This is a genomic window from Microbacterium helvum (genome assembly GCF_014779795.1).
Taxonomy (GTDB): domain Bacteria; phylum Actinomycetota; class Actinomycetes; order Actinomycetales; family Microbacteriaceae; genus Microbacterium; species Microbacterium helvum.
Map to the genome: position 1 here is coordinate 453,633 of NZ_JACXZS010000001.1, position 56,032 is coordinate 509,664.

Here is a 56,032-nt window from a genome sequence, read left to right on the forward strand (position 1 = left end):
CGGCGGAGGAACCACACGCACAGCGCGTCCATGGTCCCCAGCGGCATCCAGCGGAACGGCAGCACCCGCTTGACGATCGAGATCAGCGCGACGAGGACGCGTGAGAGCACCCGCGCGATCGGGTACAGCCATCGCCGCGACAGGCGCCGCTGGTCGTCGATGATCTGCCGCACCAGCGCGCGGTCGAGCGGCACCGACGGGTCGGCGTAGATCGCCTCCCACATGCTCGGGTCCGACTTCACGTACTCCGGCATCGACCGCCGCGGCGCCGCCACGTCAGCGGTCCAGCTCTTCGAGCTGCAGGGCGTAGAGGCGCGCCACGACCTGCGCGCAGCGGACGATGTCGTCGGCCGCCGCGTCGTCGATGATGCCCGAGGCGAGGATCGCGTCGAGATCGCCCGTGTGCGCGCTGTCGGCCTGCTCGTGATAGCGCATGAAGTGCACCTGGCTGTCCGCGAGGCCGAGCACCTCCTGGAAGCGCACCGCCCATCCGGCGGCGCGCTGCGCGCCGAGCCCCTCGATGATGAACATCGCGCCCAGCAGCCCGACCGGGTTCGGCCGATCCGCGTAGTGGAACATGTACCCCGACAGCGCCTCGGAGCCGATGTTCTTGCGCCCCGCACGCAGTTCTTCGAGCGACCCGCCGACGGCCACGTAGTCCCGCTCGAGCATCAGGAAGTCACGGTGCTCCTCTTCGGCGTGCTTGATGGCCGCCGCGCGCAGCTCGAAGTGGGCGACGTCGAAGTTCGAGGCCGCCCGCGAGATCCACAGCGACCCGTCGACCACCTGCTGGCGCAGGTTGAACAGCAGGCGCAAATAGTCGTCGAGCGTGACGGTGCCCTCGTCGAGCCGCTGCAGGATCGGCACCCGCGCGAGGTGCAGCTCCAACTCGGCCCACACCTCGGCGAGGCGCTCGGCGAGGGTGTCGGTGGTGGTGGCGGTCACGTGCTCACTCCTTCATGTGGATGCCGCGGGCCGGCCGGGCGGGGCGACCACGGTGAGGTGGGCGAAGGCGAACGAGAAGCGGCCCGACTCGGGCACGGCCAGCAGCACGGTGTCGCCCACTGCGAACCGGCCCGTGCGCCAGGCCTCTTCGAGCGCGATGAAGATGCTCGCCGAGCCCGTGTTGCCGCGCGTCTCGAGGTTCGAGAACCACCGGTCGGTGTCGAGGGTCGGCACTCTGCGCCGCAGGGCGTCGAACGCGACGTCGCGGAACGCGTTGGTGCTGTAATGGCACACGACGTGGTCGAGGTGACCGACGTCGACGAGCCCGATGTCCACGAGCTCCTCGAACTGCGCGATGCCCGCACCGGCGAGGTCATCGAGCATGCTCACGTCCTGCCGCAGCAGGAACATGCCCGCCGCCTCGGCCTCGGCGATGCCGACGTCCTGCCACGTGCGGCCCACCGTCGCCTCGTGGCCGCTCATGCCGGCACGCATGCACACCTCGTGCTCGTGTGCGAGCGACACCTGGCGCACCCAGTCCACGCGCAGCGACGGACGGTCGGGGTGGGGCTGGAACTCCACGACGACGGCGCCGGCGCCGTCCGACAGCATCCATCTCAAGAAATGGGCGTCCATCCCGGATCGGATGCCGTCATACCGGCGCTGTCGCAGGCTGCGGCTGGCGAGCTCCGAAGCGACGACCGCGGCACGGGGGTGGTCGCCGAGCCGCACCTTGCTCACGACGGCGTCGAGCGCCGAGAGACTGGATGCGCACACGCCAGCGACCGACAGCAGCTGCTGGGGTCCGCCACCCAGGCGCCCGTGCACCATCGACGCGAAGCCCGGCACGAGCACGTCGCCCATCGTGGTCGCGCACGCCAGCATGCGGATGTCGGCCGCCCCGATGCCCCGGTCCGCGAACGCCGCCTGCAGCGCCTTCACCGCAAGCTGCTCGTTCAGCTCGGTCGGCTCGCCGTGCTCGTCGAGCGCGTAATGGCGCTGCCGGATGCCGTTGGCGTCGAGCACGCGCCGGCGGATCCGCTCGGTCACCGCGTCGTCGCCGCCCAGGCGCGCGGCGATGCCGTCGTTGTCGACCGGGTCGCCCGGAAGGTAGCTGCCGAACCCGGTCAGATAGGCGTTCGCCGTCACGGTGCACCGAGTTCGCCGGGGTGCGTGAGCCGCCACCACTCGGTGGGCTGCTCGATCGAGCCCTGCAGCACGACGTCGCTCGACACCGTGTTCGGGCCCGCGGTCCACGTGATGCTGCCGACGACCTCGCCGTCGGCATAGGTCTTCGGCGTCGTCGTCTTCATGTCGACGGTGATCGGGGTGTCGGACCACGTGAGGATCGACGTGTTGTCGGCGATCGCCAGCTTCGCGGTCGCGCCCCACGGGGTCGCGAGCGAGCCGACCTGCTGGTCGCGCTCGGCCACCGGGACGTCGCGGAACCCCTCGCCGATGCCCGTGAGCAGCGCGCGCACGTCGTTGTCGACGGCGGCGCGGGTCGTCTCGCCGAGCACGACGCCCACGATGCCGAGCGGCTGCCCGATCCCGACGTCCATGGTCGCCGTGTACAGCAGGTTGTAGGTGCCCTCGCCGAGGTTGCCCGTCTTCAGTCCGGTGATGCCGTTCACCCCGAGCAGGTCGTTCGTGTTGGCCATCGAGCCGGGGCCGGGCAGCGACAGCGAGCGGGTCGCCGCGATCGACGCGATCACGGGGTTCGCCGCTGCCAGCCGCCCCAGAGCGACGAGGTCGGTCGGCGTGCTCGTGTTGCGCGCGCTCATGCCGGTCGGCTCGACGAGGGTCGTCGACGTCAGCCCGTTGGCTGCGAGCCAGCGTCGGGCCGCCGAGACGAACGCTCCCTGCGACCCGTAGGCCCATGTCGACACCGCTTCGGCGTAGTTGCTCGCGGACGGGATGAGCATCGTCGCCAGCGCGTCGCGCTCCGACATCGAGCTGCCGATCGGCATCGCGGCGATCGTCGCACCCATGACGTAGTACTTGTCGTAGAGGTCGTGGTCGGCCTTGCTGAACGTGATCGTCGGACCGGGGTCGTTCGCATCGGCGAGCGGCTTCGCGTCGAGGATCACGAGGGCGGTGATCAGCTTGCTGAGGCTCGCCATGGGCCGCGGGTCGTTCGTCCCCGTCGTCGCCCACATGGTGCTCGCCGTCGGACCGAGGTAGGCGTCGGCGCCCGAGATCGCGATCGCGGAGGCCGCGCCTGCGGGGAGGACGACCGGCGCGGGAGAGGATGCCGGAGCCGCCGGTGCCTGCGACGTCATCGCCGGAGCACTCAGCGGTGCGGTGAGCGCCCAGCCGACATAGCCGCCGACGCTGCCGAGGATGACGACCAGCACGATCGCGGTGATGAGCAGGCCGCGTCGACCGCGTCTGCGTCGGGCCTCCGGATCCCTCTCGGTGAGTCCCTCGGTCAGCTCCTGCTCTTCGCGCATGAGCTCCGCGAGATCCGCGAACTCATCGGTCACCTCGTCGTGCGTCGCGATCGCTGGCCTCCGTCCGAAATTCTGCTCTAATCATGCATTATCGCCAGGCCCGCCGTTGCTCGGAATCCGCCGCGAGCCCGGTGGCGCACGATCAGGCCAACCCGAGCGCGCGCAGCTCGCGGATCCCCTCCTCGACGAGCTCCGGCAGTTCACGGGTCTCGGCCTCGTCGAGCCAGGCCGCGAAGGCCGCGCCGAGCACGGCGATGCCCGCCCAGGCGGCGATGGTGGCCGCCGGTTCGGTCACGCCGCGTGCGCGCAGTGCCGCCGCCATGGCGTCGGAGACCCCCGCCATCTTGAGCAGCTCCCGCTCCTGCAGGCCGGGGTTCGCCGTGATGACGGAGGCACGCACACGCGCACCCTGCCGGTTCTCGGGTGCGAAGAATCCGATGCCCTTCCGCAGGCCGTCCGCGACGGCATCCAGCGGCGACGCCCCGGCGGGAGCAGTCTCGACACCGATCACGAACCCCGAGGCGAACTGGCCCTGGTCGCTGAACAGCACCTCGCGCTTGTCGGTGAAGTAGCGGAAGAAGGTGCGCTCGGTCACGCCCGCCCGCTCGGCGATCGCCGCTACGGTCGTCGACTCGACACCGCGTTCCGCGAACAGCTCGACGGCGGCCCTGCGCAATCGCCCGGCCGCATCGGGCTCCCATCTCGCCATGCTCCGATCGTAGTCGATGACAGTCACTGACATCAGTGCTATTGTCGACGATGTCAGTTCCTGACATCACTCATCTAGGAGGACAACATGCGGTACTTCGTCACGGGCGCATCGGGCTGGATCGGCTCGGCGGTCACGCGGGAGCTCCTCTCGACCGGACACAGCGTCTCGGGCCTGGCCCGGTCCGATGCCTCGGCGGCCGCGATCGCGGCGCTGGGCGCCGACGTCGTGCGCGGCTCGCTCACGGACCTGGACGTGCTGAGGGATGCCGCGGCCGCGACCGATGCCGTCGTGCATCTCGCCTTCATCCACGACTTCAGCGACTTCCTCACCTCGGTGCGCGTGGATCGCGAAGCCATCGAGACCTTCGCGTCGGCCCTGGAGGGCAGCGGCAAGAGCCTCGCCATCGCCTCGGGAGTCGCCGGGCTCACCGAAGGACGACCTGCGACCGAGGACGACCGGGTCGTGGGTCCGAACCCGCGTGGAGACAACGCGACATACGTGCTGACGCTCGCCGAGCGCGGCATCAAGCCATTGATCCTGCGTTTCGCCCCGAGCGTGCACGGCACCGCGGGTGACCACGGATTCGTGCGCACCATTGCCGAGATCGCCCGCGCGCGTGGCGTCTCGGGCTACGTCGGCGACGGCACGACGCGGTGGGCGGCCGTGCATCGTGACGACGCTGCGCCCATCGTCCGTCTGGCGCTGGAGTCACCGGACCGCGGCAGTGTGGTGCACGCCGTCGCCCAGGAAGGGGTGCGCGCGCGAGACATCGCGGAAGCCCTCGGCGCACGACTCGGCCTGCCGACGGTCTCGATCGCCCCGGAAGACGCGGTCGACCACTTCGGCTGGGTGGGTCCGTTCTTCGGCGCGGACCTCACCGCCACCAGCACGATCACGCGCGAGCGGTGGGGATGGCAGCCGACGCACCCGACGCTCCTCGCCGACATCGCCGAGGGCGGCTACGACGTGCCGGAGCGGCTGAGCGCGTGAACCCGACGGCCCGGTCCGGGATTCCGGGCCGGGCCGGCCCCGCGTGCGCCCGCGCCGGCTCCGGCTGACACACTGGGCGGATGAGCACTCTTCGCGAACGACTGCGGGTCGAGGCATCCATCGTCGGAGAGGCTCCCCCGTTCGACCCGTCGGCCGCGCCCGACGACCCGCAGACGCTGTTCCGCGACTGGCTCGACGCGGCGCTCGCAGCGGGCATCCCGGAGCCTCACGCGGTCACGCTGTCGACGGTCGACGCGGACGGCCGCCCCGACGCCCGCGTGCTTGTGCTGAAGGACGTGACCGACGAGGGCGCCTTCGAGATCGCCACGGGAAGCGAGTCGGCCAAGGGCGCGCAGCTGCACGCGAATCCGAACGTGGCGCTGACGTTCTACTGGTCGCCGCTCGCGCGCTCCGTGCGCATCCGCGGAGTCGCCGCCGCCGCGAGCGCCGAGGAGTCGGCCGCCGACTTCCGCGCCCGCAATCCCGCCGCGAAGGCGATCGCCCTCGCCGGCAGGCAGAGTGCTCCGCTCACCGATCTGGTCGAGCGCGACCGCCTCATCGCCGAGAACCTCGCGACCCTCGAGGCTGATCCGGGACGCGTGTCACCGGGGTGGGCGCTGTGGCGCATCCGTCCGATCAGCGTCGAATTCTGGCAGGGCGAATCCACCCGCAACCACGTGCGACTGCAGTACATCCGCACCGACGACGGGTGGCGGCACGGGAAACTCTGGGCCTAGACACGCTCCGCGACGATGGTCGCCTGCAGCCGCACGCCGGGGTCCGCGCGAACTCCAGCGCAGGCGATGAGCACCCGGTCGGCGGCGTGTGCGGCATCCACCGTTCCCAATCGGAGCGATGGGCGAGATGCAGGATCTCCACCGCTTCAACCTCGTGCGGCTAGCATTCGAGGATGACCGACCCGGCTGCGATCGACGACGTCTCCATCGGCGGCGAGGGCATCCGGCTCGGACAGTTCCTCAAGTTCGCCGGGCTCCTCGACTCGGGCGGCGACGTGAAAGAGGCCATCATCGACGGTTACGTCACGGTGAACGGCGACGTGGACCGCCGACGAGGCCGCCAGCTGCAACTCGGCGACATCGTCGCCTACGAGGGGCGCATCGTCCGCGTCTGCGCCTGAGCACCCGACATCGCCGCGACGGTAACGAGTACCTGTGCACCGTCGATAGGATGACGCACATCGCGGGCGTGCTCGTGATGTGACCCGGTGCGGGGCGGGGTCGTGACGACGTGTGAGGCGGGGGGCGGATGACGCTCGCGGGTGAGGATCTGGGGGCTCTGCTCCTGGAGAGCAAGACGACTGCGCCGATCTTCAACCCCGCGTACGTCCGTCGCACCGGTCTCATCGACACCCTGCGCACAGGCGACTCCCGTCTCGTCACGGTGACGGCGCCGGCCGGCTACGGCAAGTCGTCGTTGCTGACCGAGTGGTGGCAGACCGAGGATCGTGCCACCGGCTGGCTCACGCTCCGCGTGGAGGACGATGATCCTGCCTCCCTCATCCGCCTCCTCGCACACGTATGCGAGCGACTCGCGTCGACGGCGGACTCCGTCTTCAGCCGGATGGCGACCACCAACGACAGCGTGCTGAGCCGCATGGCTCCCGCGCTTGCGCTCGCCCTCTCCCGGTGCGAGCAGTCGTTCGTGCTGTTCATCGATGACGTGCACGTCCTGGAGCACCCGGAGTGCATGGACGTGCTGGAAGTCGTCCTCACCGGCGTGCCCGACGGATCGCAGGTCGTGCTGGCAAGCCGCCGCCACCCGACGAGGCTCGCGCGCGGCAGGGTGGCGACCTCGGCAGCCGAGATCGGCGCCGCCGACCTGCGGATCGATGTCGACGGGGCCGTCAGGATCGCCGAGCAGGCCGGGGCCCACGTCGAGCCCGAGACGCTCCGGGAGTGGGTGGAGCGCTGCGACGGCTGGGCCGCCGGGCTCCACATGTGCGCGCTCCTGTCCCAGCGCGGACCGTTCGCCCCGTTCGGCGATGACCTGCTTTCGGACTACCTGTATCAGGAGTGCGTGCGCGACCTTCCCGAGGACACACGGCTGTTCCTTCTCCAGACCTCGATCCTGGCCACGCACATTCCGGATCTGTGCGACGCGGTGCTCGAGCGCACCGACTCCTCGCGCGTGCTCCGCGATCTCGAAGCCCGCCAGCTCTTCGTCACGGCTGACCGCGAACACCGCACGTACCGGCTGCATCCGCTGTTCCGCGAGTACCTGCAGGGCGCGCTGCAGGACGAGCGTGCTGCGTCGATGCGCGAGCTGCACGGCCGTGCATCGGGGTGGTTCGCACAGCATGGCCAGCTGCCGGCCGCGATCGACCACGCGATCGCCGCCGAGGACTTCCCCACGGCGACGGCACTCGTCACCGCCGCCGCGCTGCCGGCGTACGAAGCGGGCCAGAGCGCGACGCTCGGCCGATGGATCAGCGAGATCGGCGACGCCAACCTTCTCCGCAATCCTTCGGCGGTCGTCGTCATCACGTGGTTCGCCGTGCTCGCCGGCACCGACGACGACGCCCGCAAGTGGAGCACGCTGCTCGGCCGGGTGGACGACGACGCCGAGGCGGTCGGTGTCACGGTCTCGTCGGCGAAGGCGATGATCCGCGCCATCATGATGGAGGACGGCATCGAATCGGCACTCGGGGATGCCGCGTTCGCCGTCGAGGTCGAGCCGCTCGACAGCCCGTGGCGCGACCCCGCCGTCCAGATCCTCGGCAGCACCCTGTTGCATGCCGGCAACGAGGAACGCGCGGTCACGGTGCTCACCGAAGCCATCCACATGGCCGACGCGCACGGCAACCCGGCCACGGTCGTGATCTGCGAATCCGAGCTCGCGCTCCTCGCCATCGAACGCGGCGCGTGGGAGTCCGCGGAAGAGCATGTCGAGCGTGCCCTGCAGACGATCCGCACCGGCGACATCGACGGCTACGTCATGACCGCGTACGCGCACGCCGCCGCCGCGTGCGTCGAACTGGCCGCGGGACGACGCACGACAGGACTTCGCCATCTCGCGACGGCGATGTCTGGGCGCCATCGCGCCGGAAGGTCCGTGCCCCTCCTCGGCGTTCCCACACGCCTGCTGCTCGTGCGCGCACAGCTCCGCATCGGCGACGGCGACGCCGCCGCGCTGCTGCTCAGCGAGATCGAAGAGATGCTCCCGCCGGGCCGGCACCGCATGGCCTTGGACGACCGCGTCGACGACGCGCGCAGGCTGATCCGGACCCACGTCAGAACCGTCGACCTGAGATCCCACTCAATCGCACTGACCGGCGCCGAGCAGCGGGTGCTGCCCTTCCTTCAGACGCACCTGACCCGTGTGGAGATCGCACAGCGCCTGTACGTCTCGCCGAACACCATCAGCACGCAGATGGCCTCGATCTTCCGCAAGCTCGGCGCCTCCACGCGCTCGGAGGTCGTCGAGCGCGCCTACGAGCTCGAGCTTCTGGGCGCGCCTTCCGGCATCGCCGCCGCGCGTTGATCGCGACCGGCGTTCTCGGGTTGCGGGCGGACACCCTGGGTGCGCTCTGCCGTGATCACAGCCTGCAGCCGCACGCCCGGGTCGGCGCGCGAGCTCGTGGCGAGCACTCGGAAGTCCGCCTCGACCAGAAGGCGACTGAGCTCTTCGACCGGCCAGTAGTACGCGGTGACCACGGCATGGGGGAACGCCTCGAGCCGCTCCCCGGTGAAGAACCCGACCAGTAGCCCGCCGCCAGGCCGGATCACCCGGGCAAGCTCGGCGAGGGCGGTCGGCATCTCGTCGGGGGTGAGATGGATGAGCGAGAACCACGACAGGATGCCGGCGGCCGAGGCGTCGGGAATGTCGAGGTCGGGCAGGCGCCCGGCCCGGAACGACACGTCGGGAAAACGCGTGCGGGCATGGTCGAGGAACTCCGGCACCATCTCGATGCCCTCCGCAGCGACGCCGTTGCGCATGAGGAAGTCCGTCCAGTGACCCGGGCCGCTTCCGATGTCGAGCACCGGGCCGCCCACACCCCGAGCCCAGTCGAGGATCAGCCGACGGTCGGCGGCGGTTGCGGCATCCACTGTTCCGAAGAGCTCGATGTACTCAGCGGAACGCGCACCATAGGCGGCGCGCACCTCGGCGCTCCTGACTCCGACGTGCTCGCTCTCCACCGTGTCAACGTAGCGCTACGGTGGCTGAATGCGATGCCGCTCAGCTCTGGTCGTAGGTTCGCTGCTGCTCTCCGTCACGCTGAGCGGGTGTGCCACTGCCACAGCCGCAGGGAGCGCAGCAGACGGGAGCGCCACCTCGCCGGCCGTACTCAGCGAGCCGACCCCGACCGAGGCCTCCCCCACGCCGGTGGACCCGGAAGCCGCGGCGGCGCACGCGAAGGCGCAGGCCTGGCTGGATGCCGCCGCTCTGCCGCCCGGTGCCGTCCGCTCCGAGAAGCCCGTCGGCAGCTACCTGTCGTACACCGGATGGCCCTGCGGTCCGATCGAAGAGATCGAGGCGTACTGGACGGTCCCCGACATCACCGTCGCGGACACCGCCATCTGGCTGCGCGACCACCCGACCGCCGATCTCATCACCTCCACGCCGTGGAGCTTCGACGATCCGACGATCGACTCGGCCATAGTGGGCTACATCCCCGCCCCGAACGCTCAGGAGGGCGTCGTGTACACCCTCGCGACGTACCGCGACGGTGTCGCCGTGCGGGCCGAGATCGCGGCCCTCACGGCTTCGGGCAGTTGTCCGCCGCTCCCCGACGGGGCGCAGTACGGAGCACCGGGGCAGGGATAGCCTGCCCACCTTGTCGCGCGGGCCGGGTGTGCGGTAATACTTGCCCATGACGGCGACTGCAGGTGGTCACCGGCCGAGCCGGATCCCGATCATCGGCCAGCTCCGGTCCTACCGGCGCGGGTGGCTGCGGGGCGACCTGATCGCCGGGGTCACCGTCGCCGCCCTCATCGTGCCGAAGAACCTGGGGTACGCGGGGATCGCCGGTGTACCCCTGCAGAACGGCCTGTACGCCGCCGCCGCCGGCGCGATCCTCTACGCGATCTTCGGCACGAGCCGGCAGATCTCGATGGGTCCGAGCTCGGGGCTCGCGGCCGTCGCCGCAAGCGCCGTGCTCGCCGCGGCCATCATCGGCGAGCAGGACGTCGCCTCGTTCGTCGCCGGGATCACCCTGGCCTCCGGCATCCTGTTCCTCCTGCTCGCCGTCTTCCGGATGGGCTGGATCGCACAGTTCCTCTCGCGCGCGGTCGTAACGGGATTTCTCTTCGGCGCGGCGATCGATGTCGTGATCGGCGAGCTGCCCAAGCTCACGGGGACCGAGACCGAAGGCGCGAACCCGCTCCAGGAGCTGTGGTCGTGGTTCGGGACGCTGGGAGCGACGCACCAGGCGACGGTGCTGGTCGGGGCCGTCTCGCTGGTGGTGGTCTTCGGCCTTCGGGTGGTCGCGCCGCGGGTCCCCGGCGCTCTGGTGCTCGTGGTGGGCGGATTGCTGGCGTCGGCGCTCCTCGATCTCAGCGCCAAGGGCGTGGCGGTGGTCGGCGATGTGCCCCGCGGCCTTCCCGCGCTGCAGGTGCCCGACATGGAGCTGATGTGGGAACATGCGGGCACCGTCGCTCTGGCTGCGGTCGCGCTGGTCATGATCGGCTTCTCGCAGACCGCGGGCGACGCGCGCACGTTCGCCGCCAAGCACCGCTATCAGATCGACATCAACCAGGAGTCCGTCGCCCAGTCGATGGCCAACATCGGCTCGGGGCTGTTCCAGGGGATGCCGGTGTCGACCAGCCTGTCGGCGAGCTCACTCAACGACCGGTCGGGCGCCAAGACCGGGGTCGCGTCGCTGACCTCCGGCGTCACGGTCCTGCTCACGCTGCTCGTCCTGGCACCGCTGTTCTCGGATCTGCCCAAGGCGGTCCTCGGCGCACTCATCATCGAGGCGGTCGTGAGCGGCATGATGGATCTTCCGGAGATGAGGCGACTGTTCCGGGTCAAGAAGGTCGACTTCTGGATCGCGATCATCGCGCTGCTGGGCACTCTGGTGTTCGGCGTGCTCGCGGGCGTGATCATCGGGATCGGTCTCTCGCTGGTGTGGCTGGTCGCGGTCGCCACGCATCCCGAGATGCCGGCCCTCGGGCGCGAGCGGGGCACGCAGGTCTTCCGCGAGGTCGCAGACCATCCGGACGACGAGATCGTGGCGGATGTCGCGGTGGTGCGGTTCGACGGCGGGCTGTTCTTCGCGACCGCGGACGCACTCGAGGATCGACTTCGCGAGGTGATCCAGGCGAACCCGGGTCTCACCGGGATCGTCCTGGACTGCGGCGGCATCAACTTCATCGACTCTCAGGGCGCGGCGTCGATGGCCGACGTCGTGGCCCTCGCCCGCGACGCGGGCGTGCAGCTGCGCCTGACCCGGCTGAAGCCCGGCCCCCGCACCGTCCTCGACCGCGAGGGCGTCATCGACATCCTCGGCAAGGACCATATTCACGGCAACATCCACCGCGCCGTCGAGGCGGGGCAGAGGGATGCCGCGAGCCGGCGCGATGACACCGACCCGGCGGGTTAGGGCGTCGCGGCCGACTCCCCTTCGCTCCCGCTCGTCATCGGCTCGTGACGATCGCGTTCACGAGGGCCTCGATGGGCGCGCGGGCCGCGCGCGGGTTGTCGAGCAGCACGAAGTCGACTTCGCTGAGCTGCGGCAGCCCCCACGCCGCAGGGGCGAGATCGAGCGTCTCGGGCACCATCGTCCGCGGGAAGACCGCGACGCCGAGCCCTGCCCGCGCGGCGGCGGTCGCCCCGTTCACCTCGCGCACGTTGCAGGTGATCCGCCAGCTGCGCCCGGCGCTCTCGAGCGCGTCGATGGCCGCTGCGCGAGAGATGCTGGGCGGCTGATAGACGATCAGCGGGACGGGTCCGTCCGGGTCCATGGTGAACGAGCGGTGTGCCACCCAGAGGTGCCGCTCTCGGCGGACCAGGCGCCCCTCGGGCGCGCCGGATTCCTGCTTGACGTAGACGAGGTCGAGCTGCCCCGCGCGCAGGCGCCGTGCCAATGAGCCGCTCTGCGCGACCGTGAGCTCGAGGTTGATCTGGGGGTAGAGCTGACGGAAGTTGCGCAGGATCTTCGGCAGCTGGGTGAGCGCGAGATCGTCGGCCGACCCGAAGCGGATCCGTCCGCGCATGGCCGAGCCGGTGAAGTACGAGGCGGCCTCGTCGTGGGCGGAGAGGATGCTGCGCGCGAAGCCGAGCATCGCCTGCCCGTTGTCGGTCAGCGCGACCCTTCGGGTGTCGCGCACCAGCAGCTGCCTGCCGGCCGCCGTCTCGAGCTTGCGCACCTGCTGGCTCACTGTCGGCTGGCTGAGGCGAAGGATCTCGGCGGCTCGCGTGAAGCTCAGTGTGTCGGCGACGGCGACGAAGCTGCGCAGCAGCTGCGGATCGAACACATGACCTCCTTGACTCGGACCAGCCTATTGAAGAATGCAATGACATTGATAGGTGAGATTCCTCTTCGCAATCTGTCGCCCCTGGCTACCGTCGAAGAGGTGAGCACCACGCGCGTCCCCGTCCCACCCTCGTCCATCGATCTGATGACGCAGACGGCGACGGCGCCGATCCCGGTCCTGCATGGCCGGCGCGGGTGGCGCGAGACGTTCAGCGCGCTGAGCGCGCACAACTACCGGCTGTACGTCTCGTCGATGCTGCTCGCCAACGTCGGCGGCTGGATGGCGAGGATCGCGATCGACTGGCTCGTGTTCGAGCTGACGGGCGACGTCGCGATGGTCGGCCTGGTGGTCGCGCTCCAGTTCGCCCCGACGCTCCTTCTCGGGCCGTGGGCGGGCGTCATCGCCGACCGCTTCTCCCGGCGCAGGACGCTGATGATCACGCAATCGATCGGAACGATCGCGAATGCCGTGCTCGCCGTGCTCGTGCTCACCGGGCAGTGCCGGCTCTGGCAGGTGCTGGCGGTCGCCCTCATCACCGGCACCTCCATGGCGGTCGACGGCCCGAGCCGCTCCGCGTTCGTCTCCGAGATGGTGGGCACGCATCGCCTGCGCAACGCGATCAGCCTCAACGCGGCGGTGTTCCACTTCTCCGGGCTGGTCGGGCCGGCTCTGAGCGGCATGCTGATCGTCGTCGTCGGCTCGGGCTGGTCGATCGCGGTCAACGCGACGGCATCCTTCATCGCGGTCCTCGCGCTCGCCTTCATGCGCCCGGGCGAACTCGTCCGCGCCCCGGGTGCACCCCGCGGCAGAGGCCAGATCCGTGAGGCGCTGCGCTACGCGATCGGCAAGCCGACGATCCTCTGGCCGCTTCTCATGCTGGCCGTCGTCGCCGTGTTCGGGATGAATCTGCCGGTGCTCTTCACAGCCTCTGCCGACGAGACCTACGACACGGGCGCGACGGGCTACGGCCTGTACAGCTCGCTCGCCGCCCTGGGCGCGCTCATCGGCGCGGTGCTGTCGACGCGTCGACGGGTGCTGCGGCTTCGCACGATCGTGCTGGCGACGATGCTGTACGGCGCGGTCACCGCCTTCGCCGGGCTCGCTCCGAGCTACGGGCTGTTCCTCGGCGCGGTCGTGGGCATCGGCATCACACGCCTCACCTTCGCCACCGCGGCGGAGTCGCTGACCCAGCTCTCGACGAATCTGGCGATCCGCGGTCGCGTGATGTCGTTCTACCTGATGACGGTGACGGGCGGTCAGGCGCTCGGCGGCATCATCATCGGCTCGATCGCCGAATCGGCGGGAGTGACGACGGCGTTCGTGGTGGCGGGCGGCGCCCCTCTGATCGCCGGAGCCGTCGCCTGCGTCGTGCTCGCGCGATCGAGGCGGCTCCGGCTCGTCGTGCGTTCGAGACGCGTGCGGATCGTCCAGCTCGCCTAGCCGGTCGCGACCGTCCCGGTCGCGATCGGCCCGATCGCGCTCGGCGGTCGACGCCGCCCCGGCGTGACGGCATCCATCCGGTTCACACCCGGGCGCGGTCGGGGTCGTCCACCGTCTCGGGGTCGACGGGGATCTCGCCCGGGCGATAGCGCGGCAGACGCGAGGCCGGGATGGCGGCGATCAGGCTGATGCCGGCGAGGATGAGGAACCCGAGCTTGAGCGTGCGCAGGCGCTCCTCTTCGTTGAGCGCCACGGCGGCGTCGATCTGCGCCTGGTCGGCGTCGGTGCGCTCCAGCACGGCACGCAGGTCGTCGTTGCTCACGAAGTTGACCTGGTCGAGGTCGACCTGCGCGACCAGCTCGGGAGGAAGCTCGGGGTGATCGGCGACGGCGTTGCCGATCCCGATGCTCAGCGTCGTGACCAGCACGGCGCCCATCACAGCGGTGCCCACGGCCGAGGCGAGGTTCTGCGTCGTGCCGCGGATCGACCCGACGTCGCCCGCCAGCGTCTTGGGCGCCGAGGTCACCAGCACGTTGAACACCAGCGTCACCAGCGCACCCTGGCCGATGCCGAACACGATGAGCCCGAGGATGGTCGGCAGCGTCTCCCAGTTGTTGGTCACCACGACCGACAGCCACACCAGCGCCAGCGTCGTCAGCCCGAACGAGAACAGGCCGATCGTGCGCGGCGAGTAGCGACGGTAGAACCGCACGATGAGCGTCGCGGTGACGAACACCGTGAGGTTGAACGGCATCATCGCCAAGGACGTGTCGAACGGTGTGCGGCCCTGCACCACCTGGATGTAGGTCGGCACGGTGAAGTTCACCGCCGCCTCCATCGCCACGATGATGAACATGGCGTACACCGCCGCGCGCTCACGGCCATGACCCAGCACCGACAGATCGACCAGCGGCTGCAGTCCGCGCCGCATTCGGCGCCGCGTCCACACGAAGAACAGCTGCCCGAACACGATGCCGAACACCACCAGGATCGGCGCGGGCGACATGCCCACCACCGAGAACGGGGCGCCCTCGCGCGCCTCGAGGATGCCCCACGCGTTCAGGTTGTTGAAGCCGACGGTGAGCAGCACGATCGCCACGCCGATCAGCACCGACGCGACGAGATCGATCTTGACCGCCGGGTTGCCGCGATCCGAGCGCAGCCGGAAGCTCAGGATGAGGACGACCACCGCCAGCCCCAGCGTGATGCCGAACACCGGCCGCCAGCCGACGAGCGTGCCCAGCGTTCCGCCGATGAGGAACGCGCTCACGCCCGAGAAGGCGCGCGCCGACCCCAGCGAGCCGACGGCGGTCGCCTGCTGCGCGCCCCGGTAGTTCTCGGCGATGAGCGCGACCAGCGAGGGCACGATGATCGCCGCCGCCGCGCCCGCGAGCACCTGCCCGGCGATCGCCCACGCCATCGACTGCGCGAGGATCATCATGAGCGACGACGCGCCGAACACCACGATCACGACCCGGAAGATGCGCACCCAGCCGACCCGCTGACCGAGCTTCGCGCCCGTCATCACCAGCGCCGCCACCGCGAGACCGTAGACCACGATCGTCGTGCTCGCCACCGTCGGCGGCACCCCGAAGTCCTCGACGAAGCCGCCCAGCGAGATCGGCAGCGCAGCCACGTTGAACGACATCAGCACCTGGGCCAGGAACAGCCCGACCATCGGGACCCAGGACCGCCGCTCGGCATCGGCCTGCGGCATCCGCTCGTCCATCGTCATGACGCGACTCCATCCAGATCGGACGCCCACCGTGCGGAGGCGAAGAGATTGAGGCCGAGCGCGCGCGACAGGTAGGCGCATGCGCGCTGGCCGCGGACGCTGTTGCCCGCCGCATCGAGGCGGGGCGAGAAGGCGCCCACGGCGCCCTTGCCGGGAGCGACCGCGACGATGCCGCCCGAGACGCCCGACTTCGCCGGCAGCCCGATCTCGAACAGCCACTCCCCCGAACGCTCGTAGAGACCGCACGAGGCGAGCACCGACAGCGTGTCGCGACAGACCTCGGCCGAGACGACCTGCTCCCCGGTGACCGGGTTCACGCCGCCGTCGGCGAGTGTCGCCCCCATGACGGCGAGGTCGTGGGCGTCGACGGCGAGGGAGCACTGCCGCGTGTACACGTCGACGGCCTCGTCGGCGTCGGCGGCGAGACGGCCGTAGCTGTGCAGCAGCTGCGCGATCGCGCGGTTGCGGTGGTTCGTCTCGGTCTCGGAGCGATACACCTCTTCGTCGAGATCGAGCGGACGCCCGGCGAAGCGCGACAAGCCGTCGCGCACGACGGCCCACCGCTCCTCGGCGTCCGATGTGGGCAGCAGCGCCGTCGTCGCGATCGCGCCGGCGTTGACCATCGGGTTCATGGGGCTGCCGGCGTTGAGCTCGACCGCGATCACCGAGTTGAACGCGAGGCCCGTGTTGTTGACGCCGACGCGCTCGTGCACGCGCTCGTGGCCGATCGCCTCGCACGCGAGCGCGAACACGAACGCCTTCGAGATGGACTGGATGGTGAATCGGATGCCGGCGTCCCCGGCCTCATGGACGCCGCCGTCGACCCCCACGAGGCTGAGCCCGAACCAGTCGGGGTCGGCCTGCGCCAGCGCCGGGATGTAGTCCGCGACCGTGCCGTCGTCGGCCGCCGCGTAGCGCACGTGGGCGGCGTGCACCAGCTCGTCCACTCGCATACCCGGGGGCAGCGCCCCGTTCGACGATTGCTGTGCGACGTCGAGCACATCTGCTTCGAACACGGAGCCCCCTCGGATTTCGGCGCGCTCTCGCACCCTATCGGCACCGGCAGCGGCGGGGCGTCTGCCTCAGCGTGCGTCTGCCAGAGGACCGTCGGGCGAGGAGTCGACGTCCCGACGCGGGCGTCTCCGCGGCGAGATCCGCTCGCTCAAGCTCGACGGTAGCGACTGACCCAGAGGCCGGGAACCGGCTCGAAGTCGGATTGGTGCAGGAATCCCAGCGACTCGTACAGCGCGCGAGCGGGAGCGTTGTCGCGTCCGGTGGCCACCTCCGTCACGGGTGCGAGCTCCATGACCTCGGTCACGAGGGCGGTGCCAAGACCTTGTCGGTGGTGGCTGGGACTGATCATGAGGCGGTCGAGGTCGACGACATCGTGCTCGATCGCATATCCGGCCGCCCCCGCGATCTGCTGGTCGTCGTCGAAAGAGGCGATCCATTCCAGGCCAGCCGAGAGCAGGTCCGACTCCGTCTCATGGAGCGGCGGAATACGGTCGTCACCGATCAGCTCCGCCTCGACGGCGTAGGCCTTGTGCTGGAGGTCGAGCAGATGCGGGGCGTGAACCCCGACTTCTTCCGCGGTAAGTCTGCGCATCCGCACGGTCCGGCTCTCCTTCGTACGCGGACGAGAAAACCCTCGGATGACCGGGGGTTTCTTGGCGGAGACGGAGGGATTAGAACCCGGTCTGGGCCTGCACGATCGACATCACATCGACATCACATCGACAGCGTCTGAGGCTGTTTGCCTTGGTTTGTGGAGGTTCGGGACTAAGTCGGGGAGCGTTTGGTGGAGTTCGCGGGGATTCGGATTCGGTTGTTCGCAGATTCTTCGCACCCTTCGTTCGATCTCAATACCCGCGTTCCCGGGCAATCACGCGAGAGCCGAGGGGTCAGGACCCGCAATCATGTGCAAGAGATCTCTTCCGTTGTTGACACGTCTGTTCACGGCTGGGTGGGGCGAGCGTGGCGCCATGCGCCCGGTCGAGCATCGCCGCGGAGCCGGCTCCGGCCAGCCATCCAGCTATCACGCTGCAGGCGACGGCGGGAGCACGATCGGGTCGCGCAGGCTCTGTCCGATCGCAAGGTTCGCGACCAACGGGATTCCCATGAGGCCGATCACGACGTCACGCAGCAGCACCTGGGCTCGGTTTCGCGGGGCGAACGCAGACTTCATGCGGATTGCGGCCTCCTGTTTCGCACGCACGATTCCGTGCAGCTCACGGCGATAGGCGGCGAATGCGGAGCGGTGGTCGCCGGCGGCTTCGTGCAGCGCGCAGGCGAGGACGTACGCCTCAACCATCGCAAGCGCGGAGCCCTGCCCGGCCAGCAGTGACGGGGCCGCACCGGCGTCGCCGATCAGCGCGACGCGGCCACGCGACCATGACGGCAGGAGGATCTGGCTCGCACGGTCCATATAGAACGTGCGCGCGTGCGGCATCTGATCAAGGATCGCCGGCACCTCCCAGCCGACGTCCCGCAGCCGTTCGCGGAGCAACTGTTGCTGCGCGGCTGTGTCGCCTTGCGGCGGCGTGTCGCCGTCGTGGCGGAACATGAAGCAGATCATCGTCGAGTCGTCGCGCAGCCCGATCCGGAGAGTCAGGGCGCCCACGACGGTATGGGTGACCGCGATGAGCTCGTCGCGCGGACGGTATCCCTCCAGGTCGAACGCGGCGACGGTGATGCCGAGGTCGCGTTCGAACTCCGGCTCCGGCCCGAACACCAGCGTCCGCACCCGGGAATGCAGGCCATCCGCCCCGACCACGAGATCGAACTCGCGCCGCGCACCACCGCGGAACTCGACCTGCACCCGGTCGCCGTCATCGTGGAGCGATTGCACCGTGTCATCGAAGATCGTCTCCACGTCACCGTCGAGAGCGTCCCAGATTGCAGCAGCCAGATCAGATCGCAGGATCGTGACGTACCCGCCGCCGTAGCCGTCGATGACGCGGAGAGGATCGAAGTGAGCGATACGTCGGCCGCTGTCGGATACCTCACGCGCCTCTCGGAAGCGATAGCCCTCCTGACGGAGCCGCGGCGCAAGCCCCATACGATCCGCGACTTGGAACCCGGAGCCCCAGAAGTCGACCGCGTACCCCCCTCGCCGCAGCCCTGGAGCGTGTTCGACGATTGTGGGCTCGTGCCCCGTCCGTCGCAGCCAATAGGCGAGCGTGGGTCCAGCGATCCCCGCGCCGACGATGAGCACCTTCATGTCGACCTTCCTTCAGATCAGTGGTCGAACTGTTGGTCTCATTACTATGTCGCCCCGCTGCCTTGGCGGCGAGAGTATAGGCGTGATCCCGGATCACGCCTATATCGTGAACCCCGCGCCCGCGCCGAGCCGGCACGATCCGGCAGAAGTGCCGGATCTGGGAGGTCCCGGTGGCACGATGGGGCAATGACGATCACAGCGATGACTGACCTGCCTTCCGGCACGCTGGGTTTCCACGCGTCCGGCGTCGTGTCGGCCGAGGACTACCGGACAGCGCTCGATCCCGCCTTAAGGGCGGCGCTCGCCCAGCACCGGAAGGTCAACCTGGTCTACGTGCTCGGTGACGACTTCGACCGGTACACCGTCGGTGCCATGTGGCAGGATGTGATCCTCGAGCAGATGCCGCACGACATGTGGGGTCGCGTCGCCTTGGTGACCGACCATTCCGGGCTCGCCGAGACGATCCATCTGCTGGCGTTCCTGTTCCCCGGGGAACTCAGGATCTTCCCCCTGGCCAAGCAGTCGGACGCCGTGGACTGGGCGGCGGGCATCGCGACCGGACAGGGATCTGCGTCGTCCGACTGAACGAGCGGTGGCACCCAGTGGGCGGACCGTCGTCGCTCGGTGCTGAGATGACGATGGCGATATTGCGCCGTGCAGGCAGTCATAGGCCGAGGACGAGCAGGTCGGCCGGACTCGGTTCCCCGGCGGCGGACGCGAACACCTCCATGGCCTTCTGGACTTGGAGTCGCTCTTCGGAGGTCAGGTTCTGGAGGATCCGTGAGATCTCCGCGGCGCGACGTGCAGTGACGCCGTCCACCAACGCGCGGGCAGATGGCGTCAAGCGGAGCAGAGTCTCGCGACGACTGTCTTGGTTGATCTCTCGTTCCACCCATCCGGCGGCGACGAGTCGATCCACGGTTCGGCTGAAGGTCGAGGGGTGAGCCCCCATTCGGGCGGCAACGGAACCCATCCGCATCGGTCCCGACGCTGAGAGAAGTATCAAGACACGGAATTGGGGAAGAGTCACGTCGTGCAATGTGTCGGCCAGGCTCTTCGCGATGACTCCGAGGAGAGCGCGTGACGCGAGGATCAGAGCTTCGGCGCCGTCGCCCGACTGCGCCGAAGCGCGTGATGAGTCATTCATCGATCGGCCATTCGCACGTCAGGCACGATACATCCACAGCCTTGCCATCCGCTGGCCCTCGGGCATGAGTTCGGGTGCCTCAGTCCTCGCTCAGTCCGAACGTTCGTCCTGCTGGTGAAGATGGTCGCGGTGTTTTGCGGCTTGATGCTGCCGCGTGGGCAGGTCGAGTGGGCCTGTGACCGAGAGTTCGTCCTCCCAGCATTCGATGCCGGTGACGCCGGCGAGCCGGTCGCGAGTGAAGACCGGGTCTCGGCCTTGCCGGCGCTGGTGGGTGTAGTCGCTGAGGAGTTTGAAAGCGATGCCCGAGAGGAGCCCGATTGCGATGAGGTTCGTCAGGGCCATCAGGCCCATCACTCCGTCTGCGAAGTTCCACACCAGGTCGGCGCCCACGACCGAACCGGCGAGCACGGCGACGACGACGAGGATCCGGTAGGCATTGAGCACCCAGGGACGGGTCGTGATGAACTCGATGTTCGACTCGCCGTAGTAGTAGTTGCCGAGGATGGACGAGAAGGCGAGTAGGAAGACGATCACGCTCAGCGCGATGCTCGACCAGTCGCCGAGGGTGCTCACCAGCGCGCCCTGGGTGAGGCCGATGCCACGTGTCGCGCTGCCGAGGTCCGGCACTGACACCAGGATGATGAACGCTGTGATGGAGCACACCAGGAAGGTGTCGAAGTAGACCCCGAGCGTCTGCACGAGCCCCTGCTTCACCGGGTGGGTCACGGCGGCACTGGCCCCGGCGTTGGGGGCGGAGCCGAGCCCGGCCTCGTTGGAGAACATGCCGCGTTTGACGCCGGTGAGCACGATGTAGCCGAATGCCGCTCCGACGACCTCGTTGAAACCCCACGCCTGCGTGAAGATCTCAACGAAGACGGGACCGATGCGGTCGACATGCAGCGCCACCACCACGATGCCCAGCAGCAGGTAGGCCAGCGCCATGATCGGAACGAGGAACTGCGTGACCGACGCGATGCGGCGCACGCCGCCGAACACGACCAGCCCGGTGAGGACTGCGATGCCGAGCCCGACACCCCAGGGCAGCCACGCGGAATCGGCGCCGACGGTCGCGGTGACTGTCGCGGAGATGGTGTTGGCCTGCAGCGAGCTGAACGCGAACGGGAAGCAGACGATGAGGATGATCGCGAACCACACTCCGAGCCACCGCGCTTTCAGCCCCCGTTCCATGTAGTACGCCGGTCCCCCGCGGAAACTGTCCTTGTCACGGACTTTGAACAGCTGCGCGAGGGAGGATTCGATGAAGCTCGAAGCTCCGCCGATGAACGCCATCAGCCACATCCAGAACACTGCGCCCGGCCCGCCCACCGCGATCGCGGTCCCGACTCCGGCGATGTTCCCGACGCCGACCCGGGACGCGGCGGACATCGTGAACGCCTGGAATGCCGACACGGATTGCGGTTCGCCGGATTCGTTGCGGGGGGTCTTGTCGGTGAGGGTGCGGAACATCTCTGGGACCAGCCGGAACTGAACCACACCCGACCGCACCGTGAAGTAGATGCCCAGCAGCACCACCACCGGCAGCACGATCCATGTCCAGAGATTGTCACCCCAGGTCAGCAGCCATTCGTTCACGGCATCCATGCGCGCCAGTATGGCGGAGCCACACCAGAGAAGGTGGCATTTCCCGCACGCGGATCGTGTGCCGCGCCGACTCCGAGCCAGGCTGCCCGAGGCCGGTTACAGCTGATCGCTTGTGCGTTGTGCAACAGTTGCTGTTCTGCAAGTATGTTGGCGTTCGTCCCACCCGAAGAACGGAGGACGATGCTCACGCTCACCGACAACGCCGCCACCTTGATCTCAGGCTTCGTCCGCAGTCAGGGCCGAAACACCCGTTCCGGGATCCGCATCAGGATGGCCGGCGGCGACCACGCTCACGGCCTGAATGTCGAGTACGCGGCGGCGCCCTCACCCGCAGACGAGATCGTGGAACGAAACGGTGCGCGGGTGTTCCTCGATAGCAGCGCGGCGCTGTATCTGGCGTCCAAAGAACTCGATGCGACCTTCCGGAATGGAATGGTCGATCTGACGGTGCACGATCGCGGCTGACTCCTCCGGCGGTTCGCCGTCGGCCCCTCAGCTCGCGAAGATCATCCGCGGGAGGATGACGTCGAACTGGCAGCCGCCAGGGACGTTGCGAGCCGAGATGTCGCCCTCGTGCGCTTTGACGATGCCGTGGGCGATGGCCAGCCCCAGTCCTGCGCCGCCGGCGTGGGAGACGGGATCGGGTGTCCGCGACGAATCCGCTCGCCAGCCCGCGAGGAAGATCTTCGGCATGTCTGCCTCGGCGATTCCTCCCCCCGCGTCCACGACAGACAGCATGGCCGTTCCGTCTCCGACGTCGCGCGTGGCGACGGAGATCTCGCTACCCGGTGGCGAATGCTGGATCGCGTTCATCAGCAGGTTGCCGACGACTCTCGCGAGCTCCCGCGCATCGCCCACGACGGTCAGGTCGGGGCTCGGGGACTCCCGGATCGTGATCCGCCGCGTCTGAGCCAGCGTGCGCAGCTCGGCGACGGCGTCGCTGACCAGGTCATAGAGCGACACCGGCTCTCTCGACAGCGAGAGGCGTCCAGACTGGATCTTCGACAGCTCGAACAGCTCGTCCACCAGCGCGGACAGATGTCCTACCTGCGTCCGCATCTGCCGGTGGAATCGCTGCGGATCATCCGTCATGCCGTCTTCGAGCGCCTCTGCCATCGCTCGCAGTCCGGCGAGCGGGGTGCGCAGGTCGTGTGAGATCCAGGCCACGAGTTCACGCCGTGAGCTGTCCAGCGCTTCAACCTCAGCTCGTGCCTCCTCGAGTCGACGGCCGGTGCGCGCGAGCTCGGCCTGCAGGTTCGCGAGTTCGGAACGATCAAAGGATGCCGGCGGCTCGACGTGCTCGCCGTCGCCGAGGTCGCGCGCGTATCGGCGTAGTTGGGCGGCTTGCCGCGTGAAGGTGCGTCCGAGCACGACGGCCGCGGCCAGTGACACCATGGTCGCACTCCCGGCCACCCAGATGCCCACAAGCAGGTCGTGCGGTGACAGATACATCGCCTGGGCGACCGCGATCATCCCGATCGTGACCGACAGCATCGCCGTCAGCACCACGATGAGCAGTTGCACCATCAGCGGAGAGCGCCGCGCGAAGCGCAGACACAGCAGACCGATCGCGCCGACGACGACAGCGCACAGCAGCGCGATGCCGACGATGTCGAGCAGGTCGGGCAGTGGGATCATGTCCCCTCCCCGGGCTCGAACCGATACCCCACGCCCCAGACGGTGCACAGTCGCTGGGGTCGGGCAGGATCGTCCTCGGCCTTCTCGCGCAGGCGTCGCATCGTGACGGTGACGGTGGAGAGGTCTCCGAAGTCCCATCCCCAGACCGCGCGCAGCAGCTCCTCGCGGGTGAACGCACGCCGCGGGTGCTTGAGCAGGAACGCCAAGAGGTCGAACTCACGCGTCGACAGCGACAGCGCGACGCCGTCTCGCATGACGATACGCGCTGAGGGGTCGAGGTGGAACGGCCCGATGTCGAAGGGCGCTTCGGGCGCGAACTCGGTGAGGCTGCGGCGCATCACCGCCTGCACGCGCAGTACGAGCTCGCGTGGGGAGAACGGCTTGGTGACGTAGTCGTCGGCGCCCGCCTCGAGCCCGTCCACCCGGTCCTCCGGCGCCCCGAGCGCGGTGAGGAGGATGACGGGGATGTCTTCGGTGCGCCGGATCCGCCGGCACACCTCGGCGCCGTCGATGCCCGGGAGCATACGGTCGAGGACGACGAGGTCGGGGGTGCGCTGGGCGATCGCGTCGAGTGCCGCGAAGCCGTCGGTCGCGGTGTCGACCATGAAGCCGGCAGCGCCGAGGTACGACTCGACGACCTCGCGAACGGTGGCGTCGTCTTCCACGACGAGGACCCGGCGATCGGTCAGATCGGGGGTGGGCTGCGCCGTCCTCGCGGTGGACATGGGGACAGGATAGGACGACCGCCTCGGCCTATGCTCCGAATACCGGCACGACGGCGCCGTTGTCTGCGCTTCGTAATCCTTTCGGCAACCGGCGCAGATCGCCCCACGCCTACCGTCGGGAGCATGACCGCTGCCGTGGATGTCGTGTTCCCGTGTCTCGACGAGGCTCTCGCCCTCCCCACCGTGCTCGCAGACCTCCCCGAAGGCATGCGCGCCATCGTCGTCGACAACGGGTCGACAGACGGATCAGCCGAGGTCGCCGCAGCACACGGTGCGGTGGTCGTCAGCGAAGCTCGACGCGGATTCGGGTCGGCCGCCCACGCCGGCCTGCTCGCGGCGCAGGCGCCGATCGTCGCGTTCTGCGATGGCGACGGATCGTTCGTCTCGGCAGACCTCGCGATCGTCGTCGCTCCCGTCCAGGCAGGAACCGCGGACCTCGTCCTGGGACGCCGACGCGCAACCCCTGGCTCGTGGCCGCTGCATGCCCGCGTCGCCAACGCGTATCTCGCGTCCCGCCTGCGATCGCTGACCGGGGCTACCCTCCACGACCTGGGGCCGATGCGCGCAGCGAGACGCGAGATGCTGCTCGGCCTGGCGTTGACCGACCGACGCAGCGGGTATCCGCTGGAGATGGTGCTGCGCGCTGCCCGCGCGGGCTGGCGGATCTCCGAGACCGACGTCACGTATCGACCCCGGGTCGGCAGGTCTAAGGTCACCGGCACGGTACGCGGCACGGCGACCGCGATCGCCGACATGACGAAGGTGCTTCGCGAGGACGCCCGATGACCACGATCGTGGTGATGGCCAAAGAATGCCGACCGGGCCGCGTCAAGACACGTCTGCATCCGCCGTTCACCCTCCAGCAGGCGGCTCGCATCGCCGAGGCAAGCCTGCTCGACACGATCACGACCGTGTCCGAGCTGCCCGCACAGCGACGCGTGCTGTGCTTCGACGGCGACACGGCGCCTCCCCTCCCAATGGGCTGGGAGGTCGTCGCCCAGACCGACGGCACCCTCGACGAGCGGATCGCGTACGCCCTCAGCGGATGCGACGGACCGACCGTGCTGGTCGGGATGGACACGCCGCAGTTCTCGATCGGCGATGTCGCGGCAGCGCTGACGTGGCCGGCGGACATCGATGCGTGGCTCGGTCCGGCGACGGACGGCGGATTCTGGGCGCTCGCGCTGCGCCGGCCCGACAGCGGCCTGGTCCGGGGTGTCGCGATGTCGCGCGCCGACACCGGCGCGCGACAGAGACAACGCCTCGAAGAGGCGGGATTGCGTGTCGCCGAACTACCGACCCTCACCGACATCGACGACGCGGCCGCTCTCGACGAGGTCGCCGCGCAGCTGACCGACGGACACCTCGCACGGTTGCTGCAGGAGACGCGATGACCGATCTCGTCGCCGACGTCTTCAGCGCACACTACGAGCGCGCGCTGCACGCCGACACCGCGCCGGTCATGCTGCAGGACATGACCACGACCGAGGGCACCCGCCACGACCTCGTCCGCTACCTGGGAGAAGCGGATGCCGTCGAGCTGCGGATCGTGCGCGACCTGACCGGTCCTGTGCTCGACATCGGGTGCGGCCCGGGACGCATGGTGCGCGCCGCGCGCGCGGCGGGTCTCGCCGCTCTCGGCGTGGACGTCTCGGCCTCAGCCGCCCGGATCGCCCGACGTCGGGGCATCCCGGTATGGCACGGTTCGGTGTTCGATTCCCTCCCCGACGAGGGCACGTGGGGAGCGGCCCTGCTACTAGACGGCAATATCGGGATCGGCGGTGATCCCGCGGCGCTGCTGCGGCGCTGCCGTCAGCTGCTGCGGCCCGGGGGACGCCTGGTCGTCGAGACGCATCGCGACGGCCGCCGCGACGGCCGCTTCCGCGCGGTCCTGACGGACGCGACGGGCAGGGTGGGCGACGCGTTCCCGTGGGCCGAAGTGGGCAACCGGCCCCTGCGCGGCTACGCCCGGCGAACAGGGCTCCGACGCGTCCGTGAGTGGCGACGCGGTGACCGCGGCTTCGCCGAGTACGAGAAGCCGGCGCTCAACGGCGAGTCCGACGACGCGTGAGCCGCCACGTGACCAGCACGATCGCTGCAATCGTCGTCCACACCACCACCAGCCGCAGCGCGTAGTCACCGACGAGGATCGTGGGATTCGCCGACCCGCGGCCCTGCGCCCAGATCTCAGGAAGCACGAACAGCGACAGCGTCGCACCGACGACGAACCCGACCTGCGCGATGGCGGTCGCCGCGATCGGGCGGCCGCCGGCATCCCGCCACCACCGGGCGCGCAGCGCCGACGTCAACGGCGCGATGACGCCGTCGTGCACCGCCACCACCGCGACCAGCCACACCAGGAGGGCGAACAGCTGCGCGGGCGTGAGCGTCGTCACCAGCAGCACCGCCCCATAGGCCAACAATCCGGCCGCAGCGACGAGGAGGAGTGCCCGTGCGACGATCATCCGTCGACCTCCTCGAGGGATGCCAGCCATTTCGTCTGGAGCACACCCGGCCGGCCGGGTGCGATGATGCGGGCCGGGTAGCCGTGATCCAGACCCAGCGTCGCGCCGTTGAGCTCGAGCGCGATCAGCGTGAGCGGATCCCAGGCGTACTGGGCAGGCATCGTCGTGGTGCGGTAGGCGCCGCGTTGCTGCAAGCTGACCAGCCGGATCGTGCTCCGCCGATCACAGCCCGCCTCACCGAGCAGATCGCCGAGCCGCACGCCGCGCCAATGCGCCGAGGCGCTCCAGCCTTCGACGCACGCGATCGGCAGGACTGCCTCGTGCTGCACCATCGCGAGGAGCTCGTCACGGGTGTACGCGCGGTCGTCGCCACGCCGTGTACGCACCGTGAGCGTCCAGCCCGGCTCGCGCGCCGATGTCGTCACCCCGGCCTGCTTCGCGGTGCGGTTCACCGGCAGCGTCTGCGGGCCCTGCCCCTTCACGCGCGGCGCGAAGAGGTTCAACGGCGACAGCGCGTCGAAGGATTGCCCGGCCGTGAGCGCGACGAGCGCCGCAGCCGACGCGGCGACACCGGCGAGGAAGACCCGACGCCCTGTCTCGTCGGTCACGACTCCCCCTCGGCGTCGCCGGCCACGTCGGACGCGGCGTCGGGGGATGCCGCCTCCCGATGCCAATGGCGCACGATGATCGGCAGCTTCACCGCGAGGTGGACGACGATCGCACCGCTCACGACCCACGAGAGGGCCCAGTGGGTGCGGACGAATGAGAATGGCCACGGATACCACTGGAAGGTGTTGAGCGTTCCCATCACGAGCTGCAGCAACGCGGTCGACACGAGCAGTGCCACCGAGCCGCGCTCCAGCAGGTCCGCCACGGAGCGCACCGGCGGCCAGGCGAACAGCCGCGGGTAGACGACCCACAGCTTGGCGAGCACCAGCGGCAGCAGCGCAGTGCCGACGGCGACGTGCAGGCCCTGCGACCACGCGTAGAGCTCGATGGGCCGTGTCGGCAGTGGCAGCCAGGCGATCGGGTGCTGCTGCAGATGGCTGTAGATGCCCGTGAGAAAGCAGACAGCGAAGCCGACGCCGACGATCCGCCCCAGCACCACTGCCGTGCGCGGTGTGCGCTCCGGGGCATCCAGTGCACCGCGGATACGCGTCGCGGCACGCTCGAGCGACGACTCGAGACGTTGGGTGATTCCGCTCATGCCGCTCAGTGTCGCCTCGGCCCGGCACCCGCGTCCGCGGCATCCGGTTACGAAGCGCGGACAACCGCGGAAGACCGCCGGGCCGTCACCGAACCGTAAGGGTTCAGCGCGGTACGGCCAGGGCCGGTTTGCCAGGCTGGACGCGTGGTAAACACGAACGCATCTGAGACGCCGCGGGTCGGCGTGATCGGCGGATCGGGCCTGTACCGTCTGCTGGACCAGCCCCGGCTGGTCGAGGTCGCGACGCCGTACGGCCCACCGTCGTCTCACGTGGCGGTGGGCACGTTCGCAGACCGCACAGTCGCGTTCCTGGCGCGGCACGGCACCGGCCACACCGTCCCGCCGCAACGCATCAATTACCGCGCGAACCTGTGGGCGCTGGCATCCCTCGGTGTGCGGTCGGTGATCGGCTCGTCGGCGGTCGGCAGCATCACACCTGAGATGCCCGCCGACACCTTCGTCGTGCCGGACCAGCTCATCGATCGCACACGTGATCGGGCCGACACCTACTTCGACGGTGCCGACGTGCAGCACCTCGGATTCGCCGACCCTTTCGACCCCGTCGTGCGATCAGCATTGTGCGACGCGCTCCGTCGTCGCGGCGAGAGCTTCGTCCCGGTGGGGACGACCCTCGTGATCCCCGGACCGCGGTTCTCGACCCGGGCGGAGTCACGGGCCTGGCGGCTGCTGGGGGCCGACATCCTCAACATGACGCAGTACCCCGAATCGGCGCTGGCCGCCGAGCTCGGCATGGGGTACGCGAGTCTGTCGTTCGTGACGGACGCCGACGTGGGACGCGCACCGGACGACGAGGCGGTCTCGGCCGAGGTCGTGTTTCAGCGGCTGAGCGCCGCACAGGACCGCATCATCGGGACGATCGCCGATGCGATCCGGTTGCTGCCGGCCGAACCGGAACCCCGCGCGCTCGTCGACCCCGCCGCGACGGCGCGGGTGCTCACGCTCACGGTTGCGCCGTGACCGCTGCCGGCGGCCCCGCACCCGGAACCCTGTTGGTCACCGGCGGTGCCGGTTTCATCGGCACCCACGTCGTGGCGCAGGCCGCAGCGGCAGGGTGGGACGTGCGCGTGCTCGACAGCTTCCGCACCGATGTGCATGCGAGCGATGCCGCGACCCCCGCCGGTGTGCGCACCGTGCGCGCCGACATCACCGACAGGGCCGCGCTGCGGGAGTCACTGTCGGGTGTCGACGTCGTCTGCCACCAGGCGGCGAAGGTCGGGCTCGGCGTCGACCTCGGCGATGCCCCCGACTATGTGCGCTCGAACGACCTGGGAACGGCGGTCCTCCTGGCCGAGGTGGCCAGCGCAGGCGTCGACCGCCTCGTGCTGGCGTCGTCGATGGTCGTCTACGGCGAAGGCCGCTACCGCGACGCGCGCGGCGTGATCGCCGCGCCGCCCCGACTGAGGCGCGACTTGGAGGCGGGACGGTTCGAGCCGGTGTCGCCCCGCACGCGCGAGCCGCTCGTGCCCGAGCTCATCGACGAGACCGCACCGCTGGACCCGCGCAACGTCTACGCCGCGACGAAGGTCTCCCAGGAGCACCTCGTGTCGGCGTGGGCGCGCGAGACCGGCGGACGGGCGGCGCTGCTGCGATACCACAACGTGTACGGGCCGGGTATGCCCCAGGCGACGCCCTACGCCGGGGTGGCCTCGCTGTTCCGTTCGGCCCTGGAGGTCGGACGGGCCCCCACCGTGCTGGAGGACGGTGCTCAGCGACGGGACTTCGTGCACGTGAGCGACGTCGCTGCGGCCAATGTCGCCGCGATCGAGGGAACGACGGCGATGTCACCGGGAACGGCGCGCGCCTACAACGTCGCCAGCGGCGAGGTGCACACCGTCGGCGAGATGGCCGCCGTGCTGTCGGACGCCTTCGGCGGCCCGGCCCCGGTCGTCGTGGGCGGGTACCGGCTGGGCGACGTCCGGCACATCACCGCATCAGCGCAACGGCTGCGCGAAGAACTCGGCTGGCGGCCCACGATCGGCTTCATGCAGGGGATGCGGGAGTTCGCGCACGCCCCGCTGCGACGACCCGCGGGCACATGACCGGGCAGGACCGATGAGCGCAAAGGACACGGCCGCCGGCATCCATCGTGAACTTCGCGTCCGCGCGGCGTCGATCGGGCTCGTCGCCACTGTCCTCCTGGTGGTGGCGGCGATAGCGATCCCGCTGCTGACGGGGTGGGACGTGCGAGCCGGATCCTTCGCCCCGCTGCACTCGATCCTCGTCCTGCGGGTAGGGCCGGGCACCCCCGCCGCCATCCTGCTCGCCGTGGCCGCCGTCGCGTTCGCCCCCCGGGTGGTGCGATGGCCGTGGCGGCGACTGCTGGTCGCCGTGTACGGCTACGGCGTCGCCTGGATGCTGGCACTGGCCACGGTGTACGGCCTGGACGGAGTGGGGGCGATCCTCGACCACCGCACCGAGTATCTCGAGACCGCGCGCACGGTGACCGACATCGGCGCGACCCTGCGCGACTACATCGCGCACATCCCGCTCGACAGCGAGGCGAACTGGCCGGTGCACCTGGCCGGCCATCCGCCCGGCGCGCTGCTGTTCTTCGTGGTGCTCGTCCGAATCGGGCTGGGCAGCGCGCTGGCAGCCGGGGTCGTGATCACCCTCATCGCGGGCTCTACCGCGCTTGCGGTCATGGCCACGGCCCTACGGCTGGGCGGCGAGACGTTCGCGCGACGGGCCGCGCCGTTCCTCGCCGTCGGGCCGGCGGCCATCTGGATGTGCGTCTCGGCGGACGCCATGTTCGCCGCTGTCGCCGCCTGGGCGACGTTGCTGCTGACCGTCGCCGCCACCTCACGCCGGACGACGGTCGTCGTGCTCGCCGGGGTGGGCTCGGGCATCCTCTACGGGTACTGCGTCATGCTCTCGTACGGCCTTCCGCTGCTCGGCATCCTCGCGATCACCGTGCTGGTGCTCACCCGCTCCTGGCGACCGCTGCCGTTCGCGGTGGTCGGCGCGATGACCGTCGTCGGCGTGTTCGCGTGGGCCGGATTCGCATGGTGGGAAGCGCTGCCCGTGCTGCGCGACCGCTACTGGGCGGGCATCGCGAGCGACCGACCCGGCGCGTACTGGACGTGGGCGAACCTCGCCGCCGTCGCGGTCTGCGCAGGGCCGTGGGTGGGCGCAGGGCTGGGAGTGGCCGTCGTCGACGCGCGGGCGCGGGGCGACGATCCACGCTCGCGCGCGCGTCGTCGCATCGCCTTCCTCGCGCTTGCGGGATTGGCGATGTGCGTGGCCGCCACGCTCTCGCAGATGAGCCGCGCGGAGGTGGAACGGATCTGGCTGCCGTTCGTGCCCTGGATGCTCTTGGCAACCGGGCTGCTGCCTGAACGCTGGCGACGGTCCGGTCTGATCGTGCAGGTCGCGTTCGCCATCGTGGTGCAGACGCTGCTGTACACGCGCTGGTGAGCCAGCCCGTCCCCGCGTCTGCGGTGCGCTACCTGTCCAACTGGAGGCGGTGCCAGGCGAGGAGCGTCAGCCCGCCGAAAACAACCGGGATGCTGGGGACAAGGGCGAGCTGAGCTGCGGTGACGCTGCCCGGGTCGATCGCCCACAGGGCGGGTGCGATGAGCGGGAACCAGGCGCCGCTGCCGGTGAAGGCCATCACCTGGGCGATCACCAGCAGGCCGATCGCGGTGGCGATCCCCGGCAGCAGACCGCGTCCGAGCGTCGCCGCCCAGGCCACCGGTGTCGCGACCAGTCCGACGAGGATCGTCAGGGGGATCTGCCGGGCCAGCGGGCCCCACGCGGCGGGGTCCGGCATCCCGAATCCGATCAGCATTCCGAGCAGCAGCATGGCCGCACAGAGTGCGGCCCCCACCAGCACCGTCCACACCAGATAGACCACCAGCTTGGCGAGCACGATGGTCCACCGCGGGACCGGCAGCGCGAACAGGCCCGTGATGGTGCCTTCGGCGAACTCGCGGCCAACGAGCCAGCTGAGCCCGATCCCCAGCGCGGGCATGACACCGGCGGCGGTGATCTGTGCGGCGACGGCCAGCAGCGCCGGCCACCCTTCGAGGTCGGCGACGGGGCCCAGCTTGGCGGTCAGCTGCGGGTCACCGAGATTCATCGCGGCGAGGATGCCGGCGACCAGCGCCGTGACGCTGACCACGAGAAGGCCGGTGGTCCAACGCAGCACGCGGGCGGAGATCGCCTTGCGTCCTTCGGTGGCCAGCGCGGCCCGCAACGCGCTCATGCCTGCCCCCGCCGCTCGTCATCGGCAAGAACCAGCGCGAAGAACGCCTGCTCGAGGTATGAACCGGCAGGATCGAGAGCGCCCACCACCCGACCCGCGTTGACGACGGTAATCCCGTCCGCCACGCGTGCGACCTCGTCCAGATGATGACTGGACACCAGCACGGCGCTGCCGACATCGCGCAGACGGCGCAACGCATCACGCAGGATCAGCACGCCTGCAGGATCGAGCGTGCTCGTCGGCTCGTCGAGCACGAGCACGCGGGGCTGATGCTGCATCGCGGCGGCGAGGCCGACACGCTGCCGATTTCCGGCTGAGAGACGACGAACCCGCACCGTCGCGTAGCGCTCAAGAGCGAACGCGTTGATGGCGGCATCGACGATGTCGGCGGCGACGGATGCCGGGACTCCGTGCAGCCGCGCGGCGAGCAGCAGATTCTCTCGTGCGGTGAGGTCGCCGTACGCCAGCGGCTGCTCGATGACGTGCCCGACGCGTGACCACGCTGATGCCGGCATCCTGTCCAGCAGGGTGCCGTCCATCCGGACCTCGCCGGAGGAAGGGCGCAGCATTCCCAGAAGAAGCTTCATCAGGGTCGTCTTGCCGGCGCCGTTCAACCCGGCCAAGGCCCGTATCTCGCCCGCGTGCACCCGCAGATCGATACCGTGCACCCCAGCGCCCCCGCGGAATGCACGGCTGACATCCGTCGCCGCGAGTGCGGCACTCATCGTGACTCCGCCCCGTCGAGCACGTCGAGGGCGAGCCGGATCACGTCGTCAAGAGGCGTCTCACCCGGACCGATGGCCCAGGCGGTCAGGGCCTCCATCAGCGCGGCCAGCGTCGCGGCAGCCGCGATCCGCGCGGTCAGCGGGTCAACTCCCGTACCGGCGAGCGCGGCGGCGATCGCCTCTTCGGTCACCCGAGTGTTTCCGCGAATCGCGGCCGCAAGGCCTGGGGACTGGGCGGCGATCCGCATGCGGCGACGCACCTCCTGCTCCGCCGGCTCCGGCACAGAACGCCATGCCGCCCGCACGCCGGCGATCACACGGTCCAGCGCAGGCCGGTCGGCCGGTTGATCGGCCACGGCGGCAGCGATCACCGGGTCGTAGGGGTCGTCCAGCAGCAGACGATCCTTCGAGGCGAAGTGCCGGAACAGGGTCATCTCGCTCACGCCCGCAGCGGAAGCGATCTGAGCTGTCGTCGTCCGGTCATAGCCGTGACGGTCGAACAGCTCCAACGCGGCCGCAAGGATCCTCTGCCGCGTCCGCTCGCGTTTCGTCAGTTGAGTGTCGCCCACACGTTTATGTTAGTAACTAACATTTCATGGCGATACGGCAACCGACATCTCGGCCGGATACCTGGCCTCCGCGACGGCCGCCTCAGCAGTATGGTCGGTGGTGGAGAGCCGGGAAGTCTGGTCGGCGCAGTGCTGCGTTGCAACGAAAGGCCCTCCCATGCACGCGTCGGATATCCAGGTGGAACTTCCCCTCGTCGACCGCAGCACGAACGCTGTCGAGGCCGCGCGTCTCATCGCCGAGAATCGCTTCGCCGCTCTCGTGGTCGCCGACCCCACTGGCCGCCCGGTCGCGGTGGTCTCGTCCGCGGACGTCCTCGGGCTGTTGATACCCAACTACGTACTCGATGACATGGCTCTCGCCGGGGTGATCGACGAGGCCGGCGCGGAGGAGATGTGGGCCCATGCCGCCGGCCGTACGATCGGCGAACTGCTGGATGACGACGAAGTCTCGGTACGGGAGCTGCTGCGGGTCGACTCCGACAGCACATTGTTGGAGATCGCCACGCTGATGGTGGATGCGCACGCACAGATAGCTGCGGTAAAGGGCACCCCTGGCGGATTCGTGACGCTGCCCGCGGTGATGGACGGCATCCTCTCCGCGTTCGATGCGCCCGGTGCGCCCGGTGCGGCAGCGTGACGATCCAGATCTGGCTCGCCCTCGCCATCTTCGTCGGCGCCTATCTCCTGATCGCCACCGAGAAGGTGCCGCGCGTCACCGTCGCACTCGTCGGCGCGGCACTGATGGTGATCATCGGCGCCACCGATGATCACGGCATCTTCTTCTCCGAAGACAGCGGCATCGACTGGAACGTCATCTTTCTGCTCCTCGGAATGATGATCATCGTCGGCATACTGCAGCACAGCGGTGTCTTCGAGTACCTCGCGATCTGGGCGGCGAAGCGGGCACACGGCCGGCCGTTCCTGATCCTGGTGATGCTGGTGCTGATCACCGCGGTGCTGTCCGCGTTCCTCGACAACGTCACGACGGTGCTGCTGGTCGCTCCCGTCACATTGCTCATCTGCGAACGGCTGGGCACCTCGCCGATCCCGTTCCTGATCGCCGAGGTGATGGCAAGCAGCATCGGCGGCACCGCGACTCTGATCGGCGATCCACCGAACATCATCATCGCCAGCCGCGGCGATCTCACCTTCAACGACTTCCTCGCCAACCTGACACCGATCATCGCGATCCTGCTGGCCGTGTTCATCGGGCTGTGCTGGCTGCTGTTCCGACGGCAGCTCCACCACGACGCCACCCGGGTGGCGCGGATCATGGCACTCGACGAGCGCGAGGCGATCCGCGACATTCCTCTTCTGATCAAGTCGCTGACCGTCCTCGGCCTCGTGCTCGCCGGGTTCGTGCTGCGCCCCGTCATCGGCCTGGAGCCCGCGGTCGTCGCCCTCCTCGGCGCCGGGCTGCTCGCCCTGATCGCACGATTGGAACCCCGCAAGATCTTCGCCGATGTCGAATGGCAGACGCTGCTCTTCTTCGCCGGACTGTTCATCATGGTCGGCTCGCTCGTGAATCTCGGCATCATCGACACCATCGGCGAAACTGCTGTGGCGATCGTGGGCGACAACTACTTCGGCGCCTCCGTCGGGCTGCTCGCAGGATCTGCCCTGCTGTCGGGGATCGTCGACAACATCCCCTACGTCGCGACACTCGCCCCGCTGACCGCAGACCTCGTAAACGCCGGCGGGGCGAGCGCGGAACCCCTGTGGTGGGCACTCGCGCTCGGCGCCGACCTGGGCGGCAACGCCACCGCGATCGGAGCCAGCGCGAACATCGTCGTGCTCGGCATCGCACTGCGCAACGGCCACCCCATATCGTTCTGGACCTTCACGAAGTACGGACTCATCGTCACCGCCGTCACCGTCGCGCTCTGCATCCCTTACCTGTGGCTGCGCTACTTCGCCTGACACGCCACTTCGGAGAAAGGATCGATCATGAGGATGCTGCTGGTCACCGCAGGATCACGCGGAGACGTCGAACCATTCGTCGCGCTCGCACGCCGAGCCACCGGATCCGGTCATATCGTGCGGCTTGCCGCACCCGACCGATCGGGTGTTGCAGCAGCAGGGGTGGACCTCACCAGTCTTGGCGTCGACTACTCCGCGATGATCCAGGCGCACGGCGTCTCGCTCGGTGCCGCGATGCGCAACTATCGCAACGTGGCCAGACCGGCGATGCGCGCCGTGATCGTCAACGCCGCGCGAGCGGCGCTCGACTTCCGGCCCGACGTCATCGTGTGGCATCCGAAAGTGCTCTCTGCCCCGCTGATCGCCGAATCACTGGGGATCCCGCATGTGCTCGTCGAACTGGTCCCGGCGATGACACCGACCCGTGCATTCCCGGCGGCCGGAACCGTCACGCGAAGCCTCGGCTTACTCAATCGCCTCACCTACAGCGCCGCTCCGGCCGCGCGCGCGATGTTCCGACGGGACCTCGACGAGGCTGCCGTATTGCTCGGCCCCACCGTTGCCCGGCCAGCTCCACCCGCGGCGACGTTGCTGCCGATCAGCCCCGCGATCCTGCCGCGCCCCGACGACTGGGCCGAGTCCGTTGTGCTCACCGGCCCGTGGCGCGACACGAGGCGCACCGTTGCGCCGGACATCGCCGGCGATGCTGCTCCGACCGAGCGCGAGGTCGACGAGTTCACGAGCGGAGGCCCGTTCATCTACGCGGGCTTCGGCTCGATGGTCGCGGGCGACCCCACCGAACGGGGCCGAGCACTCCTCAGTGCCGCGCGCGCACGAGGCCTGCGACTGCTGGTGGCTACGGGGCTCGGCGGCATCACCGTCCCGGAGGACGCTCGAGGAGACGACGTGCTCGCTGTCCCGACTGTCGATCATGAAACGGTGCTGCCCCATGCTGTCGCCGCGATCCATCACGGTGGCATCGGGACAGTCCATGCCGCCACCGCGGCCGGCACGGTATCCATCATCGTCCCCTTCATCGCCGACCAGCCGTTCTGGGGCAGCCTCCTGCACCGTCGCGGGCTCGCGCCCGCCCCGATCCCTCGGCGGCGCCTCGTGCCCGAACGAGTGGTTGCCGCCCTCGAACAGGCGCCCGGATTCGAGCCGGCTGTGGCATCCGTCGCCGCGCAGATGGCGCACGAGGACGGCACCGCCACGGCTGTGAAAGTGATCGAACAGCTCCGCTGAGGGTCAGCCACCGCAGCATCCGCACGGCGACGCCGTGAGCCGCCGGGCAGCAACCTGTTGATCTCCAACGTCGGAGACGACTAACCGCGATCCCTCCGTCTTTCTTCGCAGATCCTTCGCAGACCCGAGATCGGAGGCGTTCGAGACAGCGAACTGATTACCGAGGCACACCGCCGTCAGGCAATGTGCTCACTGTGGGGGCCGGGGCAAGAAACAGCAGGTCCGCGTGGGAAAGAATTGCGAACACCTGAACAGGACTGAATGTGGTTGAACGTCATCCTGAACGTCCGCGAGCACTGCTGAATGACCTTCAACGTTGCGGAGCATGTCTCAAACAACTGCGGAGACGGAGGGATTTGAACCCTCGGTCCCCTTGCGAGGACTCCACCTTAGCAGGGTGGTGCACTAGGCCTGACTATGCGACGTCTCCAGGCATCCTGAGCCCGAAAGCCAACCGGATGCGCCCAGCAATCATAACCGGTCCGCGACGCTCCGCCGAATCACCGTCATTTCCCCTCGCGCACGGTGCACGTGGTCTGATCGGCGGTCTGGCCGGCGATGTCGGACGGGAGCTCGACACGCTGCTGGGGATCGGTCGTCGCGTCGGTGCCGGGCGAAGCCCCCGGCGTCGGAGTCGCTTCCGTCGTCGGCTCCGGCTGCACGACTTCGCCGGTGACCTCGACGCCGCCGCCCTGGCTCGGATCGCCGGTGAGCGTGAGCGGCTCGTTGGCCTCGAGCGCGGCGAAGAGCTGATCCGCGGCCTCCGTCACCGGGTAGACCCGCAGCGCGTCATCCGAGTACCGCGTGGGGTACTGCACGAACACGATGTCCTCGAAGGGGACGTTCTTGACCGCCATCGCGATCTGCACCATCAGGGTGGGGTTGGCGAGACCCGAGCTGAGCTTCAGCTCGCCCTTCTGCATCTGGCCGATCGCCGTGGTCGCGAGGGTCAGCAGACGGGCCGGGTCCGCGAGCACGGCATCGGACTGCAGCTTGCGCACCATGGACGACATGAACTGCTGCTGGTTCGAGATGCGGCCGAGGTCGGACCCGTTGCCGATGCCGTGACGGATCCGCAGGAACTGCAGCGCCTCCCATCCCTGCAGCGTGTGCTCGCCCTCGCTGAGCGTGAGGCCGGTGTGCTCGGGGTCGCTGATGCCGCCCTCGCCGATGCAGACGTCGACGCCGCCGATGGCATCCGACATGGCGATGACGCCCGACCAGCGGATCGCGGCGGCGAAATCGATCTCCTGCTTCGTGATCGCTTCGATGGTCATCACCGTGCACGTCAGTCCGCCATAGGAGTACGACACATTGAGCTTCTGTGACGCCATCGCGGAATAGTTGCCGCTGCCGTCCTCTTTCGGGCACGACGGGATCGGCTCCAGCATGTCGCGCGGGAACGAGACGACCGTCACGCGTCGCGGCTCGTCCGAGATGTGCACCAGCATCGTGACGTCGTTGCGCTCGCCGTCGGTGTCGCCCGCCATGCAGGCGGTCGACAGCTTCGCGTTCTCGCCCTCGCACGAGTCGGTGCCGACCATGAGCAGGTTCACGCCGCCTTCGATCGCGTCGAGCGACGGCGGGAGCGGCTTGTCGGCGTCCAGTACGACGGCGTTGTCGACGACAGTCTGCGCCGCCGCCCACACGTTGTACGCCGTGATCCCGGTGGCGCTCACGGCCACAACACCGAGCACGACACCGAGCATCGCGAGGATGGAGACGAGCGGATGCCGCGTCTGCAGCACTCCGTGACGGGCAAGCGTGACCCGACCCCGACCCGGGGTCCGCCGCGCCGACGGCATCAGCCGTTGGCCCTGACGTTGCCGGCCGAGCACGTCTGCTGCGCGGCGTTCTGACCGGTGATGTTGTCGGGAAGGACGGCGGTGCCGTCGGTGGGCGTCGCGTTCGGGTCGACCGTCGCGTTCGGGTCGACCGTCGCGTTCGGGTCGACCGTCGCGTTCGGGTCGACGGTCGCGTTCGGGTCGACGATGACGCCCTGGGACTGCTGGGTCACGTCGAGCTGCTCGTTCGCGGCGAGCGCGGCCCAGAGCTGGGCCGCCGAGTCGTAGTCGGGCACGACCCGGTTGGCGTCGGCCGGGTCTTCGAGCACGGGGTACTGCACGAACACGATGTCTTCGAACGGCACGTTCTTCACGGCGAGCGCGATCTGCACGAGAGTCATCGGGTTCGCGAGGGACTTGCTCGGAGTGATGTTCTCGGATGCCGTCGTCGCGAGCTTGTAGAGCGTCGCGGGATTCGACAGCACCTCATCGCTCACGAGCTTGCGAGCGAGGCTCGACATGTACTGCTGCTGGTTCGAGATGCGCGAGAGGTCGCTGCCGCCGGTGAGCCCGTGGCGCGTGCGCAGGAACTGCAGCGCCTCGAGGCCCTCGATCGTGCGCGGCCCGGCCGGCCAGTCGATCCCGGTGTAGACGTCTTTGATGCCGCCGTTGCCGATGCAGACGTCGACGCCGCCGATCGCCCCGGTGATGTTGATGACGTTGCCGAAGCTGACCTTCGCCGCGAACGGGATGTTCTCGCCGCTGAGCTCCTTGACGGTCTTGGCGACGCACGACAGTCCGCCCATGCCCCACGCCTCGTTGAGCTGCGTCTTGCGGGTGGCCTCCGACACCGAGCCGTCCTCGCGCGTGCACGACGGGATGGGCACCATCAGGTCGCGCGGGAAAGAGACGACCGTGACCCGGCGCGGGTTGTCCGAGATGTGCACCAGCATGTTCACGTCGTTGAGCTGGCCCTCGGCGTCCGGCCCCGTGCAGCGGTCGCCGAAGATGTAGGCGTACTCGGGTTCGCATTCGTCGGTGCCGACGAGCAGCAGATCCACACCGCCCTCGATCGCGCCGATGTCGGGCGGGATCGTCCCCTGCCCCTCGAGATCGACGGCCTGCGACTGGAAGCTCCCCACGACGTCGGTCGCGGCGTACGCGGCGACGCCGGCGCCCGAGACGAGCACCACGGCGGCGACGATCCCGATGATCTTCATCAGGAACCCGACCGGGCTCGGAGAGCGCAGCTCACCGTGGCGCGCCACCGTACGGCGGCCGCGACGAGCGTGCTTAGTCGCCTGTGTCACTCGGTTCCTCTCGGGAATGCTTGCCTCACGGTTCGCCCCCCGGCACCCAATTCTGCGGAGGGTGTGGGATTCGAACCCACGGGACATTGCTGCCCACTGGTTTTCAAGACCAGGTCCATCGGCCGCTCGGACAACCCTCCCGACGGATCCCGCCGTCGGGCGGTATCTGTCGAACAGGCGTCGAGTCTAGCCGACTGCTCTGCCGACCTATTCTTCCAACGCCGGCTGGCAATCCTCTGAAGAGGCCGCGTCCCCGGCCGACCGTGCGGCAGACGCGTTTCGTCTCGCTCGTTCCTCGCTCGCTCAACGACCAGGCTGCGGGCTCACAGCAGTCGGAGCACGGCCGCGACCCCGCCGGCCTCGACCGACGTCGTGGTCTCGCCGGCGGCATCCCGAACCTCCTGAGGACCCTGCGCCATCGCGACGGCACGTCCGCCGTGATCGAGCGCCCAGCGGAACATGCCGACGTCGTTACGTCCGTCGCCCATGACCAGCACGTGCTCGGGGTCTATGCCGAGAGCGGTACGCACGCGCTCCAGACCGGTGCTCTTGTCGACGCCGAGCGGCGCGATGTCGAGCCACGCCGTCCAGCCCACCGCGTACGAGACGTGGTTGAGTCCGATGTGCGACACGAGGTCGACGAAGTCCTGCTCGCCCTTGTCGGGCGACACGACGACGACACGGCAGACCGGCCGCGCGCCGAGCTCCGCGAACGGCACGCGCCTCGCGTTGATGAGGTTCCAGTCCGCGAGCGGCTCGGTGTACAGGCGCTGCCCGTCGGCGAGCTCGACCATGTAGCGCGCGTCGGGCAGGTGGTCGCGCAGCTGCTGAAGCACCTCTCGCGGGTCGAACGTCTCGACGTGCCACCGCTCGTAGAGCAGCTCGTCGCCTTCGACGCGCTTGAGCACGACGGCGCCGTTCGAGCACACCGCGAACTCCGGGGCGATGCCGAGGACGCGGAGGATGCCGCGGGTGCCCTCCCAGCTGCGCCCGGTGGCGACCATCACCTCGTGGCCCGCGCGATGCGCGTGCTCGACGGCATCCACGACGCCGGGGCTCAGCGATTCGTCCTCGAGGATGACGGTGCCGTCGATGTCGAGGGCGATGAGCAGCCGCTCGGTGGCGACGCGCGGGTCTTCGGTGTCGCGTGCGACCTGCTCGACGAGCTTCGCGGCCTTCTTGGGCCCCACGACCTTGATGGACCCCGTCGCGGGCAGGTGCGCTTCCGTCACGCGATCGGCTCCAGGACCTCGAGTCCTCCGAGGAAGGGCCGCAGCACCTCGGGCACGGTGACGGAGCCGTCTTCGCGCTGGTGGGTCTCCAGCAGCGCGACGATCCAGCGGGTCGTCGCGAGGGTGCCGTTGAGGGTCGCGACCGGCTGCGTCTTGCCAGCGTCCTCAGGGCGGTAGCGGATGTCGAGACGGCGGGCCTGGTACGTGGTGCAGTTCGACGTCGACGTCAGTTCGCGGTAGGCGCCCTGCGTCGGCACCCACGCCTCGACGTCGTACTTGCGGGCGGCCGACGAGCCGAGGTCGCCGGCGGCGACGTCGATCACCCGGTACGACAGACCCAGATCCTGCAGCATGCCCTCCTGCAGCTCGACGAGGCGCAGGTGCTCGGCCTCGGCGTCCTCAGGCGTCGTGTAGACGAACATCTCGAGCTTGTTGAACTGGTGCACCCGGATGATGCCGCGGGTGTCCTTGCCGTACGAACCCGCCTCGCTGCGGTAACAGGTCGACCAGCCGGCGTAGCGCTTGGCGCCGCGCGACAGGTCGAGGATCTCGCCCATGTGGTAGCCGGCGAGCGGCACCTCGCTGGTGCCGACGAGATAGAGGTCCTGCTCTTCGAGGTGGTAGACCTCGGCCGAGTGCTTGCCGAGGAAGCCTGTGCCCTGCATGACCTCCGGCCGCACCAGCGTCGGCGGGATCATCGGGGTGAAGCCCGCCTGCAGCGCGCGGTCGAGGGCGAGGTTCATGAGCGCGATCTCGAGGCGCGCACCGACGCCGGTGAGGAAGTAGAAGCGGCTGCCCGACACCTTGGTGCCGCGCTCCATGTCGATGGCGCCGAGCTTCTCGCCGAGCTCCAGGTGGTCGCGCGGCTCGAACCCGAACGCGGGGATGTCGCCGTGCGTGCGCAGCGTGACGAAGTCGTCCTCGCCGCCGGCCGGCACGCCGTCGATCACGATGTTCTCGATGAGGGCGAATGCCTCGGTGGATGCCTCTTCCGCAGCGCTCACGGCGTGCTGGGCCTGCTTCACCCGCTCGCTGAGCTCCTTGGCCTCTGCGACCAGCGCCGCCTTCTCGTCCTTGGGAGCCTGCGCGACGCGCTTGCCGTGAGCGTTCTGCGCCGCACGGAGCTCTTCGAACGCCGTGATGGCCGCCCGGCGCTCACGGTCGGCGGCGATGGCCGCATCGACCGTGTCGGACGACTCGCCGCGCGCCAGCTGTGAGCGCTTGACCAGCTCAGGATTGTCGCGAAGCAGCACGGGATCGATCACCCTGCAAGCTTAGTCGGCGCCCGCGGAACAGCGTCCGGGGGGCCGCTGCTCCGTGGCTCGCGCGCGACGCCGGGTCTGGGTCCTAGGGTGGACGACATGGCGGCGGCATCCGGAGCGGGCGAGACGCGACCGCTGTCGGACGACGGACGCCCGTCGCCGAAGGCCGCGCTCGTCTACAACCCCATCAAGGCCGACGGCCCGGCCCTGCGCGACACCGTGAGCCGGCTGTCGGCTGAGGCCGGCTGGTCCGAGCCGCTGTTCTACGAGACGACGGTGGACGACCTCGGCGACGACGTCACCCGGCAGGCTCTCGCAGAGGACGTCGACGCCGTGCTGGTCGCCGGCGGCGACGGCACGGTGCGCGCGGTGTCCGAGGCGATGAGCGACAGCGGCGTTCCCCTGGCGATCGTGCCGAGCGGCACCGGCAACCTGCTCGCCCGCAACCTCAAGCTGCCGCTCACCGACCCGGCCGCCATGGTGCGGGCCGTGTTCGAGGGCACCACCCTCGCGATGGACGTCGGGTGGTTCCACCTCACCCGCCCGGGCGGCGAGAAGGCCGAGCACGCGTTCGTGGTGATGGCGGGGATGGGCCTCGACGCCGCGATGATCGCGAACACCCGGCCACAGCTGAAGAAGAAGTTCGGCTGGGTCGCCTACGTCGACGGCGCCGCACGGTCGCTGCCTGGCGCCAGGCCCTTCCGCGTGATGTACCAGCTCACCGGCCGCCGCATGCACTCCACGAGGGTGCAGAGTGTGCTGGTCGCCAACTGCGGGTCGCTGCCGGCGGGGCTGGAGCTCATCCCCGAGGCCTCCATCGCCGACGGCGATCTGGACGTCGTGGTGTTCCAGCCGAAGGGCCTGTTCGGCTGGCTGTTCGTATGGCGCCGCGTCGCGTGGGACAACAGCGTGCTGCGCCGGTTCCGCGCCGGCCGGCAGGTGCTGTCGCTGCGCACCAAAGACAACTCCGTGCTGTATGCCCGCGGCCCCGGCATCGATATCGCCGCGCAGGAGGCGCGACCGGTGCAGCTCGACGGCGACGAGTTCGGCGAGGCCGTCTCGGTGCGGGCCCGCGTCGCACCCGGCGCACTGCTCGTCGTGATCCCCGACGGCCACGTCACCGACGGCCTGTGACGAGTGGGTGCCGGGCGCCCGGCATCCACTCCTTCCGAGGTTCGTCAGCCCTTGACCGCGCCGCCGAGTCCGGCCGAGCGCAGGAACACGGACTGGAACAGCAGGAACATCGCAATGGGGATGAGGGTCGCGATCGCGAGCGCCGCGAGGAACACGTCGAGCTCGGTCTGGCTCGCCACGGCGGGAAGCCGCACCGACAGCGGCTGCACGCGCGGATCGGGCAGCACCAGCATCGGCCAGAGGTAGTCCTTCCACGCGGCGATGATCGCGAACACCGACACCACGCCGAGGATCGGCTTCGACATCGGCAGCACGATCGACCAGAACAGGCGGAACGGTCCGGCGCCGTCGGTCTTCGCGGCTTCGAAGACCTCGCGCGGCAGATTGTCGAAGAACCGCTTGACGAGCAGGATGTTGAACGCGTTCGCCGCCATCGGCAGCCACACCGCGAGGTAGCTGTTGAGCATGCTCGCATCGCGACCGAGGAACGGCGGCGACACGATCGTCAGGTACAGCGGCACCAGCAGCACGATGCCCGGGATGAACAGCGTCGCCAGCACCAGCGCGTTGAGCACGGGCGCGTACCTGGGGCGCAGCACCGACAGCGCGTAGCCGCCGGTCGTCGCGATGAACAGCTGCGCGAACCAGGCGCCGGCCGCGATCACGATGGTGTTCCAGAAGTACTGGTCGATGTGGATGTCGTTCCACGCCGTCGACAGGTTCGCCCAGTCGATGCCGTTGGGCCAGAGCGCGAAGGGCTGCTGGATGGTGTCCTGCGAGGGCGTCACCGCCGACTTCGCGAGCCACAGGATCGGGCCGAGGCCGGCGATCGCGAGCGTGACGAACAGGAAGACGTGCGTCACCGACATGCCGAACCGGGTGCCGGGGCGGCGGCGCTCGGACGCCGAGACGATGGTGCGCTCGGCCAGATCGTCGAGGGAGTCGCGCTTGCGGCCCCCGCCGGACCCCCGGCGCGACAACAGGCCCCTCATGCCTTCGCGGCGCTCGGCGTTGGTGATCGTCGTGGTCATGAGGTGCTCCAGCGGTTCGTGAGCTTGAAGTACAGCCAGGACAGGATGGCGAGCACGATCGCGAGCAGCACCGACACCGCGGTGGCCTCGCCGTAGTCGCCGCCCAGACTGTTGCGGAACGCCTTGTCGTAGATGTACAGCAGGATCGTCTTCGTCGCCCCCGCCGGCCCGCCGCCGGTGAACAGGAACGGCTCGAGGAACACCTGCGCGGTCGCGATGACCTGCAGGATCAGCATGATGAAGAGGATGCCGCGCAGCTGCGGCAGCGTGACGTGCCACACCTTGCGCCAGATGCCGGCACCGTCGACCTCGGCGGCGTCGTCCAGCTCCGGCGGCACCGACAGCAGGGCCGCCAGGTAGATGATGATGGACCCGCCCGCGGCAGCCCACGTCGCCTCGAGCACGAGCGAGGGCATGGCCTGCGCGGCCGACGACAGCCAGGGCTGCGGCGGGATCCCGAACCACCCCAGCGCCGTGTTGAAGACGCCGTTCGGCGACGAGTCGTAGAAGAACTTCCACAGCAGCACCGCCACGACCGGCGGGATCACGACGGGCAGGTAGGCGAGGGCCGAGTACAGCCCCTTGCCGCGGCGCACCTCGCTCATCAGCACCGCCATGAACAGCGGCAGCGGAAAGCCGAACAGCAGCGCCAGCACCGCGAAGTAGATCGTGTTGACGACCGCGCGCCCGAGCTGCGGGTCGCTCAGCACCGCGATGTAGTTGTCGAAGCCGACCCACTCAGAGACGAGCAGGTTGGTCTTCTGCAGGCTCATGATCACCGACTGGACGATCGGCGACCACGAGAAGAAGAAGAACACGAACACCATCGGCAGCACGAACAGCAGGTTCGCGAGGCCCCCGCCGCGGTACCAGGTGAGCGGGGTGCGACGGGTCTTGCGCTTCGCCGGCGGGGCGGGCGGCGGAGTGGCCGCGGCGGCCGCCGGGCGCTCCTGTGTCATGGTCATCATCGGCCTTTGCGGTGAAGGGTGTTCGTCGTGCGGGGCGTTTCGTCTCGCGGAGACCTGCATTGAGCGAGCGCCAGCGAGTCGAAGTGTCGCTCAACGAGCGGGGGTCGGGAGACGGAACGCGTCGGGATGCCGCACCCCGGGGCTTCGAGAAGCGCCGAGGTGCGGCATCCTCCACTCGCTGTTACTCGTCGAGCAGAGCCTGGGCGTCGGTCTGGGCCTGGGCGAGCAGCGCGTCGATGTCGGCGTTCTGATCGGTCAGCACCGTCTGGACGACGGTGTCGAGCAGAGCGTAGACCTCCTGCGTCGACTTCTTGGCCTCGCCGACGGGCGTCTGGTCCCAGATGTTGTCGGTGAACGGCTTCATCTGGTCGCGCGGCACGTTGATGTACGGCTCGATCCAGGTGAGGGACTCCTCGTACAGCTCACGGCTGAGCACGGGCAGCACCGGGGTGCCGACGGCCTGGTCGGAGTCCGCGAGCGCCTTGGCGTCCTGCACGGCGGCGTCCTCGTCCATCAGCTTCTGCATGTAGTACCAGTCGATCCACTCGACGGCGGCCTCCTTGGTGGGGTCGTCGACGGTGGGGCTGATGACGGCGATGTCGCCGCCGCCGAGCGTGCCCGGGTCGTCGCCCTCGATCGGCACGACACCGAGGCCGTAGACGTCGGGGTCGAGGCCGAAGTCACGCACCAGCGCGGTGTACACGTCGGACCCCGAGGTGTACATGCCGATGTTGCCGGCCGCGAACTCCTGGTTGATCGTGCCCCAGTCGAGGTCGACCTTCGAGCCGAACGAGTCGTCCTCCCACTTCAGGTCGTGCAGGAACTGCAGCGTCGCCTTGGTGGCGTCATTGTCGATCGTCGAGGTGGCGGTGCCGTCCTGGTTGTCGGTCTGGGTGCGACCGCCTCGCGCGACGGTCTGCGCGGTCAGCTGCCAGCCACCGGTGTTGTTGATCGCCATCTGCGCGTAGCCGGCCTTGCCGGTCGCGTCATGGATCTTCTTCGCGTACTCGCGGACCTCGTCCCACGTCGTCGGCGGCTGGTCGGGGTCCAGGCCCGCCTGCTCGAACAGGTCGCGGTTGTAGTGCAGGCCCATCGCGTAGGCCTGGCGCGGGAAGCCGTAGATCTTGCCGTCGTCGCCGGTCACGCCGTCGAGGATGATCGGGTTGAAGCTGTCCTGGTAGCCCAGGTCCTTCATCTCGGCCGTGACATCCATGAGCTGACCGTTCTCGAGCAGCGTCTTGGAGTCGGTGAACGGCACCGTGAACACGTCGGGAAGGCTGCCGCCGGCGAGCTGCACGGCGAACGTCGGCCCCTCCCACTCGTACTCGACACCGATGATGTCGATGTTCGGGTGCTCCTTCTCGAACTGCTTCTCCTGGGTGGCGAAGGCCTCATACGCCGCCGCATCCGCTCCCGGAGGGAACGTCGCGACGCGCAGCTCGACCTTGCCGTCGCTGCTGTCGCCGCCGTCGGCGGCCGCCGAGCAGCCGACGAGCGCGCCGACGGTCGCCACGGTGGCGACACCGGCGAGCAGGACCCTTGCTGGTGACTTCATCGTCTTTCCTTTCGTGTGGGGCGTTCCGCGTCAGCCTCTCGGCGCGGGCGTCCCGGGGGTGGTGTTGGTGGTGTGGGACTCGGGTCGCAGGCGCAGCCAGACGGCGGCGTCGCCCGGCAGGGCGCCGTCCTCGAGCGGCGAGCTCGACAGGAGCACGCTCGCGCCTGCGGGCAGGGCGACCGGGTCCTCGCCGGTGTTGACGAGGCATGCGAAGCGGTCGCCGCGACGGAAGGCGAGGACGTCGGCGCCGTGGCCGGTGCGTCCCGCGAGACCGGGCACGTCGTCCCACCACTCGAGCGGGCCGTCGCCGAGCTCGGGCAGCTGACGGCGCAGCCGCAGCGCGTCGCGGTACAGATTGAGCGTCGACGCCGGATCCGCCTGCTGCGCGGCGACGGTCAGCGCCGCCCAGGCCTCCGGCTGCGGCAGCCAGGTCTCTGCACCGTCGGGGCTGAACCCGAACGGAGCCCGGTCGCCGGCCCACGGCAGCGGCACCCGGCATCCATCCCTCCCCGGGTCCGTTCCGCCGGAGCGGAAGTGCATCGGGTCCTCGATGAGGTGCAGCGGCAGGTCCTCGACCTCGGGCAGGCCGAGCTCGTCGCCCTGGTAGATGTATAGGCTGCCGGGCAGCGCTGCGACCAGCAGGGCCGCCGCGCGGGCGCGGTGCAGACCGAGCTCGGGGTCGGTCGGCACGCCGAAGCGCTTCTTGAGGAACGCGAACGCCGTGTCTTCCCGCCCGTACCGCGTGACCGGGCGGGTGACGTCGTGGTTGCTCAGCACCCAGGTGCTGGGGGCGCCCACCGGGGCGTGCGCCTCGAGCGTCGACGAGATCGATTCGCGGAAGGATGCCGCCCCCCACGGCCGCGCCAGGAAGTCGAAGTTGAAGGCGGTGTGCATCTCATCGGGGCGCAGGTAGTTGGTGAACCGCACGATGTCGGGCACCCAGATCTCGCCGACCAGCACGCGGGTGCCGGGGTACGAGTCGGCGATCGCGCGCCACGAGCGGTAGACGTCGTGCAGCTCGTCGCGGTCCTCGGTGGGGTGCTGGCCGGCGCCCTGCTTCTCGCCGACCTCGGGCAGCTCGGGGTCCTTGACGAGCAGGGCCGCCGAGTCGATGCGCACGCCTGCGACACCGCGGTCGAACCAGAAGCGCAGGATGTCCTCGTGCTCGCGGCGCACGTCGGGGTGGTTCCAGTTGAGGTCGGGCTGCTCGGGGGTGAACATGTGCAGGTACCACTCCCCCGGCGTGCCGTCGGGGTTCGTCGTGCGCGTCCACGTCTCGCCCTGGAAGCTCGAAACCCAATGCGTCGGGATCTCGTCGCCGTTCGGGCCCTTGCCGGGGTGGAACCAGAACCGCTCGCGCTCGGGGCTGCCGGGGCCGGCGGCCAGCGCCGCCTGGAACCACGGGTGCTGGTCCGAGATGTGGTTGGGGACGACGTCGATGATGGTGCGGATGCCGAGGGCCAGCGCCTCCTGGATCAGCAGCTCGGCCTCTTCGAGGGTGCCGAAGCGGGGGTCGATGTCGCGGTAGTCCCGCACGTCGTAGCCGCCATCGGCCAGCGGGCTCGGGTACCAGGGGTTGAACCAGATCGCATCGACGCCGAGGTCCTTCAGGTAGCCGAGGTGGGCGCGCACGCCGGCGAGATCGCCCGTGCCGTCGCCGTTGCCGTCCGCGAAGCTGCGCACGTAGACCTGGTAGATGACGGCCGACCGCCACCACAGCGGATCGTCGCCGGCGGGCACGACACGTGCGCCGTGCGTCAGGACCTCGGTGTCCACAGAACTCCTCGTTCGTCGTTGAAAGTCTCGTTGGAGAGAATGTACGACGCCGGATCGGTTAACGCAACTCTTTGACAGATCCACGCAAGATCACGATGTGCAACTCCGCCGGGGCGTCGCCCCGTGTCCACCCCTTCGGCTCCGCAGTCAGGTTCTGTTGCGGCGGGCACAGCGGGCGCGCAGAAGGTGACTGCGGAGCAGCTCCTCCCCCTTGCTCCGCAGTCAGCTTCTGCTGCTGCGGACGGGACGGGCGCGCAGAAGGTGACTGCGGAGCATGGAAGCGTCGGGAGGCTCGGCGCGGGTGCGGCGCGGGCGAGGACGCGACGGGACGAAGCCGCGGATGAGATCGGGCACGGCGACGGCGCGGGCGGCGGGGTCAGCGGGCGGCGGGGTCAGCGGGCGGCGGGGTCAGCGGGCGGCGGGGTCAGCGGGCGGCGGGGCCCGTCGAGGCGCGCAGGACGAGCTCGGGCTCGAACAGCAGCTCGTCACCCGCCTCCGTGGTGCCGGCGATCTGCGACAGCAGCAGGTCGATCACGGTGCGACCCATCGATTCGATCGGCTGGCGCACCGTCGTCAGCGGCGGCTCGGTGCAGCTCATCAGGAACGAGTCGTCGTACCCGACCACGCTGACGTCGTCGGGCACGCTCAGGCCCGCCCGGCGGGCGGCGCGCACGGCGCCGAGGGCGAGCGGGTCGCTCGCGCACACGACGGCTGTCGCGCCGGCGGCGAAGAGACGGGATGCCCCGGCCTGGCCCGATTCCAGCGAGTACAGGCCGCGCACCACGAGTCCTTCGTCCAGCGGCGAGCCCAGTCGCTCCAGCAGGCGGCGGGCCGCCGCGAGCTTGCGCTGCGAGGGGATGTGGTCCAGCGGCCCCAGCAGCATGCCGATGCGGCGGTGGCCCAGCTGGTGCAGGTGCTGGATGGCCTGCTCGGCAGCCGCGGCGTCGTCGGTCGACACCGTCGCGAAGTCGAGCGCGCTGATGCGGGCGTTCACGAGCACGGTCGGCAGGTTCACCTGGCGGATGCGCTCGTAGTGCTCGTGCGCGGCGTCGGCCTGGCTGTAGTTGCCGCCGAGGAAGATCACGCCCGACACCTGCTGCTGCAGCAGGAGGTCGACGTAGTCGGATTCGGTGATGCCGCCGGCGTTCTGCGTGCACAGCAGCGGCGTGTAGCCGTTCTGGGTGAGCCCGCCGCCGATGATCTCGGCGAGCGCGGGGAAGATCGGGTTCTGCAGTTCGGGCAGCACGAGTCCGACCAGCCGCGCGCGTTCGCCGCGCAGCTTGGTGGGCCGCTCGTAGCCGAGCACGTCGAGCGCGGTGAGCACGGCCTGGCGCGTGGCGTCCGAGACGCCGGGCTTGTCGTTGAGCACGCGGCTGACGGTGGCCTCGCTGACACCCACCTTGCGCGCCACTTCGGCGAGACGCTTCGACATGCGCTCAGTGTACGCAAGAAATTGCAGGATCGCGCAAGTGGCTGCAAGCGGCGTCGGCGAGCTCGCCGGCTGCCGCCCAAGCCCCGCCCGGCACGCGGACGGCAGGATGGGGTCATGGTCCGACCGTCGATCGTGTGGTTCCGCGATGATCTGCGTCTCGCCGACAACCCCGCACTGCGCGCGGCGATCGATCGCGGCGAGCCGATCGTCGCGCTCTACGTCCTCGATGAGGAGTCGCCGGGGGTCCGCGCGCTCGGCGGCGCTGCGCGGTGGTGGCTGCACCATTCCCTCGCCTCGCTCGGCGATCGGCTGCGCGAGCGCGGGGCGACTCTCGTCCTGCGGCGTGGACCCGCCGAGCGGATCGTCCGGGAGCTGGCGGTGGATGCCTCCGCCGGCGCCGTCTTCTGGAACCGGCGCTACGGCGGCCCCGAGCGCGAGATCGACACCGTACTGAAGACGGGTCTGCGTGAGGAGGGCGTGGACGTCGCCTCGTTCACCGGCTCGCTGCTGTTCGAGCCGTGGACGGTGAAGACCGGCGCCGGAACCCACTTCTCGGTGTTCACGCCGTTCTGGCGCGCGTGCCTCGCCCTGCCTTCGCCGCGCGCACCTCTGCCGGAGCCGCGAGAGGTCGACGGGCTGCGCGGTGGTGTGGCATCCGCTTCCCTCGAGGACTGGGAGCTGCTCCCGCGGCATCCGGACTGGGCAGGCGGGCTGCGCGACACGTGGGAGCCCGGCGAGCCCGCCGCACGGCGGCGGCTGCGCGAATTCCTCGAGGACGACCTCGCCGCGTACGACCGGGCGCGCGACGAGCCTGCCGCGGGCGCGACGTCGCTGCTGTCACCCCGCCTGCGGTGGGGTGAGGTGAGCCCGTTCACCGTGTGGCACGAGACCGTCGAGGCCGGTCACGGCGGGCGCTTCCTGTCGGAGCTCGGATGGCGCGAATTCGCGTGGCACACGCTGTTCCACTTTCCGGAGCTCGCGACGAAGAACCTGCGGTCCGAGTTCGACACGTTCCCGTGGCCGCGGCTGAAGCGCGCGCACCTCGAGGCCTGGCAGCAGGGGCGCACCGGCGTCCCGCTCGTCGACGCCGGCATGAACGAGCTCTGGGCCACCGGCTACATGCACAACCGGGTGCGGATGGTGGCGGCATCCTTCCTCGTCAAGAACCTGCTCATCGACTGGCGACGCGGCGAGGAGTGGTTCTGGGACACCCTCGTCGACGCCGATGAGGCGAACAACCCGTTCAACTGGCAGTGGGTCGCAGGCTCCGGCGCGGACGCCGCACCGTACTTCCGGATCTTCAACCCGCAGGTGCAGGCGAAGAAGTTCGACGCGGACGGGCACTACGTGCGCGAATGGGCTCCCGCATCCCTGAGCGACGACGGGCCCGAGCCTCTCGTCGATCTCGGCGAGACCCGCGCGGCGGCGCTCGCGGCGTACGAGCACGTCAAGCGGGCCGCGCGCTCTTGAACGCGCGGCCCGCCCGGGCTTCACCAGGCGTAGGCCTCGGGAGCCTGGCCGCCGGGGCCCGGGAACAGCTCGTCGAGGGCGGTGAGGTCCTCGGTGCTCAGCCGGATGTCGAGCGCCGACACCGCCGACTCGAGCTGCGCCACGGTGCGCGGTCCGATGATCGGGCCGGTGACGCCGGGCTGGTGCAGCAGCCATGCCAGTCCCAGCGCCGACGGCGTCCATCCACGCTCCTGCGCGAACGCCTCGTACGCGGCGATCTGGTCACGGCGCTGCTCCCGCTGCGACATGATGCGCTCGGATCCGGACCGGGCCGAGGCATCCGAGGATCCCCCGCTGAGCAGGCCGCCCGCCAGCGGCGACCACGGCAGGATCCCGAGACCGTAGTTCTGCGCCGCCGGGATCACCTCGAGCTCGATCGAGCGCTGCGTGAGGTTGTACAGCGACTGCTCGCTCACCAGGCCGAGGAAGTGGCGCTGCGCGGCGATCTCGTTGGCCTGCGCGATGTTCCACGCCGCGAAGTTCGAGCTGCCCGCATAGACGACCTCGCCCTTCGTGACGAGCACCTCCATCGACTGCCACAGCTCCTGCCACGAGATGTGCCGGTCGATGTGGTGGAACTGGTACAGGTCGATGCGGTCGGTCTGCAGGCGCCGCAGCGACCCGATCGCCTCACGGCGCACCTGCCAGGCCGAGGCGCCCCGGGCGTTGACGACATCGCCGTCGGGCGTCGGATCGACCATCGGCGAGTGGACCTTGGTGGCCAGCACGACGTCGTCGCGCACGCCCGGCCGGGCGGCGAACCAGCGGCCGATGATCTCTTCGGTGGCGCCGCGGCCGCCCGCGCCGCCGTAGCCGTTGGCGGTGTCGATGAAGTTGATGCCGAGCTCCAGCGCGCGGTCGAGGATGGCGAACGAGTCCTCCTCCGAGGTGCGGTCGCCGAAGTTCATCGTCCCGAGCACGATCCGCGAGACGGAGGTGCCGGTTCGTCCGAGGTGGGTGTAGTCCATGCGGACATCGTCACACGGGGTCGCACGGTGGCGGGCCGAATCGCGAAAACGTTTCCCGCCTGTCCTTCCGTCGCGGTGTCGGAATGGGATGCCGCGCCCCGTGGTTGCGCCACGTCATGACGACAATCGGAATCATCGGTGCAGGACACATCGGCAGCGCGCTCGCCCGCGCCTTCTCGGAACTCGGCTACGACGTGGTGATCGCGAACTCGCGCGGCCCCGAGACGCTGACGGACGTGGTCGCCGGGCTCGGCCCGAAGGTCACCGCGGCCTCCGCCGCCGATGCCGCCGCGGCCGCCGACATCGCGGTCGTGACGGTTCCGCTGAAGGCGCTGAAGGACGTTCCGGTCGAGCCGCTCGCGGGCAAGTTCGTGATCGACACCAACAACTACTACTTCGAGCGCGACGGCCACATCGAGGCGCTCGACCGCGGCGAGACCACGACGTCGCAGCTTGTGCAGGATCACCTGCCGACCTCGAAGGTCGTGAAGGGGTTCAACCAGATCCTCGCGTCCGACATCAACACGACCGGGCTCCCGGCGGGCAGCGCCGACCGGCGCGCGCTCGGCACCGCGAGCGACCACGACGACGCGGTCGAGCTGATCACCGGCATCTACGACGCTCTCGGTTACGACACCGTCAGCGCCGGGCCGCTCAGCGAGTCGTGGCGCCTGGAGCGCGACCGCCCCGCCTACGTCACCCGTCAGAACGCGGACGAGCTGCGCGCCAACCTCGCGAAGGCGAACCGCCTGCCCTGACTCGGCGCCGGCGGCCGCCGTGCGCGCGGCCGCCGACGGATTCCGGCACGATCCGGAATGCGGATGCCGGGGCGGGAGGTTGCAGATGACGATGAGCACTGCAGCCCCCTCCCCGGCCACCCCCTCGACTCTCGCACTGTCGGTTCTCGACCTGGTTCCGGTTCGCACCGGGCAGACGAGCGCGCAGGCGGTCGCGGCATCCCTCTCGCTCGCCGATGCGGCGGATCGGCTGGGCTACCGCAGGTACTGGTTCGCCGAGCATCACAACATGCCCGCCGTGGCCTCGACCACGCCTCCCGTGCTGGCGGCGGCCGCCGCGGCCAGGACGTCGCACATCCGGCTCGGGTCGGGCGGCGTGATGCTGCCGAACCACTCGCCGCTGGTCGTCGCCGAGCAGTTCGCGGCGCTGGAGGCGCTCGCTCCCGGACGCATCGACCTGGGCCTCGGCCGCGCTCCCGGATCGGACCCCGTCATCACCCAGCTCCTCCGCCAGAGCGGCACCACGAGCGACGTCGAGCGGTTCCCCGACCACGTGCGCGACATCATCTCGCTCGTCGCGCCCGACGGGGCGTCCCTGCGCTTCACCTCGGGCGGCACCTACGATGTGCACGCGACGCCCGCGGCGACGACGACACCCGAGGTCTGGCTGCTCGGTTCGAGTGACTACTCGGCGCAGCTGGCAGCCTCTCTGGGCCTTCCGTACGTCTTCGCCAACCACTTCTCAGGCGAGGGCCTGGAGCGCGCGCTCGACCTGTACCGGTCGTCGTTCGTGCCGTCCGAGACGCTCTCTGCGCCGCGCACCTTCCTCACCGCGAACGTGCTGGTCGCGCCCACACCTGAAGAGGCCGAGGCGCGCGCCCTCCCGAACCTGCGCATGACCGCTCGCCTGCGCATGAACAAGCCGCTGGTCGCGCTCGAGACGGTCGAGCACTCGCTCGCGAATGCGGCCGAGTTCGCCGGACTCGGCGACACGTTCATGGCGTCGGCGCGATCGAAGTGGTTCGTCGGGACGGCCGAGGCCGTGGCATCCGAGCTGCGCTCCTTCGCCGCGCAGCACGGCGTGGACGAGGTGATGATCTCGCCGATCGCCGGATCGTACGAGAACGAGCCGATGGATGCCGCTCCCGGTCGCCTGCAGACCCTCGAGCTGCTGGCGGAGGAGCTCGTCGGCTGAGGGGGCGGCGTCGGGGTCAGTGCCCGGGCGCCATCCGCAACTGGAGCATCGCGGCGAATCGCGCCTCGGGATCGTCGAGATCCAGGCCCGAGACCGCCACGGCGCGGCGGAGCCGGTAGCGGAACGTGTTCGGATGCACGAACATCGCGGCGGCGGCGTTCGAGACGTCGCCGAAGCCGTCGAGCCACGCCGCGAGCGTGGGCAGCAGACTGGTCCCGTGCTCGGCGTCGTAGTGGCGAAGGCGCGCGACGGGACCGACGGGCTGCTCGCCGCGCGCGCTCACGATGTCGCGCAGCTCGATGAGGAGCGACTCGGTCTGCACGTCCGCCAGACGCGCGACGCGCCCGCCCGCATGCCCTTCGCGCAGCACCCGCAGCACCCGGTCGACGATCGCGCGTGACATCGCGACGCCGGTGAGCTCGCGCGCGGGCGAGCCGACGGCGACGAGCGCCGGCATCCGCGCCCCGACACGATCGAGGAAGTCCCGGGCGACACGGGCCGCGCGCTCCTCGGCGCCCGCCTCGTCGTCCGTCGCGGGAAGGATGCCGTAGACGACGTCGCCGACCAGCGCGGCGGCCGAGCCTGCCCGCACGGCCGACAGGTGCACGGCGAACGCGTCGGCGAGCCGCTGCCGCTCGCCGACCATGAGCTGATCGGACCGTGGTGGGCGCTCACCGCCGGGCGGGATCAGCGCCACGCCGAGCACGACCACCTGCTGTCCGGCGAGGCCGAGCCGGCGCAGGGCGCCCCGCGCCCCCGCACCGCCTTCGAGCGCCGTCGCGACGAGCTCGGTCGACAGGCGCCGCTGCACGTCCGCGCCGGCGCGCACACGCAGCAGGTGCAGCGCCACCAGCTTCGCCGAGTCGCGCAGGGCTGCGGTGCGCTCCGGGGTGAGGGGACCGTCCATCGCCGCCCACACGGATCCGAGCACCTCGTCGCCCGCCCGCACGCCGATCGCGACCCGCTGCGTCGTGAGCCCCTCCTCGCCGATCGCGAACGGATCCACGACGACCGGACGGTCGTAGCGGTACAGATCGCGGAAGACCCCGCGCTCGGTGAGCACACGGGCGAACCGGTCGGGCACCCGGCGGCCGATGATCGTCTCGGCCCGCGAGGCATCCGCCTCCTCCTGCCGGCCCGAGAACGCCAGCACGACCGACGAGCGATCCTCGATCGTGACCGGCGCGTCGAGGAGTGCGGCGATCGCGTTGGCCACGGCGAACAGGTCGCCCGAGGGCAGGCCGCCCAGCGACTCGTGCTCGGCCTGCCCGACGTCCCCCTCGGCGAGCAGCGAACGCAGCAGCGCGGCCAGCTGGCTCCAGGTGGCACCGCGCGCCAGCCCGAGGAGCATGACGCCGGACGCATCGGCCGCGGCGAGCGCGGCGTCGGTGAGCTCGATGCCCGAGCGCACCACGAGTGCGGCCGCATCGCGCGCCCCGACCTCCGTCACGACCTGCTCGACGTCGGCGGCCGAGACCAGGCCGATCCCCAGCACCAGCGCCCGCTCGGGGTAGACGGGTTCGTCGATCGGATCGTGGATCACGACCCCGCCGACATCGACGGAGGCGTCGACGTCCCCGTGCAGCGGCTCGAGGAGCGTCACGCCCAGGTCGTCGAGGATGCGACCGAGATTCGATCGTGGCCTCGGGCTCATGGTCGGGAGCATAACCCCCTACAGGGCCACCCACTCGATCGAGGTGGTGAGCTCGTCCAGCACCTCGGGGATGGGCTCGAGGCCCA

General features: G+C 69.6%; 55 protein-coding genes and 2 tRNA genes (2 of these 57 only partly in view). 22 read left to right on the forward strand and 35 right to left on the reverse strand.

What is annotated here, in order from left to right:
* From IF188_RS02055 to IF188_RS02070, 5 genes are all read right to left on the reverse strand, one after another.
* Positions 1–254 carry the 5' portion of a DUF6999 family protein gene (locus IF188_RS02055; protein ID WP_191170101.1) on the reverse strand. 598 nt of this gene lie to the left of the window's left edge, so 254 of the gene's 852 nt are visible here — the first part of the coding sequence; the start codon lies at positions 252–254; its stop codon lies off the left edge, out of view.
* A gap of 22 nt (positions 255–276) precedes the next feature.
* Positions 277–945, reverse strand: a complete 669-nt coding sequence (locus IF188_RS20455) for an iron-containing redox enzyme family protein (protein ID WP_318152717.1) — start codon at positions 943–945, stop codon at positions 277–279.
* Between the two features lie 12 nt (positions 946–957).
* Positions 958–2,094, reverse strand: a complete 1,137-nt coding sequence (locus tag IF188_RS20460; protein WP_318152719.1) for a 3-oxoacyl-[acyl-carrier-protein] synthase III C-terminal domain-containing protein — start codon at positions 2,092–2,094, stop codon at positions 958–960.
* A complete protein-coding gene (locus IF188_RS02065) occupies positions 2,091–3,431 on the reverse strand; it encodes a D-alanyl-D-alanine carboxypeptidase family protein (RefSeq protein ID WP_318152720.1) in 1,341 nt (446 codons plus the stop codon). The genes IF188_RS20460 and IF188_RS02065 overlap by 4 nt, the downstream gene beginning before the upstream one ends.
* Positions 3,432–3,540: 109 nt before the next feature.
* Complete coding sequence (locus IF188_RS02070; RefSeq protein WP_224751282.1) at positions 3,541–4,140, reverse strand: TetR family transcriptional regulator; 600 nt, start codon at positions 4,138–4,140, stop codon at positions 3,541–3,543.
* Between the two features lie 54 nt (positions 4,141–4,194).
* Here IF188_RS02070 and IF188_RS02075 point away from each other — a divergent pair, with 54 nt between their 5' ends.
* The 4 genes from IF188_RS02075 (at position 4,195) to IF188_RS02090 (ending at position 8,601) form a co-directional block, all read left to right on the forward strand.
* Positions 4,195–5,100, forward strand: a complete 906-nt coding sequence (locus IF188_RS02075) for an SDR family oxidoreductase (RefSeq protein ID WP_191170102.1) — start codon at positions 4,195–4,197, stop codon at positions 5,098–5,100.
* Positions 5,101–5,180: 80 nt separating this feature from the next.
* Positions 5,181–5,837: a pyridoxine/pyridoxamine 5'-phosphate oxidase gene (locus IF188_RS02080; protein WP_191170103.1), complete on the forward strand. Its 657-nt coding sequence runs from the start codon at positions 5,181–5,183 to the stop codon at positions 5,835–5,837.
* A gap of 173 nt (positions 5,838–6,010) precedes the next feature.
* Positions 6,011–6,238: an RNA-binding S4 domain-containing protein gene (locus IF188_RS02085; protein WP_191170104.1), complete on the forward strand. Its 228-nt coding sequence runs from the start codon at positions 6,011–6,013 to the stop codon at positions 6,236–6,238.
* A gap of 128 nt (positions 6,239–6,366) precedes the next feature.
* Positions 6,367–8,601, forward strand: coding sequence for a LuxR family transcriptional regulator (locus IF188_RS02090; RefSeq protein ID WP_191170105.1), 2,235 nt, complete (start codon positions 6,367–6,369; stop codon positions 8,599–8,601).
* Here the strand turns inward: IF188_RS02090 and IF188_RS02095 are convergent.
* A complete protein-coding gene (locus IF188_RS02095) occupies positions 8,550–9,257 on the reverse strand; it encodes a class I SAM-dependent methyltransferase (protein WP_191170106.1) in 708 nt (235 codons plus the stop codon). The two genes, IF188_RS02090 and IF188_RS02095, sit on opposite strands and share 52 nt — an antisense overlap.
* A gap of 187 nt (positions 9,258–9,444) precedes the next feature.
* Between IF188_RS02095 and IF188_RS02100 the strand changes: the two genes are divergently transcribed.
* A complete protein-coding gene (locus IF188_RS02100; protein ID WP_191170107.1) occupies positions 9,445–9,885 on the forward strand; it encodes a hypothetical protein in 441 nt (146 codons plus the stop codon).
* A 46-nt stretch (positions 9,886–9,931) separates the two neighbouring features.
* Entirely contained in the window at positions 9,932–11,662 is a 1,731-nt protein-coding gene (locus IF188_RS02105; RefSeq protein ID WP_191170108.1) for a SulP family inorganic anion transporter, read from the forward strand.
* Positions 11,663–11,696: 34 nt separating this feature from the next.
* On the opposite strand, the gene IF188_RS02110 is transcribed toward IF188_RS02105, so the two are convergent.
* Positions 11,697–12,536 (reverse strand): LysR substrate-binding domain-containing protein, encoded by an 840-nt coding sequence (locus tag IF188_RS02110; protein ID WP_191170109.1) that lies wholly within the window; start codon positions 12,534–12,536, stop codon positions 11,697–11,699.
* 99 nt (positions 12,537–12,635) lie between these two features.
* Here IF188_RS02110 and IF188_RS02115 point away from each other — a divergent pair, with 99 nt between their 5' ends.
* Positions 12,636–13,976, forward strand: a complete 1,341-nt coding sequence (locus tag IF188_RS02115) for an MFS transporter (protein ID WP_191170110.1) — start codon at positions 12,636–12,638, stop codon at positions 13,974–13,976.
* Positions 13,977–14,058: 82 nt separating this feature from the next.
* Here the strand turns inward: IF188_RS02115 and IF188_RS02120 are convergent, their stop codons facing one another.
* The 4 genes from IF188_RS02120 to IF188_RS02135 all read right to left on the reverse strand — a co-directional run bounded on the left by IF188_RS02120 (position 14,059) and on the right by IF188_RS02135 (position 18,931).
* Positions 14,059–15,711 carry an MFS transporter gene (locus IF188_RS02120; RefSeq protein WP_224751283.1) on the reverse strand — a complete coding sequence of 551 codons (1,653 nt, stop codon included), beginning with the start codon at positions 15,709–15,711 and terminating at the stop codon, positions 14,059–14,061.
* Positions 15,708–16,727: a glutaminase A gene (gene glsA, locus IF188_RS02125; RefSeq protein ID WP_396652721.1), complete on the reverse strand. Its 1,020-nt coding sequence runs from the start codon at positions 16,725–16,727 to the stop codon at positions 15,708–15,710. The genes IF188_RS02120 and glsA overlap by 4 nt, the downstream gene beginning before the upstream one ends.
* 146 nt (positions 16,728–16,873) lie before the next feature.
* Complete coding sequence (locus tag IF188_RS02130) at positions 16,874–17,317, reverse strand: GNAT family N-acetyltransferase (RefSeq protein ID WP_191170111.1); 444 nt, start codon at positions 17,315–17,317, stop codon at positions 16,874–16,876.
* 429 nt (positions 17,318–17,746) lie between these two features.
* The gene (locus IF188_RS02135) at positions 17,747–18,931 is read right to left on the reverse strand and encodes an FAD-binding domain (protein WP_191170112.1); all 1,185 of its coding nucleotides are present in this window, start codon (positions 18,929–18,931) and stop codon (positions 17,747–17,749) included.
* A 201-nt stretch (positions 18,932–19,132) separates the two neighbouring features.
* Between IF188_RS02135 and IF188_RS02140 the strand changes: the two genes are divergently transcribed.
* Positions 19,133–19,516 (forward strand): SpoIIAA family protein, encoded by a 384-nt coding sequence (locus IF188_RS02140; RefSeq protein ID WP_224751284.1) that lies wholly within the window; start codon positions 19,133–19,135, stop codon positions 19,514–19,516.
* A gap of 79 nt (positions 19,517–19,595) precedes the next feature.
* Here IF188_RS02140 and IF188_RS02145 read toward each other — a convergent pair whose 3' ends face one another.
* Positions 19,596–20,078, reverse strand: coding sequence for a MarR family winged helix-turn-helix transcriptional regulator (locus IF188_RS02145; RefSeq protein ID WP_191170114.1), 483 nt, complete (start codon positions 20,076–20,078; stop codon positions 19,596–19,598).
* Between the two features lie 90 nt (positions 20,079–20,168).
* Positions 20,169–21,680: an alanine/glycine:cation symporter family protein gene (locus tag IF188_RS02150; protein ID WP_191170115.1), complete on the reverse strand. Its 1,512-nt coding sequence runs from the start codon at positions 21,678–21,680 to the stop codon at positions 20,169–20,171.
* A gap of 180 nt (positions 21,681–21,860) precedes the next feature.
* Here IF188_RS02150 and IF188_RS02155 point away from each other — a divergent pair, with 180 nt between their 5' ends.
* Positions 21,861–22,145: a HesB/IscA family protein gene (locus IF188_RS02155; RefSeq protein ID WP_191170116.1), complete on the forward strand. Its 285-nt coding sequence runs from the start codon at positions 21,861–21,863 to the stop codon at positions 22,143–22,145.
* A gap of 27 nt (positions 22,146–22,172) precedes the next feature.
* On the opposite strand, the gene IF188_RS02160 is transcribed toward IF188_RS02155, so the two are convergent.
* Both IF188_RS02160 and IF188_RS02165 read right to left on the reverse strand, forming a co-directional pair.
* A complete protein-coding gene (locus IF188_RS02160; RefSeq protein WP_191170117.1) occupies positions 22,173–23,318 on the reverse strand; it encodes a sensor histidine kinase in 1,146 nt (381 codons plus the stop codon).
* Entirely contained in the window at positions 23,315–24,043 is a 729-nt protein-coding gene (locus IF188_RS02165) for a response regulator transcription factor (RefSeq protein WP_191170118.1), read from the reverse strand. The genes IF188_RS02160 and IF188_RS02165 overlap by 4 nt, the downstream gene beginning before the upstream one ends.
* A 123-nt stretch (positions 24,044–24,166) precedes the next feature.
* Here IF188_RS02165 and IF188_RS02170 point away from each other — a divergent pair, with 123 nt between their 5' ends.
* The 3 genes from IF188_RS02170 to IF188_RS02180 are packed head-to-tail and all read left to right on the forward strand — an operon-like array spanning position 24,167 to position 26,114.
* Positions 24,167–24,829, forward strand: coding sequence for a glycosyltransferase family 2 protein (locus IF188_RS02170; RefSeq protein ID WP_191170119.1), 663 nt, complete (start codon positions 24,167–24,169; stop codon positions 24,827–24,829).
* A complete protein-coding gene (locus IF188_RS02175) occupies positions 24,826–25,437 on the forward strand; it encodes a TIGR04282 family arsenosugar biosynthesis glycosyltransferase (protein ID WP_191170120.1) in 612 nt (203 codons plus the stop codon). The genes IF188_RS02170 and IF188_RS02175 overlap by 4 nt, the downstream gene beginning before the upstream one ends.
* The gene (locus IF188_RS02180) at positions 25,434–26,114 is read left to right on the forward strand and encodes a methyltransferase domain-containing protein (RefSeq protein WP_191170121.1); all 681 of its coding nucleotides are present in this window, start codon (positions 25,434–25,436) and stop codon (positions 26,112–26,114) included. The genes IF188_RS02175 and IF188_RS02180 overlap by 4 nt, the downstream gene beginning before the upstream one ends.
* Here IF188_RS02180 and IF188_RS02185 read toward each other — a convergent pair.
* The 3 genes from IF188_RS02185 to IF188_RS20060 are packed head-to-tail and all read right to left on the reverse strand — an operon-like array spanning position 26,089 to position 27,715.
* Positions 26,089–26,508: a hypothetical protein gene (locus IF188_RS02185; protein ID WP_191170122.1), complete on the reverse strand. Its 420-nt coding sequence runs from the start codon at positions 26,506–26,508 to the stop codon at positions 26,089–26,091. The genes IF188_RS02180 and IF188_RS02185 overlap by 26 nt on opposite strands.
* Positions 26,505–27,116, reverse strand: coding sequence for a molybdopterin-dependent oxidoreductase (locus IF188_RS20055; RefSeq protein WP_318152722.1), 612 nt, complete (start codon positions 27,114–27,116; stop codon positions 26,505–26,507). Before IF188_RS20055 ends, IF188_RS02185 begins: the two co-directional genes overlap by 4 nt.
* Positions 27,113–27,715 (reverse strand): hypothetical protein, encoded by a 603-nt coding sequence (locus IF188_RS20060; protein ID WP_224751286.1) that lies wholly within the window; start codon positions 27,713–27,715, stop codon positions 27,113–27,115. The genes IF188_RS20055 and IF188_RS20060 overlap by 4 nt, the downstream gene beginning before the upstream one ends.
* A 144-nt stretch (positions 27,716–27,859) precedes the next feature.
* Between IF188_RS20060 and IF188_RS02195 the strand changes: the two genes are divergently transcribed.
* The 3 genes from IF188_RS02195 to IF188_RS02205 are packed head-to-tail and all read left to right on the forward strand — an operon-like array spanning position 27,860 to position 31,150.
* Positions 27,860–28,693, forward strand: a complete 834-nt coding sequence (locus tag IF188_RS02195; protein ID WP_191170123.1) for an MTAP family purine nucleoside phosphorylase — start codon at positions 27,860–27,862, stop codon at positions 28,691–28,693.
* A complete protein-coding gene (locus IF188_RS02200; RefSeq protein ID WP_318152723.1) occupies positions 28,690–29,775 on the forward strand; it encodes an NAD-dependent epimerase/dehydratase family protein in 1,086 nt (361 codons plus the stop codon). Before IF188_RS02195 ends, IF188_RS02200 begins: the two co-directional genes overlap by 4 nt.
* 13 nt (positions 29,776–29,788) lie before the next feature.
* On the forward strand, positions 29,789–31,150 hold the full coding sequence (locus tag IF188_RS02205; RefSeq protein ID WP_191170124.1) for a hypothetical protein: 1,362 nt from the start codon (positions 29,789–29,791) through the stop codon (positions 31,148–31,150).
* Positions 31,151–31,178: 28 nt separating this feature from the next.
* Here the strand turns inward: IF188_RS02205 and IF188_RS02210 are convergent, their stop codons facing one another.
* Genes IF188_RS02210 through IF188_RS02220 form a run of 3 tightly spaced genes read right to left on the reverse strand, consistent with a single transcriptional unit; the run spans position 31,179 to position 33,234 of the window.
* On the reverse strand, positions 31,179–31,940 hold the full coding sequence (locus IF188_RS02210) for an ABC transporter permease (RefSeq protein WP_191170125.1): 762 nt from the start codon (positions 31,938–31,940) through the stop codon (positions 31,179–31,181).
* Positions 31,937–32,665, reverse strand: a complete 729-nt coding sequence (locus IF188_RS02215; protein ID WP_191170126.1) for an ABC transporter ATP-binding protein — start codon at positions 32,663–32,665, stop codon at positions 31,937–31,939. The genes IF188_RS02210 and IF188_RS02215 overlap by 4 nt, the downstream gene beginning before the upstream one ends.
* Positions 32,662–33,234, reverse strand: coding sequence for a TetR/AcrR family transcriptional regulator (locus IF188_RS02220; protein WP_318152724.1), 573 nt, complete (start codon positions 33,232–33,234; stop codon positions 32,662–32,664). Before IF188_RS02220 ends, IF188_RS02215 begins: the two co-directional genes overlap by 4 nt.
* Positions 33,235–33,391: 157 nt before the next feature.
* On the opposite strand from IF188_RS02220, the gene IF188_RS02225 reads away from it, so the two are divergent.
* Genes IF188_RS02225 through IF188_RS02235 form a run of 3 tightly spaced genes read left to right on the forward strand, consistent with a single transcriptional unit; the run spans position 33,392 to position 36,399 of the window.
* A complete protein-coding gene (locus tag IF188_RS02225) occupies positions 33,392–33,871 on the forward strand; it encodes a CBS domain-containing protein (RefSeq protein WP_191170127.1) in 480 nt (159 codons plus the stop codon).
* Positions 33,868–35,154, forward strand: coding sequence for an ArsB/NhaD family transporter (locus IF188_RS02230; RefSeq protein ID WP_191170128.1), 1,287 nt, complete (start codon positions 33,868–33,870; stop codon positions 35,152–35,154). The genes IF188_RS02225 and IF188_RS02230 overlap by 4 nt, the downstream gene beginning before the upstream one ends.
* A 27-nt stretch (positions 35,155–35,181) precedes the next feature.
* On the forward strand, positions 35,182–36,399 hold the full coding sequence (locus IF188_RS02235) for a glycosyltransferase (RefSeq protein WP_191170129.1): 1,218 nt from the start codon (positions 35,182–35,184) through the stop codon (positions 36,397–36,399).
* Between the two features lie 341 nt (positions 36,400–36,740).
* Here the strand turns inward: IF188_RS02235 and IF188_RS02240 are convergent.
* The 6 genes from IF188_RS02240 to serS form a co-directional block, all read right to left on the reverse strand.
* Positions 36,741–36,829: transfer RNA gene (locus IF188_RS02240), tRNA-Ser, on the reverse strand.
* Between the two features lie 76 nt (positions 36,830–36,905).
* The gene (locus IF188_RS02245; protein ID WP_318152725.1) at positions 36,906–38,147 is read right to left on the reverse strand and encodes an LCP family protein; all 1,242 of its coding nucleotides are present in this window, start codon (positions 38,145–38,147) and stop codon (positions 36,906–36,908) included.
* 56 nt (positions 38,148–38,203) lie between these two features.
* Positions 38,204–39,403 carry an LCP family protein gene (locus tag IF188_RS02250; RefSeq protein ID WP_224751288.1) on the reverse strand — a complete coding sequence of 400 codons (1,200 nt, stop codon included), beginning with the start codon at positions 39,401–39,403 and terminating at the stop codon, positions 38,204–38,206.
* Between the two features lie 145 nt (positions 39,404–39,548).
* Positions 39,549–39,633: transfer RNA gene (locus IF188_RS02255), tRNA-Ser, on the reverse strand.
* A gap of 183 nt (positions 39,634–39,816) precedes the next feature.
* Complete coding sequence (locus tag IF188_RS02260; RefSeq protein ID WP_191170132.1) at positions 39,817–40,725, reverse strand: HAD family hydrolase; 909 nt, start codon at positions 40,723–40,725, stop codon at positions 39,817–39,819.
* Positions 40,722–41,990, reverse strand: a complete 1,269-nt coding sequence (gene serS / locus IF188_RS02265) for a serine--tRNA ligase (protein WP_191170133.1) — start codon at positions 41,988–41,990, stop codon at positions 40,722–40,724. Before serS ends, IF188_RS02260 begins: the two co-directional genes overlap by 4 nt.
* 96 nt (positions 41,991–42,086) lie before the next feature.
* Here serS and IF188_RS02270 point away from each other — a divergent pair, with 96 nt between their 5' ends.
* Positions 42,087–43,121, forward strand: a complete 1,035-nt coding sequence (locus IF188_RS02270) for a diacylglycerol/lipid kinase family protein (RefSeq protein WP_191170134.1) — start codon at positions 42,087–42,089, stop codon at positions 43,119–43,121.
* 44 nt (positions 43,122–43,165) lie between these two features.
* Here IF188_RS02270 and IF188_RS02275 read toward each other — a convergent pair whose 3' ends face one another.
* From IF188_RS02275 to IF188_RS02295, 5 genes are all read right to left on the reverse strand, one after another.
* On the reverse strand, positions 43,166–44,152 hold the full coding sequence (locus IF188_RS02275; protein WP_191170135.1) for a carbohydrate ABC transporter permease: 987 nt from the start codon (positions 44,150–44,152) through the stop codon (positions 43,166–43,168).
* The gene (locus IF188_RS02280) at positions 44,149–45,117 is read right to left on the reverse strand and encodes a carbohydrate ABC transporter permease (protein WP_191170136.1); all 969 of its coding nucleotides are present in this window, start codon (positions 45,115–45,117) and stop codon (positions 44,149–44,151) included. The genes IF188_RS02275 and IF188_RS02280 overlap by 4 nt, the downstream gene beginning before the upstream one ends.
* 184 nt (positions 45,118–45,301) lie before the next feature.
* Entirely contained in the window at positions 45,302–46,675 is a 1,374-nt protein-coding gene (locus IF188_RS02285) for an ABC transporter substrate-binding protein (protein WP_191170137.1), read from the reverse strand.
* A gap of 30 nt (positions 46,676–46,705) precedes the next feature.
* Entirely contained in the window at positions 46,706–48,451 is a 1,746-nt protein-coding gene (locus IF188_RS02290; protein ID WP_191170138.1) for a glycoside hydrolase family 13 protein, read from the reverse strand.
* A 424-nt stretch (positions 48,452–48,875) separates the two neighbouring features.
* Positions 48,876–49,883: a LacI family DNA-binding transcriptional regulator gene (locus IF188_RS02295; RefSeq protein ID WP_191170139.1), complete on the reverse strand. Its 1,008-nt coding sequence runs from the start codon at positions 49,881–49,883 to the stop codon at positions 48,876–48,878.
* A 114-nt stretch (positions 49,884–49,997) separates the two neighbouring features.
* Here IF188_RS02295 and IF188_RS02300 point away from each other — a divergent pair, with 114 nt between their 5' ends.
* Positions 49,998–51,353, forward strand: a complete 1,356-nt coding sequence (locus tag IF188_RS02300; protein WP_191170140.1) for a cryptochrome/photolyase family protein — start codon at positions 49,998–50,000, stop codon at positions 51,351–51,353.
* A gap of 20 nt (positions 51,354–51,373) precedes the next feature.
* Here the strand turns inward: IF188_RS02300 and IF188_RS02305 are convergent, their stop codons facing one another.
* On the reverse strand, positions 51,374–52,360 hold the full coding sequence (locus tag IF188_RS02305) for an aldo/keto reductase (RefSeq protein WP_191170141.1): 987 nt from the start codon (positions 52,358–52,360) through the stop codon (positions 51,374–51,376).
* Between the two features lie 116 nt (positions 52,361–52,476).
* On the opposite strand from IF188_RS02305, the gene IF188_RS02310 reads away from it, so the two are divergent.
* Positions 52,477–53,118, forward strand: coding sequence for an NADPH-dependent F420 reductase (locus IF188_RS02310; protein WP_191170142.1), 642 nt, complete (start codon positions 52,477–52,479; stop codon positions 53,116–53,118).
* An 85-nt stretch (positions 53,119–53,203) separates the two neighbouring features.
* Entirely contained in the window at positions 53,204–54,292 is a 1,089-nt protein-coding gene (locus IF188_RS02315; RefSeq protein ID WP_396652725.1) for an LLM class flavin-dependent oxidoreductase, read from the forward strand.
* Between the two features lie 16 nt (positions 54,293–54,308).
* Here the strand turns inward: IF188_RS02315 and IF188_RS02320 are convergent, their stop codons facing one another.
* Positions 54,309–55,946 carry a PucR family transcriptional regulator gene (locus IF188_RS02320; RefSeq protein WP_224751289.1) on the reverse strand — a complete coding sequence of 546 codons (1,638 nt, stop codon included), beginning with the start codon at positions 55,944–55,946 and terminating at the stop codon, positions 54,309–54,311.
* A gap of 18 nt (positions 55,947–55,964) precedes the next feature.
* Positions 55,965–56,032: the 3' portion of an o-succinylbenzoate synthase gene (gene menC / locus IF188_RS02325; RefSeq protein ID WP_191170145.1), read on the reverse strand. 1,039 nt of this gene lie beyond the right edge of the window; only the last 68 of its 1,107 coding nucleotides appear in the window; its start codon lies off the right edge, out of view; it ends in the stop codon at positions 55,965–55,967.

Excerpts from the sequence above, each read along its gene's own strand:
- IF188_RS02315 (WP_396652725.1), top strand. The coding sequence starts at position 53,204 with ATGACGATGAGCACTGCAGCCCCCTCCCCGGCCACCCCCTCGACTCTC.
- IF188_RS02225 (WP_191170127.1), top strand. The coding sequence starts at position 33,392 with ATGCACGCGTCGGATATCCAGGTGGAACTTCCCCTCGTCGACCGCAGC.
- IF188_RS20060 (WP_224751286.1), bottom strand. The coding sequence starts at position 27,715 with ATGAGCGGAATCACCCAACGTCTCGAGTCGTCGCTCGAGCGTGCCGCG.
- IF188_RS02275 (WP_191170135.1), bottom strand. The coding sequence starts at position 44,152 with ATGACCACGACGATCACCAACGCCGAGCGCCGCGAAGGCATGAGGGGC.
- IF188_RS02210 (WP_191170125.1), bottom strand. The coding sequence starts at position 31,940 with ATGAGCGCGTTGCGGGCCGCGCTGGCCACCGAAGGACGCAAGGCGATC.
- IF188_RS02165 (WP_191170118.1), bottom strand. The coding sequence starts at position 24,043 with ATGTCCACCGCGAGGACGGCGCAGCCCACCCCCGATCTGACCGATCGC.
- IF188_RS02135 (WP_191170112.1), bottom strand. The coding sequence starts at position 18,931 with ATGAAGGTGCTCATCGTCGGCGCGGGGATCGCTGGACCCACGCTCGCC.
- IF188_RS02105 (WP_191170108.1), top strand. The coding sequence starts at position 9,932 with ATGACGGCGACTGCAGGTGGTCACCGGCCGAGCCGGATCCCGATCATC.
- IF188_RS02280 (WP_191170136.1), bottom strand. The coding sequence starts at position 45,117 with ATGACCATGACACAGGAGCGCCCGGCGGCCGCCGCGGCCACTCCGCCG.
- IF188_RS02155 (WP_191170116.1), top strand. The coding sequence starts at position 21,861 with ATGCTCACGCTCACCGACAACGCCGCCACCTTGATCTCAGGCTTCGTC.
- IF188_RS02305 (WP_191170141.1), bottom strand. The coding sequence starts at position 52,360 with ATGGACTACACCCACCTCGGACGAACCGGCACCTCCGTCTCGCGGATC.
- IF188_RS02185 (WP_191170122.1), bottom strand. The coding sequence starts at position 26,508 with ATGATCGTCGCACGGGCACTCCTCCTCGTCGCTGCGGCCGGATTGTTG.
- IF188_RS02130 (WP_191170111.1), bottom strand. The coding sequence starts at position 17,317 with ATGCGCAGACTTACCGCGGAAGAAGTCGGGGTTCACGCCCCGCATCTG.
- IF188_RS02075 (WP_191170102.1), top strand. The coding sequence starts at position 4,195 with ATGCGGTACTTCGTCACGGGCGCATCGGGCTGGATCGGCTCGGCGGTC.
- IF188_RS02145 (WP_191170114.1), bottom strand. The coding sequence starts at position 20,078 with ATGAATGACTCATCACGCGCTTCGGCGCAGTCGGGCGACGGCGCCGAA.
- IF188_RS02085 (WP_191170104.1), top strand. The coding sequence starts at position 6,011 with ATGACCGACCCGGCTGCGATCGACGACGTCTCCATCGGCGGCGAGGGC.
- IF188_RS02170 (WP_191170119.1), top strand. The coding sequence starts at position 24,167 with ATGACCGCTGCCGTGGATGTCGTGTTCCCGTGTCTCGACGAGGCTCTC.
- IF188_RS02070 (WP_224751282.1), bottom strand. The coding sequence starts at position 4,140 with ATGTCAGTGACTGTCATCGACTACGATCGGAGCATGGCGAGATGGGAG.
- IF188_RS02295 (WP_191170139.1), bottom strand. The coding sequence starts at position 49,883 with ATGTCGAAGCGTCTCGCCGAAGTGGCGCGCAAGGTGGGTGTCAGCGAG.
- IF188_RS02205 (WP_191170124.1), top strand. The coding sequence starts at position 29,789 with ATGAGCGCAAAGGACACGGCCGCCGGCATCCATCGTGAACTTCGCGTC.
- IF188_RS02320 (WP_224751289.1), bottom strand. The coding sequence starts at position 55,946 with ATGAGCCCGAGGCCACGATCGAATCTCGGTCGCATCCTCGACGACCTG.
- IF188_RS02150 (WP_191170115.1), bottom strand. The coding sequence starts at position 21,680 with ATGGATGCCGTGAACGAATGGCTGCTGACCTGGGGTGACAATCTCTGG.
- IF188_RS02180 (WP_191170121.1), top strand. The coding sequence starts at position 25,434 with ATGACCGATCTCGTCGCCGACGTCTTCAGCGCACACTACGAGCGCGCG.
- IF188_RS02235 (WP_191170129.1), top strand. The coding sequence starts at position 35,182 with ATGAGGATGCTGCTGGTCACCGCAGGATCACGCGGAGACGTCGAACCA.
- IF188_RS02215 (WP_191170126.1), bottom strand. The coding sequence starts at position 32,665 with ATGAGTGCCGCACTCGCGGCGACGGATGTCAGCCGTGCATTCCGCGGG.
- IF188_RS02140 (WP_224751284.1), top strand. The coding sequence starts at position 19,133 with ATGACTGACCTGCCTTCCGGCACGCTGGGTTTCCACGCGTCCGGCGTC.
- IF188_RS02120 (WP_224751283.1), bottom strand. The coding sequence starts at position 15,711 with ATGACGATGGACGAGCGGATGCCGCAGGCCGATGCCGAGCGGCGGTCC.
- IF188_RS02285 (WP_191170137.1), bottom strand. The coding sequence starts at position 46,675 with ATGAAGTCACCAGCAAGGGTCCTGCTCGCCGGTGTCGCCACCGTGGCG.
- IF188_RS02160 (WP_191170117.1), bottom strand. The coding sequence starts at position 23,318 with ATGATCCCACTGCCCGACCTGCTCGACATCGTCGGCATCGCGCTGCTG.
- IF188_RS02310 (WP_191170142.1), top strand. The coding sequence starts at position 52,477 with ATGACGACAATCGGAATCATCGGTGCAGGACACATCGGCAGCGCGCTC.
- IF188_RS02175 (WP_191170120.1), top strand. The coding sequence starts at position 24,826 with ATGACCACGATCGTGGTGATGGCCAAAGAATGCCGACCGGGCCGCGTC.
- IF188_RS02090 (WP_191170105.1), top strand. The coding sequence starts at position 6,367 with ATGACGCTCGCGGGTGAGGATCTGGGGGCTCTGCTCCTGGAGAGCAAG.
- IF188_RS02270 (WP_191170134.1), top strand. The coding sequence starts at position 42,087 with ATGGCGGCGGCATCCGGAGCGGGCGAGACGCGACCGCTGTCGGACGAC.
- IF188_RS02080 (WP_191170103.1), top strand. The coding sequence starts at position 5,181 with ATGAGCACTCTTCGCGAACGACTGCGGGTCGAGGCATCCATCGTCGGA.
- IF188_RS02250 (WP_224751288.1), bottom strand. The coding sequence starts at position 39,403 with ATGAAGATCATCGGGATCGTCGCCGCCGTGGTGCTCGTCTCGGGCGCC.
- IF188_RS02300 (WP_191170140.1), top strand. The coding sequence starts at position 49,998 with ATGGTCCGACCGTCGATCGTGTGGTTCCGCGATGATCTGCGTCTCGCC.